The sequence below is a fragment of the Streptomyces sp. NK08204 genome, from assembly GCF_020400585.1.
Taxonomy (GTDB): Bacteria; Actinomycetota; Actinomycetes; order Streptomycetales; family Streptomycetaceae; genus Streptomyces.
In genome coordinates, this window is the sequence record NZ_JAINVF010000006.1 from 227,117 (window position 1) to 284,471 (window position 57,355).

Consider the following 57,355-nt stretch of genomic DNA (forward strand, 5'->3'; position numbering starts at 1 on the left):
GCGCCCCACGTGCTCGACGGCGGGAAGACCGTTGATCTTCTCCAGGGCCGGGTTCACGGACACGAAACGCAGCCGGGTGTCCAGGACGGCGAGTCCGATCGGTGACTGCTTCACCATCCGCTCGGACAGTGCCACGTCCTGCTCCAGCCGCCGTACGGTCGACTGGTCGGCGGCGAGCCCCAGCGCGTACACGTCGCCGCGGTCGTCCAGCAGCCGCATGTTGCGGAACTCGACCACACGGGTGCTGCCGTCCTTGTGTCTGATGGGGAAGCCGCCCGCCCAGCTCTGCCCGGTGCGCATCACATCGGCGAAGAGCTTGCCGACCAGCTCCAGGTGCCGTTCGTGCACCATCAGCCGGGCGGCGTACTGTCCGAGCGCCTCCTGCGCGGTGTAGCCGAACAGTTCCTCCGCCTGCGGGCTCCACAGCACGATCCGGCCGTTGGCATCGAGGACCACCGAGGCGACGCGCAGCACGTCGAGCAGGCCGCCCGGCCGCATCGGGCCGCTCGCGGGCCCGCCGCCCTCGGCCGCCGGAGCCCCGGCTGCACTCATGCCATGCACCGCCTTCGCCCGTCCGCACGGCACGCCGTCCCCCGTGCCGACTCCCCTGGTTCTACCGCGCTCACACCCGACTCTCCGTCGCCTTTCTCCACCATCTCGCAACACGTGGCAGGCGGGCAGCCGAAGACACCGCGCCGGGGCGCGCGGTGCGGCGGTCTCCTGCCCAGACCGTACAGCCCGGGACCCCGGGCCGTGACAGTTCGGACTCACATGGATCCTGCATTGGTCTGTACATGACCATCGGGCCGGGCCAGACTGTCCGCCGACCGAGTGCCCCGCCCCCCATCCAGGAGTCGGCCATGCCCGCACCCGTGCCCGCAACCGCCAGACATCGTTGTCGCACCGTCCTGACGGGGCTCCTCACCCTCGCCACCGCCGTCGTCGTGTCGCTCGCCGCGACGGCGCCGGCCTCCGCCGCCGACACCTGGACGGAGACCGGCTCCGACCGCGCCGACCCGCTGACCGAGAGCCAGGGTCTGACCTCGGTGGAGGTCCCGGCGGGCAGCCCCAACCGCTACACCGGCATCGGCACCATCCCCCTCAGCGTCTCCCTGCGCGGCTGGAATCACGTCGGTGACCCCGACGCCTCGTCCAACGGCTACTACATCGAGCCCTACCAGAGGGACTCCGGCAACTCGAAGATGTTCCGGGTGCAGGCACCGGACGGCGCCTGGTCCGAGTACGTCCACACGCTCGGTGCCGGCGAGGCCCTGAACAACTCCTGGGTCGCGATCTCCCCGGACGGCCAGTGGATGCTGTCGGGCGAGTGGGGAACCATGAGCCGCCTGCTGGTCTTCCCGACCCCCGGGCTCAACCCGGCCACCTCACCCTCGGTGGACCTCCCGCAGGCCTCCACCGTCCACCTGGACCGTCCGGTGCGCGACGTCCAGGGCTGCGACTTCTCCGGCCCGACGACCCTGCTGTGCTCCTCCGACGACCCGGACGGAAGCCTCTTCGGTCTCACCAAGCCGCTGCTCCAGATCGATCTGTCGGCCGCCCCGGACGGCTCCGCGGACGTCGTCGGACATGTCACGGCCCTGCGCCAGATGCCGCTGCGCAGCTCCTGTTCGGGCACCTTCGAGGTGGAGGGCATCGACTACGACCGTCGTACCGGCGTCCTGCGCGCGGTTGTCGTGTCGCCCGGGTTCTGCGTGCTCACCGACAGCATGACCTACAGGTTCTCCCGCGGCTGACCCGACCGGGTACGCAGCGGTAGTGCTCACCGACCGGTGGTGCTTTGCTGGGATGGACGCGGTGGGGCGTCGGGTCCGTGCCGCCGCGGCGGGCTCACGAAAGGAGCGGGCAATGACGAACACGGAGCGGTCGCACCCGGAAACCGTCTCGGTGGAGATCAGCGGATGCTCCAAGGAGGACGCCCGCACCGTCTTCGACGTGCTCGGCAGGTGTTTCGCGTCCGACCGCGGGCCGGACGAGGTGCCGCAGCAGCTCCACGAGACCCGCCCGATGGTGTGGCTCGGCACGTACGACGTGGCGGAGTCCCACGGGCAGGGCTTCCCGCCCGTCCACCTCGACCATTCCGTCCTGGCGGACGTCCAGGGCGGCTACTGGGCCGTGGACCGCTTCCGTCACACGCTGGACTCCATCTTCACCGTCCACGAGACGTGCACGGCCTCCGGCGATCAGGAGCGGGACCTCCACCTGCGCCTGGAAAGCCGCTGACAGGGCTCACTGCGACAGCGCCCCGGCCGGTTCCTGACCGGCCGGGGCGCTGGTGTGCCGTCACCTCGTGCCGTCATCCCCGTGTCCTCACCGGGAGCCGTCACCTCACGGCGGCCACTCCGGTCGGTGACCGAAGTGGCCCGAGTCACCTCCATGCGTTTATGCAACTAGTTGCATAGAGGCTCGCGGTTCCTCTACAACAAGAGGCGACGACACCGCGTACGGAGGGCCCGATGAGCCGATACCCGCACCTGATGACCCCGCTCGACCTGGGCTTCACCACACTGCCCAACCGTGTGCTCATGGGCTCCATGCACGTGGGCCTGGAGGAGGCCGAGCGCGGCTTCGAGCGCATGGCGGCGTTCTACGCCGCCCGCGCGCGCGGGGGAGTGGGCCTCATCGTCACCGGCGGCATCGCACCCAACGACGAGGGCCGGCCCTGGGAGGGCGGCGCCAAGCTCACCACCGAGACCGAGGCCGGGCAGCACAGGGTCGTCACCGAGGCCGTACACCGCGAGGGCGGCCGGATCGCGATGCAGATCCTGCACTTCGGCCGGTACGCCTACCACCAGGACCTCGTCGCGCCGAGCGCCCTGCAGGCCCCGATCAGCCCCCACGTGCCGCGCGAGATGACCGATGCCGACATCGAGCGGACCATCGACGACTACGCCCGTGCCGCGCGCCTCGCCCGGCAGGCCGGCTACGACGGTGTCGAGATCATGGGCTCCGAGGGCTACCTGATCAACGAGTTCATCGCCGCGCAGACCAACCACCGAGCGGACCGCTGGGGCGGCTCCTACGAGAACCGGATGCGCTTCCCGGTCGAGATCGTCAAGCGTGTGCGCGAGGCCGTCGGCGCCGACTTCATCATCATCTACCGGCTGTCCATGCTGGACCTGGTGCCGGGCGGCTCCTCCCTGGAGGAGGTCGTCACCCTCGCCAAGGCGGTCGAGGCCGCGGGAGCGACCATCATCAACACCGGCATCGGCTGGCACGAGGCCCGCATCCCCACCATCGCCACCTCCGTGCCGCGCGGCGCCTACGCCTGGGTCACCAAGAAGCTCATGGGCGAGGTGTCCGTGCCGCTGGTGACCACCAACCGCATCAACACTCCGGAACTGGCCGAGGAACTGCTGGCCGGCGGCTACGCCGACATGGTCTCCATGGCCCGCCCGATGCTCGCCGACCCCGATTTCGTCGCCAAGGCCGCTGCCGGGACGCCCGAGGCCATCAACACCTGCATCGGCTGCAACCAGGCCTGCCTGGACCACACGTTCAGCCTCCAGATCACCTCCTGCCTGGTCAACCCGCGTGCCTGCCACGAGACCGAGCTGGTGCTCTCTGCGACCCGGCGGCGCAAGAACGTCGCGGTCGTGGGCGCCGGTCCGGCCGGACTGGCCTGCGCCGTCAGCGCCGCCGAGCGCGGCCACCAGGTCACCCTCTTCGACGCCGCGAGCGAGATCGGCGGCCAGCTCAACGTCGCCCGCAAGGCCCCCGGCAAGCAGGAGTTCGACGAGACGCTGCGCTACTTCCGCCACCAGCTCGACGCGCACGGCGTGGACGTACGCCTCGGCACCTGGGTGGGCGCGGCCGACCTGGACGGTTTCGACGAGGTCGTCGTCGCCACCGGCGTCACCCCGCGCACCCCGGACATCCCCGGCGTCGACCACCCCCGCGTCCTCGGCTACCTCGACGTGCTGCAGGGCGGCGCCCCCGTCGGCGACCGCGTCGCCGTCCTCGGCGCCGGCGGCATCGGCTTCGACGTCGCCGAGTTCCTCACGGACGGCGGCGACAAGGCGCACGAGGACCCCGAGACGTACTTCCGGCACTGGGGCGTCGACACGGACTACTCGGCGCCGGGCGGCCTCGCCGCACCCCGACGGCCCGCCCCGCCGCGCACCGTCCACCTGCTCCAGCGCAAGACCAGCAAGGTCGGCGCCGGCCTCGGCAAGACCACCGGCTGGATCCACCGCGCCGAGCTGAAGCACCGCGGCGTCACGATGGTCCCGGGCGTGCGCTACGACCGGATCGACGACGCCGGTCTGCACATCACCGTCGGCGACGAGAGCACGGTCCTGGACGTCGACACCATCGTGCTGTGCACCGGCCAGGAGCCGCGCCGCGACCTGTACGACGAGCTGGTCGCCGCCGGGCGCAGCGCGCACCTGATCGGCGGCGCCGACGTCGCGGCCGAACTGGACGCCAAGCGGGCCATCAAGCAGGGGACGGAACTGGCCGCGGCGCTGTAGGGGCCGTACCCCGCCTCCCTAGGATGAGCCCATGTCACTCCCGCACGCGATCCTCACGGCCCTGCTGGAAAAGCCCTCGTCAGGGCTGGAGCTGACCCGCCGGTTCGACAAGTCGATCGGTTACTTCTGGTCCGCGACGCACCAGCAGATCTATCGCGAGCTGGGGAAACTCGAGGCCGAGGGCTACATCCGCACACTGCCGGCCGAGCAGCCGGCCCGCGGGCAGAAGAAGAGCTACGAGGTCCTGCCCGCGGGCCGCGCCGAACTGGCCCGCTGGACCGCCGCCGGGCAGGACCCCAAACCGCTCCGGGACGTGCTCCTGCTGCGGCTGCGTGCCGCCGCCGTGGTCGGCACGGCGGGCCTGGAGGACGACCTGCGCCGCCACCTGGAGCTGCACCGGCGGCAGTTGGACGAGTACCAAGAGATCGAGAAGCGCGACTTCCCGCCCGACCGGGACGCCCCGCAGGACCGGCTGCGCCATCTGGTGCTGCGGGCGGGCATCGATCTGGAGACCTTCTGGACGCAGTGGCTCACCCAGGCGGTGGAGGAGCTGGCACGACTCCCTGAAGCCTGAAGCCTGCCGAGGCCGCTGACAGCTTCAGAGGCGGTACGGCTTCGAGCGGCGGCGCAGGTACCAGCCCGTGGCGATGACACCTGTGCCGACCAGGGCCGCGCCCACGCCGAGGGTGAGCGTGCCGTAGTCGCGGGCGGCGCCGCCCAGGCCGCCCATCACACCCCGGGAGGGGGCCGGCGTCGACGTCGACGAGATGGTGGGACCCGTGGCGGAGGAGACGATGACCGACTGCGTACCCGCCGTGCTGCCGCTGGAGCAGACCACCACGACGGTGTACGTCCCCGGGTTCACCCCCGACCAGGCCGCCGACTGGCTGATGGTCGTGCCGGACAGGGCCACCTGCCGGCCCTGCGAGAAGTTCTGCTGACGGCTGGTCAGCAGAGCGGCCGTGCCCCAGCTGCCGTTGATCTGGGTGCACGCGCTGGTGACCACCGAGACCATGGAGCCGGTGGTGCTCACGGAGATGCCCGAGGCTGCCGCGGACGGCCCGGCGAGCCCGGCCGGGAGCGCGGCGGCAGCCGCCAGGGTCAGGCCGGAGCCGAGAAGGAGTCGTCTAGTGCGCATTGGCTGGCCTCCGGCGGCACGGGTGGCGGTACGTCCCATGCGCCGCCGAGGGTCGGGAAGCGTCCGTGCTGCCTCAACCGAAGCCAACGCGGACTCGGGAGGGCCCGCACGTGGACGGCATCCGGCCAGGTGACGGATTCCTTCGTCCGGCGCAGACCGGCACGCCGCCGGCGTACCGCCGGTGTGCGGGTGGGCGGCGGGTCAGCCGCCCGTGGTCACCGTCCGCTCCGGCGAGAACCCGCCCCAGGTGCCGTCGGGCAGCCGCGCCCGCAGCCGTACCCGGTGCTCGGCCCCGGGGTCCCGGCCGGCGTAGAAGCTGTACGTCGCCCGGCCGCGCGGCGGTGTGCCGCCCCACACCAGCGAGGTGGCCGTCCTGCCGTCGAGCTGGATCTGGTACTCCGTGATCACGCCGTCCGTGCGCGGCGGATCCCAGGCCAGGTCGATGTAGTAGGCCCCGCCGGTCCCGTGGGTCGAGGCGGTGAAGCCACCGGGCGCGGTGTCGGTGTCCCGGCCGTCATCGGTGCCCGGTGTACCGATCCGGACCGGGGCGCTCGCCGGGGAGAGGTTGTCGGCCGCGTCCCGGGCCCGCACGGTGAACACGTACCGGGTGCCGGGGCGCAACCCGGTGACCACCGTCGCCGTCTGGTCCCCGCCGACGCTGTGGATCTTCACCCCGCCCTGGTAGACGTCGTACGACACCACCGCCCGGTCGTCCCGGGAGGCTGCCCAGGACAGCTCGGCGGCCCGGTTGCCCACGACCCGTCCGGCCGGACGCCGCGGGCGGGTCGGGGCCGAGTGGTCCGCGGCGGTCACGGCGGGCGTCCGTGCCCGCACCGCCGGGCTGGACGGCCCGAGACGCCCGTCGGTGTCCCGGGCCCGCACGGTGAAGACATAGAGGGTGGACGGCCTGAGCCTGGTGACGTCCACCATGTGCTGAGAGCCCGGTACTTCCCCCACCTTTGTGGTGCCGCGATAGACCTCGTAGGAGCGGATGCCTCGTGTGTCCGGCACCGCGTTCCACATCACGTGCACGCTGCGGGCGCTGCCGGCCGCGGCGGTGACACCGCTCGGGGCACCGGGTGCGCGGCCGTCGTCGCCGTCGGCCCCCCGGCTGCAGCCGCAGGCCGCCGCCAGCAGGGCCGCACAGACCAGCACCGACGGAAGGGGAACGCGTCGCACCTGCCTGCCTCCCGGGGAACGGTGGCACGGAATAGGTCCGGACCAATATGCCCGGCCGGGTCGGCCGCAGCAAGAGGGGTGCGGTTGGTGACCACGCCGGGCCGTTACGTATGCTGAGGGTCGCTGTAGCTGAACTTCCTGACGGATCAGGGGTGTTCATGTCTCCGGCGCGGACACGCTGTCGTCGCCGAACCCGCGCCGACGCGGGCGGCCGGGGGCCTGGGCGACACCGGCCCGGTTCCCCGGCTCCGCTTCACGACGCGTCAGGCTCACGGCGAAACACTGCTCCATCCGGCCCCGTCCCGGGTGGACCTGCGCGCAGAGCCGCATCACATTGGGCACGATGTCCGCTCCGTCCCCCCGAGGAGAGGGTCCTCATCGTGCGTGTCCATGCGCCGGCGCTGGCCGCGGCCGGCGCCGCCCTGCTCGCCCCGGCGGCGCCGGCCCCGGCCACCGCCGTTGCGTCCCCGGCAAGAACCGTGGCCCGCAGCGCGGGCGCTGTCGCAGCTGCCGACCTGCTGGCCCGGCTCGACGCGTGCACCCAGGTCTCCCACGGCCGCTACCGCACCGACGCCGGCCGCCCCGCGACCGTCCCGGTCTGCGGCACCCGCGACGCCGTCTTCTGGAAGGCCGACCTCGACATCGACTGCGACGGCCGGCCCACCGCGCGCTGCAACCGGCGCACCGACCCGCACTTCTTCGCCTCCACCGCCTACCAGCAGTCCGACGGCCGCCGGCTGAACGCCGAGACGCTTCCCTACATCGTGGTACCGGCGCCGAGCGGCATCTGGAACCACCGCGCGGCGGGCGTGCGCGGCGGCTCCGTCGCCGCCGTCGTCTACCGGGGCCGGGTGCAGTACGCGGTCGTCGGTGACACCGGCCCGCGCGACACCATCGGCGAGGCCTCCTACGCTGCTGCCCAGGGGCTCGGCATGCGGGCCGACCCCCGCGCCGGCGGGGCGGACTCCGGCGTCACCTACATCGCCTTCAAGAACTCCCGCGTCGCTCCCATCGAGGACCGCCGGGCGGCGGTGGCGACGGGGGAGCGCCTGGCCCGGCTCTTCGTGGCGAACCACTGACCGGCCGCACCCCCGGTTGCCTCTCAGGCCGCTGTCCCGGACAGTGCGTCGGACGACGTGGCGAACGGTGTGCTGAACGGTGTGCCGGGCGGTTCACCGAACGGCGTGTCAGACCTTCCGGTAGGCGTACGCCTCCGAGGCCGCCGCCACCACCGCGTCCAGGTCGGCGCCCGCCGCCGCCGTGACCACCGCGGCCACCGCTCCCTCGACGAACGGGGCGTCCACCAGCCGTGTACCGGCGGGGACTTCGCCGCCCTCGGTGAGCAGCGCCTTCACGGTGAGGACCGCGCTGCCGAGGTCGGCGAGCACCGCGACCCCGGCACCCCGGTCGACCGAGGCCGCCGCCGCGGAGATCAGCTCGGCGCTGGTGCCGAGCCTGCCGCCCTCCGCACCGCCCGCCGCCGCGACCGGCACCGCCGTGGCCCCGCCCGCCAGGCCCTTGGCCAGTTCGGCGACGGACGCGGCGACGTCCGCGCTGTGCGACACCAGCACGATCCCGACCAGCTTCATGTCGCTCACGGTCAGCCCTCCGCCGCCTCGGCCAGCGCGGCGATCAGCAGTGCCGACGACGTCGCGCCCGGATCCTGGTGGCCGATGCTGCGCTCACCGAGATAGCTGGCCCGGCCCTTGCGGGCCCGGAGCGCGATGGTGCCCACCGCCCCCTCCTCCGCGGCGGCGCGCGCGGCGGCGAAGCCGTCGCCGAGCGCGTCCACCGCCGGCACCAGAGCGTCGATCATGGTCTTGTCGCCGGGTGCCGCGCCACCGAGCCTCATCACCCCGTCGACCCCGGCACGCAGCGCCTCGGCCAGTTGCTCCTCGCCGACCTCGGCGGCGTCGCCGAGCGCCTTGCCGGTCCGGCGCAGCAGGGTGCCGTACAGCGGCCCGGCCGCGCCGCCCACCGTCGAGATCAGCCTGTGCCCGGCCAGCGTCAGAACGGCACCCGGAGTCTGCGGCTCCTCCTTCTCCAGGGCGGTGCGCACGGCGGTGAACCCCCGCTGCAGATTGGTGCCGTGGTCGGCGTCCCCGATGGGCGAGTCGAGGGCGGTGAGCCGTTCCGCCTCGCGGTCGACGGACGCGGCGGTGGCCGTCATCCAGCGGCGGAAGAAATCGGCGTCGAGCACGTGATCTCCTTACGTGTCAGGGATGTTGATCGCTTCGCCCGCCGTGCGACGGCCGTTTCACATCCCCCAGCGCAGTGCCGGGGTCCTCACCGGGGCGTCCCACAGCCGCAGCAGTTCCTCGTCCACCTGGCACAGGGTGACCGAGACTCCGGCCATGTCGAGGGAGGTGACGTAGTTCCCGACGAGCGTGCGGGCCACGGCGACACCGCGCTCGCGCAGCACCCGCTGCACCTCGGCGTTGAACCCGTACAGCTCCAGCAGCGGGGTGGCGCCCATGCCGTTGACCAGGACGAGCACGGGGTTTCGCGGGGCCAGGTCGTCCAGGATCGCGTGGACCGCGAAGTCGGCGATCTCCCCCGAGGTCATCATCGCCCGCCGCTCCCGGCCCGGCTCGCCGTGGATGCCGATCCCCAACTCCAGTTCGCCCTCGGGCAGATCGAAGGTCGGGCTGCCCTTGGCCGGTGTCGTACAGGCGCTCAGCGCGACACCGAAACTCCGGGAGCCGGCGTTCACCTGCCGACCGATCGACTCGACCCGCTCCAGCGGCTGCCCCTCGGCCGCTGCGGCGCCCGCGATCTTCTCCACGAAGAGCGTCGCGCCGGTGCCGCGCCGGCCCGCCGTGTAGAGACTGTCGGTGACGGCCACGTCGTCGTCCACCAGCACCTTGGCGACCTGGATGCCCTCGTCCTCGGCAAGTTCGGCCGCCATGTCGAAGTTCAGGACGTCACCCGTGTAGTTCTTCACGACGAACAGCACCCCGGCCCCGCTGTCCACGGCCGCCGCCGCCCGTGCCATCTGGTCCGGCACCGGAGAGGTGAACACCTCTCCCGGGCAGGCCGCCGACAGCATGCCCGGCCCGACGAACCCACCGTGCAGGGGCTCGTGTCCCGACCCTCCGCCCGATACGAGCGCGACCTGCCCGGCCACGGGAGCGTCCCGGCGTACGATCACCCGGTTCTCCACGTCCACGGTCAGGTCCGGATACGCGGCTGCCATCCCCCGCAGCGCATCCGCCACCACGGTCTCCGGGACGTTGATCAGCATCCTCATGGGTGTCTCCTCGGGAGCTTGGCACTTGAGCCCGGTGACCTGCGTCTTCGCAGGTCACCGGGCTGAGGGCGATATGTGGTCTCGGCGGTTCGCTGGGGGTCGCAGGCGGGTGGTGGCGGGTCTGTCGCTGACTCGAAGCCGACGTCGGTGACAACGTGTCAGGTCATGGTGATCGCTGATCACTCGGTCGAACTGCCTTCTCTACCGGCAGTATCGACCCTGCGCCCGCGAAGGTCACCTGTCGTGGCGCACAGGACAGAGCGCATGGACGGTGCACGCGTGGCGTGCAGAGCACCTGCGCGGGCCGCGTTCTCCGTGGCCGTCCCCGCGGTGACCGGCGGCAGCTGCCGGTGAGCACGCCCGCTCCGGTGTCCCCGCCGCGTTCTCCGGATGCTGCGCGGCCCTGGCCGCCTCTGGCCGGACGGACCTGACCGACCGCGCAGTCTTCTGCCCCGGCGAAGGCGGCGGTCCTTCAGGAGGCCCTGCGATGGCGTACGGCGTCGAGCGCCCGGTCGACGGGGCCGAGCACCGGTGCGGCCAGCTTGTTCGCGGCCTCGTTGTTGACCCAGCGGTGCGGCCGGGTGGGCGCGTAGACCTGCGTGACTTTGACCTCGGTGCCCAGCATGCGCAGCCGGGAGGGGCTGATCGCCTTGCGCAGTGCCTTGAACTCCTCGCGTTCCTCACGTGCGGCGTGCTGGGTGACCGCGCGCCGGGCCTCGTTCAGGCGCCGCAGATACCCGGCGCCGTCCGGGCCGGTCCGCCACAGAGCGACCAGCAACTGCTTGGCCTCCTTCTCCTCGCCGCGCCGACGGGCGGCCAGTTCCCGGCCATGGCGGAGTGCGCGGCGCGCGACGGGGTGGACGTGCGCCTCTTCGGCGGCCTCGTGCACGGCGAGCAGGCGCATCAGCCGGTCGAAGTTCCGGCGGCGCCACGGGCCGGGCAGTGCGGCACGCAGGAAGCCCAGCTTGATCTGCCGGTGCTGGCGGGTGAGCAGGTCGACGACGTTCTCGCCGCCCAGAGCGCGTGCCATCCGCCGGGACCAGGCGGGAGTGGTCGTCGCGACGCCGACGGCCATCGCCTTTCCGGTGAGCAGCGGCTTGGCCCGCGCCGTCTTCAGTGCGGCCGACTTGGTCAGGGTGCCCATGATCCCTCCTCACTCCGGACTCAGCGGTCACGGGTACCCCGCCCGGACCACCCGTACGCACTCCCGGGCTGCTTTCCGGGCCTTGCCGATCGCCTGGTGTGCACCGGCACACATACGGCGACACAGCAGCCGGCCACCGGACCGGCAGGGTTTACGCGTGGCGCGGCGAGGCAACCCCGAGGCCCGACCCTCGCACCTCCTGCTAGGAGAACGCCCATGACACAAGTCGCCGACTACGTGCTGCAACGCCTCACCGAGTGGGGTGTCCAACGCGTGTACGGCTATCCCGGTGACGGCATCAACGGACTGCTCGGCGCCTTCGACCGGGCCCAGGGCACACCCGAATTCATCCAGACGCGGCACGAGGAGATGGCTGCGTTCATGGCCTGCGCCCATGCGAAGTTCACCGGCGAGGTCGGCTGCTGCACGGCGACCTCGGGGCCCGGCGCCGTTCATCTGCTGAACGGGCTGTACGACGCCAAGCTGGACCACCAGCCGGTGGTCGCCGTGGTCGGCCAGCAGAAACGGCTCTCCCTGGGTGCCCACTACCAGCAGGAGGTCGACCTGGAACGTCTTTTCGCGGACGTCTCCGAGTTCTGCCAGATGGTCGTCCACCCGGGACAGGCCCGGCACGTCATCGACCGGGCCTTCAAGACCGCGCTGACCATGCGCGGTGTCGCGACGATCATCATCCCGAACGACGTCCAGGAGGAGGACGCCCAGCCGTCACCGCCGAAGACGCACGGGTCGGTGTTCTCCAGCGTCGGCTGGAGCCGCCCCCGGGTGCTGCCCGACCCCGACGAGCTGCGCAAGGCCGCGGACGTCCTCAACGAGGGCACCAAGGTCGCCATGCTGGTGGGGCAAGGCGCGGCCAGGGCCCAGGAAGAAGTCGTCGAGGTCGCGGAGCTGCTCGGCGCCGGCGTCGCCAAGGCGCTGCTCGGCCGCGAGGTCCTCCCGGACGACCTGCCGTTCGTGACCGGGCCGATCGGTCTGCTCGGCAGCAAGGCGAGCGACAACATGATCCGGAAGTGCGACACCCTCTTCATGATCGGCAGCAGCTTCCCCTACTCGGAGTGGCTGCCGGACGAGGGCCAGGCCCGGGGCGTCGAGATCGACATCGACGGACGGATGATCGGCATCCGCTACCCCATGGACGCCCACCTCGTCGGCGACGCCAAGGAGAGCCTCCGCGCGCTGATCCCCCTCCTGCGACGCAAGACGGACCGCGGCTGGCGCGAGCAGGTCGAGAAGGACGTCCGTGAGTGGAACGACCTGTGCGAGCGGTGGGCGAGCCAGCACTTCGAGGGCACGATCAACCCGCAGGCCGTCGCCGCCGAGCTGTCGCCGCGTCTCCCCGACCACTGCATCCTCACGGCCGACTCCGGTTCGGGCACGAACTGGTGGGCACGCAACCTCAAGCTGCGCCAGGGTATGCGGGCGTCGCTGTCGGGGACGCTGGCCACGATGGGCCCCGGCACGCCGTACGCGATCGCCGCGCGCTTCGCCCACCCGGACCGGCCGGTGATCGCCTTCGTCGGTGACGGGGCGTTCCAGATGAACGGCATGAACGAGATGATCACCGTCAGGCGGTATCTCGACCGGCTCTCCGGGCCCGCCCCCTTCATCTTCTGCGTGTTCAACAACCAGGACCTCAACCAGGTCACCTGGGAACAGCGCGCCATGGCCGGCGACCCGAAGTACCCCGCGTCCCAGGAGATCCCCGACATCCCCTACGCCGCTTACGCCCAGCTGATCGGCCTGAAGGGCATCGTCTGCGACGATCCGCACAAGCTCGGCGAGGCCTGGGACGAGGCACTGGCGTCCGACAAGCCGGTGGTGCTGGAGTTCAAGGTCGACAACGAGATCGCGCCGATCCCGCCGCACATCACGAAGATGCAGGCCAAGAAGACCGCCATGGCCACGCTCCACGACCCGGAGAGGGTCGGCATCACCGCCAGGGGCGTACGGCAGAAGATCACCGAGTATGCCGAACACCTCCCCGGCCGGGGCCAGAAATGAGCGGTCCGCGACAGGACGGCCCGCACCACGGCGCACAGGTCGTGGTGGTCACGGGCGCGAGCGCAGGCGTCGGCCGGGCCACTGCCCGCGCGTTCGGGGCGCGCGGAGCCGCGGTGGCGCTGCTGGCCCGTGGCCAGAAAGGCCTGGAGCAGGCCGCGCACGACGTACGGATGGCCGGTGGGCAGGCCCTGCCCCTGGTGGTCGACGTCGCGGATCCCGAGCAGGTGGAGGCCGCCGCGCAGCAGGTGGAGGAGCAGCTCGGGCCGATCGACGTCTGGGTGAACGCCGCGTTCGCCACGCTGTTCGCCCCGGTCACAGAGATCCGCCCGGAGGAGCTGAAAAGGGCCACCGAGGTGACGTACCTCGGCTTCGTCCACGGCACCCAGGCTGCCCTGCGCCGCATGCTGCCCCGCGACCGGGGCACGGTCGTGCAGGTCGGCTCGGCCCTGGCCTACCGCAGTGTGCCGTTGCAGGCGGCCTACTGCGGTGCCAAGGCCGCGATCCGCGGTTTCACCGACGCCCTGCGCTGCGAGCTGAGGCACGACGGCAGCGGCGTGCGGGTGACCACGGCCCACCTGCCGGGGCTCAACACCCCACAGTTCAGCTGGGTGCTGGCCAGGCTGCCGCGTCATCCACGGCCGGTCGCACCCGTCTACCAGCCAGAGGTCGCCGCCGAGGGCATCCTGTACGCGGCCGACCACCCGGAGCGGCGCGAGTACTGGATCGGCGGGTCCACGGTCGCCACCCTGCTGGGACAGCGCTTCGCAGCGGGCCTGCTGGAGAGATACCTGGCCCGGACCGGCTACGACTCGCAGCAGATGGACCAGCCCCTCGACCCCTCGCGCCCCGCCAACCTCTGGAAACCGGTCGACGACACCGACGGCGCCGACCACGGACCGCACGGGATCTTCGACCAGGAGGCGCACTCCCGCAGTCTCCAGCTGTGGGCCTCCCGCCACCGGCGTGCGCTGGCGCTCGGCGCAGCCGCTGCGGGCGCCGCCGGCACGGCGCTCGCAGTGACCCTGAACCAGTTGTCTCAGCGCGGCAGTGCGCAGACGTCGTTGAGGCGGACCGCGCACTCCAGCAGAAGCGCGTGGACGAACGCCTGGGGCAGATTGCCGCGCAGCTGGCGCTGACGCACGTCGTACTCCTCCGCGAACAGCCCGGACGGCCCGCAGGCCGCCCGGGTCCGTTCGAACCAGCGCAGTGCGCCCGCCCGGTCTCCGAGGCGGTCGGTGGCCAGTGCCATGGTGAAGCCGCACAGGAGGAAGGCCCCTTCGGCTTCACCCAGCGGGATCCCCGCGTGGCCGAAGCGGTAGACGTACCCGTCCCGAGCCAGCTGCTCCTCGACGAAGCGACGGGTGATCGCGCTGCTCGGATCGTCGCTGGGAGGGCAGCCGCGCGCCAGGGGCGTCAGCAACGAGGCCTCCGGGCCGTCGTCGTCGGCGGCCCGCCGCCACCGGCCGTCGGCGCGCAGACAGCGGCGGCGGGTCTCCGTGAAGACGGCCTCCGCCAGCTCGGCGCACCGCTGCGCCTGCCGTCCCGGCAGCGCCTCGGCCACCTGTCGCAGACCGCAGACCACGCTCAGCCGGGACTGGGTCCACCACCGTTCGTCCAGCTCCCACAGGCCGGCGTCGGGCCTTCGCCAGTTGCGCTCCACCGCATCGGCCGCGACCGTGACCGCCTGTTCCGCCTCCGGTGTGAGCCGGTCGTGGTGCGCGGCGGCGGCGAAGAGCTGAAGCACCTCCCCGAACGTGTCGAGCTGGAACTGGGAGGCCGCCCGGTTGCCGATCCGGTCGTTGCCCCCCGGGTAACCGGACAGGGGAAGCCCCTGCTCCTGCGGCACACGCCCGCCGTCGACGGTGTAGGCGGGGTGGAGGCCGTCGCCGTCGGCGAGGATGCGTTCGGCGGTGAAGCGCACGGTGCCGTCGAGCAGGTCGTGCGGGCCGTGCGCGGCGACCGCAAGGCCCGCGTAGCTCTGGTCGCGCAGCCAGGCGAAGCGGTAGTCGTAGCTGCGTCCGGTGTTCGCCCGTTCCGGCAAGGAGGTGGTGACGGCCGCGACCATGCCCCCGGAGGAACTCGTCAGGCCGCGCAGGACGGCATAGGCGTGCCGGGCGTCGCGAGGCGCGGCCAGGGAGGAGCAGTCGGGCACGGCCCGTCGCCAGGCGTCCTCCGTCCGCGCCCACAGCGGGTCCGGGTCCAGCGCGGCGGTGCTCGCCCGTTCCGACAGCTCCAGGACGAGGTCTTGGCACTCGCCCTTGCGGAGCCGGAAGGCCCCGCGCAGCCCGGATTCAGGGTTCCAGGCCGCCCCGTGCGCTCCGCGGAGCCGGAGCCGCAGCCCGCCCGCCTCCGCGGTCCACACCGAACCCTCCAGGCGGGGGTCGCGCACCCGGCACGCCCCGAAGCCGGGCCGCGGCTCGAGCCTGAGCCGCAGCCGTGCCTCTCCCTGCTCCACACGCATCCGGCGCAGCAGCACCAGACGGTCCGGCGAGGCCGGCATCGCCAGCGCGTCCCGGCACTCGACCACGGCGTCCGCGGTCACCCAGCGGCTGACCCGGATCAGCGTGCCGTCCTCGTAGTAGCCGCCCCACACGTGCCACCGGTCCTCCGGCTCCACGCCGAAGAACCCGCCGCCGCCGATGAGGGAGGAGAACACCGCGTCACTGTGCCAGCGCGGGGCGCACAGCCACACGATCCGGCCCTCGGGGTCCACCACGGCACCGCGTTCGCCGTCGGCGAGGACCGCGTACTCCCGCAGCACCCACGGAGGGCAGAGGCCGTTCGCCACCCGTGCCGGCCTGTCCGCTCTGTCATCCATGGCACTCGGGTTTTCCCGGTCGTCCGGCCGGGAAACGACCGGCGGCGCAGCAGCGGCGCCGCCGGAACGGCTGCCGGTGTTCCCACGGGTGCTCCTCGGCCGCCGCAGCCCACGCGTCCTCCAGGTGCTCGGACCACCTGGGTGTCCACACGCCGGAGCTGCCGATCGGACGGGGACGCTCGCCAGCCGGTCCGCTCCGCCGGTTCCCGGCCCTTCCCGCGGTCCGACGCCCGTCCTCCTGGCCCCGCCCGGTCCGTCGTCAGCCGGACGGACCAGGCCCCGCGCCCGGTAGGACGGCCGGCCGGGTGAAATGTGCATAGGACAAACCCCCCGGGAAACCCAGCCGATGCCCCGGCAGCCGACCAGGAGCAGAGGCTCACATGACTTCCCTCAGCACCCTTCGCCCACCGGTGACCCGCACCGCCGACGGCGCGCTGTCCTCCGAGCAGATCGACGAGCTCGTCGGAGGGATCAGCAGGCTGCCGTCGGGCCGGGCCCGGGACGCCGCCCGCGAGGACGCCATCCTCATGCTGCTTCCCCTGGCACGCCGGATCGCCGCCAAGTACCGCAACATCGGCAAGGAGGAACAGGACGACCTGCTCCAGGTGGCCTGTCTGGGGCTGGTCAAGGCCATCGACGGCTACGACCCCCACCGGGGCCACGCGTTCCTGTCGTACGCGGTGCCCTCGATCACCGGGGAGCTGAAGCGGCACCTGCGGGACCGGATCGGCCTGGTCAGGCTGCCGCGGTCCGTCCAGGAGGCACGACGAGAGATCAAGCACGTACGGCAGGAGCTCGAACAGCGGTGTCACGGACGCCCGCTCACGCAGACGCAGATCGCCCGTGCCTGTGGTCTGCCGGAGGATCTCGTCGCCGAGGCCCTGCGCTCCCATGGCGCGCTGCATCCCCGCTCGCTCGACGCACCACCGGACCGGACGGACAGTTCCGTGGCCGCCCTCAACGAAGTGATGGGGGAGTACCACGCCGGTCTCGAGGCCGCTGCCGAACGAGTGGATCTCATCCGGGCCCTGATGCAGTTCCCGGACCGGGAACGGCGCATCCTCGTCCTGCGCTTCTTCCACGACCGCACCCAGCAGCAGATCGCGGCGGCCGTGGGTGTCTCGCAGATGCATGTGTCACGGCTGCTCGCCCGATGCCTGGCCCGACTGCGGCAGACGCTCGCGGATCCGGACCCCTCCGTCACCGTGGAGGAACCACGACCATCGAAGGACGCTGCGGCCCCTGCGGAGCCCGCGTGCGTCACCCCCGGCACCCGGCCCTCCGCCCCGCGCCCACGGACTCGACCGGTGCACCCGCCCGGGCACACGCGCGCTCGACCAAGCGGGCGCAAGAGGGTCGCCGTCTGTTTGCGTGACCTCGCCACGGGTCACCCAATGCCGACGGCAGAGGTGCGCGTCCGAGGGAGAGCACGTCATGACGCTGGTGGCCGACTACGTACTGCAACGCTTGCGGGAATGGGGGATCGAGCGGGTCTACGGCTATCCCGGCGACGGGATCAACGGGCTGCTCGGCGCCTTCGACCGGGCGAAGGGACAGCCGGAACTCATCCAGACGCGGCACGAGGAGATGGCTGCGTTCATGGCCTGTGCCCATGCGAAGTTCACCGGCGAGGTCGGCTGCTGCACGGCGACCTCGGGGCCCGGCGCCGTTCATCTGCTGAACGGGCTGTACGACGCCAAGCTGGACCACCAGCCGGTGGTCGCCGTGGTCGGCCAGCAGAAGCGGCTCTCCCTCGGCGCGCACTACCAGCAGGAGATCCCCCTCGCCCAGCTGTTCGCGGACGTCTCCGAGTTCTGCCAGATGGTCGTGCATCCGGGGCAGGCCCGGCACGTCATCGACCGGGCCTTCAAGACCGCGCTGACCATGCGCGGTGTCGCGACGATCATCATCCCGGAGGACGTCCAGGAGGAGAAGGCCCAGCCGTCGCCGCCGAAGACGCACGGGTCGGTGTTCTCCAGCGTCGGCTGGAGCCGCCCCCGCCTGCTGCCCGACCCCGACGAGCTGCGCAAGGCCGCGGACGTCCTCAACGAGGGCACCAAGGTCGCCATGGTCATCGGTCAGGGTGCCGCACATGCCGAGAGCGAGGTCGTGGAGACGGCGGAGCTGCTGGGGGCCGGGGTCGCGAAGGCGCTGCTCGGGCGGGAGGTCCTCCCGGACGACCTGCCGTTCGTGACCGGTCCGATCGGTCTGCTCGGCAGCAAGGCCAGCGACAACATGATCCGGAACTGCGACACGCTGCTCATGGTGGGCACGAGTTTCCCGTACGCGGAGTGGCTGCCGGACGAGGGCCAGGCCCGGGGTGTCGAGATCGACATCGACGGGCGGATGATCGGCATCCGCTACCCCATGGACGCCCATCTCGTCGGCGACGCCAAGGAGACCCTCAAGGCCCTCCTGCCGCTGCTCGAACGCAAGCAGGAGCGCACATGGCGGGAGCAGATCGAGAGGGACGTCCGCGAGTGGGACGCGATCTGCCAGAAGCGGGCCGGACAGCACTTCGGCGGCACCGTCAACCCGCAGGCGGTGGCGTCCGAGCTGTCGCCCCGGCTGCCGGACGGCTGCATCCTGACCGCCGATTCCGGCTCGGGGACGAACTGGTGGGCGCGGCATCTGAAGCTGCGCAAAGGCATGCGGGCGTCGCTGTCGGGGACGCTGGCCACGATGGGCCCGGGCACGCCGTACGCGATCGCCGCGCGCTTCGCCCACCCGGACCGGCCGGTGATCGCCTTCGTCGGTGACGGGGCGTTCCAGATGAACGGCATGGCCGAGATGATCACCGTCAAGCGGTACCTGGACCGGCTGTCCGGCCCGGCACCGTTCGTCTTCTGCGTGTTCAACAACCAGGACCTCAACCAGGTCACCTGGGAACAGCGCGCCATGGCGGGCGACCCGAAGTTCCCCGGCTCGCAGTACATCCCCGACGTGCCCTACGCCAAGTACGCCGAGATGCTGGGCCTGAAGGGCATTCGCTGCGACAAGCCGAAGAAAGTCGGGAAGGCCTGGGACGAGGCCCTCGCCTCGAACGTTCCGGTGGTCCTGGAGTTCAAGGTGGACCAGGAGATCGCGCCGATCCCGCCGCACATCACGCTGGCGCAGGGCAAGAAGGCCGCCAAGGCCGCCGTACGCGATCCGGAGCGGGCGGGCATCGCCGCCAAGGGGGTGCGCCAGAAGCTCACCGAGGCGGCCGAGCACCTGCCCGGACGGCATTCATGAGCGGTGCGGGACCGACGCTGGACGGGTGCCGGATCGAATCGGTCGACGTGCACGCCTTCGAACTGCCGACCGACGGCCCGGACGGCACCGAGGAGGACGGCACCCTGGAGTGGGACTCCACGACCATGGTCCTGGTCCGGGTGCATGCCGGCGGTCGTACCGGTCTCGGTTACACCTACGGGGACGTGTCGGTCGCCTCGTTCGTCGACTCCGAGCTGGCGGCGGTGCTGCAGGGCAAGGACATGACCTCGCCACCGGCCCTCTGGCACCTGATGGGACGGCAGATCCGCAACGCCGGCCGTCCGGGTGTCGGCGCCATGGCCGTCTCCGCGGTGGACGTGGCGCTGTGGGACCTCAAGGCGCGTCTGCTCCAGCTGCCGCTGGTCCACCTGCTCCCGGCGTACCACGACCGCGTGCCGGTGTACGGCAGCGGCGGGTTCACGAACTACTCGCTCGACCGCCTCACCGAGCAGCTCACCGGCTGGGTGGAGCAGGGGATCCCGCGCGTCAAGCTCAAGACCTCCCGGGACCCCGGGAGCGACCCGCAGCGCCTGACGGCCGTCCGTACGGCCGTCGGTGACGGGCCGGAGATCTTCACCGACGCCAACGGGGCACTGGGCCGCAAGCAGGCCTTGTACTGGGCGCGCCGGTTCCACGAGGAGTGGGACGTGCGGTGGTTCGAGGAGCCCGTCAGCTCCGCCGATCCGGCGGGCTTGCGCATGCTGCGCGAGCGGGGTCCCGAGCGGCTGGAGATCGCGGCGGGAGAGTACGCGTACACCGCACGGGACTTCGTCAACCTGGTCGAGGGCCCCGCCGTGGACTGTCTCCAGGCCGATGTCACCCGGTGCGGGGGCATCACCGGCGTGCTGGAGGCGGCCGGTCTGGCCGCGGCCCACCACCTGGATCTGTCCGCCCACTGCGCGCCGGCGGTCTCGGCCCATGCGTTCTGCGCCGTGCGCCGGCTGCGGCACCTGGAGTACTTCCACGACCATGTGCGGTTCGAACGCCTGCTGTTCGACGGCACGTTGCCGCCCGACGGCGGTGCCCTGAGCCCCGACACCGGCCGGCCGGGCCTCGGCCTGGAGGTCAAGTGGCCCGACGCCGAGCGCTACCGCGTGTACGGGACGCGGACCACCTGAGCCGGCTGTGAAGGAGAGTTGAGACCGATGGCGAAGCCACCCCGCCGGACGACCCGCGAGATCCCGGCCAAGACCCACCCGCAGATCCCCGGAGCGCCACGGGCCCGCCAGACGCTGGACATCGGCAGGCTGGAGCGGGCCCTGCGCAGGGCCGTCGAAGGAGAAGTGCGCTTCGACACCGCCTCGTTGGGCCTCTACGCCCAGGACGCGTCCAACTTCCGGCAGGTACCCATCGGCGTGGTGGTCCCACGCACGCTCGACGACGTCGTGGCCGTGCACAGGATCTGTCACCGCTTCGGCGCCCCCATCCTCAACCGGGGCGGGGGGACGAGCCTGTCCGGCGAGACGGTCAACGAGGCCGTGGTGATCGACCACTCCAAGTACCTCACCCGCATCGGGAAGATCGACCCCGACCGCCGCCTGGTCACCTGCGAACCCGGCGTGATCAACGAGGAACTCAACCGTCACACGGGCAAGTACGACCTGGTGTTCGGGCCCGACCCCTCCACCCACTCCCGGTGCCTGATCGGCGGCAACATCGGGAACAACTCCTGCGGTATCCACTCGGTGCAGTCACAGCTGTACGGGCCCGGCCCGCGCACCAGCGACAACGTGCACGCCCTGGAGATCGTCACCTACGACGGCGCCCGCTTCTGGGTGGGGGTGAACGAGGAGGAGCACCTCGACGCCATCATCGCCGCAGGCGGCCGCAAGGGCGAGATCTACGCGGCGCTGCGGGACCTGCGCGACAAGTACGCCGACGTCATCCGGGCCGGATTCCGCCCGGCCGAACAGGTGCCGCGCCGGGTCTCCGGATACAACCTGGACGAACTCCTGCCCGAACGCGGCTTCAACGTCGCCCGCGCCCTGGTCGGCACCGAGAGCACCTGCGCCACCGCCCTGCAGGCCGTCCTGATGCTCACCCCCGCCCTCCTGCAACGCACCACCGTCGTGGTGGAGTACGACGACCTCGGCGACGCCGCCGAGCACTGCGAGGAGATCGTGCGGCGCTTCAAGCCGATCGGCCTGGAGGCACTGGACGACGAGCTCATCCGCGACCAGAAGCTGCAGAACATGAACACGGCGAACATCCAGGAGCTGCCGCGGCCCACGGGTGGCGCCTGGCTCGTGGTGCAGTTCGGCGCGGACAGCGCGGAGGAGTCCGTGACGCAGGCCCACGCCTTCGCCGACTGGCTCACCGGCGCCAAGGGCTACGCACGGGACCGCGTCAAGATCGTCAAGGGTCAGCAGGAGGGCGGCGACAGCGAACACCTCTGGGCGATCCGGGAGAGCGGTCTCGGCTCGACCGCGTTCCCGCCCGACGGCAAGGACCACTGGCCCGGCTGGGAGGACTCAGCGGTCCCGCCGGACCGGATCGGCGAGTACGTGCGGGAGCTGCGCAAGGTCATGGACCGGCACGGCATCACCGGCGCCATGTACGGCCACTTCGGCCAGGGGTGCATCCACAGCCGGCTCAGCTTCGACCTGCGCACCGCCGACGGCATCGCCACCTACCGGGCGTTCCTGGAGGACGCCGCCGACCTGTGCGTGTCCCTGGGCGGCTCGGTCTCCGGCGAACACGGCGACGGCCAGCAGCGCGCCGAACTGCTGGAGAAACAGTTCGGACCCGAACTCCTCCAGGCCATGCGGGATTTCAAGGCCATCTGGGACCCGCAGTGGAAGATGAACCCGGGCAAGGTCGTCGACGCCTACCGCCTGGACGAGAACCTCAAGCTCGGCACCGACTACAACCCGCCGCGGCACCCGCTGAAGTTCGCCTACACGGAGGACGGCGGCGACTTCGCCCACGCCACCCTGCGCTGCGTCGGCATCGGCAAGTGCCGGGTTCCGCAGGCCGAGACGACGATGTGCCCCAGCTACCAGGTCACCCGAGAGGAGAAGCACACCACCCGCGGCCGGGCCCGTCTGCTGTACGAGATGCTGAGGGGCGACGTCCTCACCGACGGCTGGCAGTCCAAGGAGGTGTACGACGCCCTCGACCTGTGCCTGGCCTGCAAGGGCTGCACCAACGACTGCCCCGTCAGTGTGGACATGCCCACCTACAAGGCCGAGTTCCTGTACCACCACTACAAGTCGCCGCGCCGATGGCGCCCCCGGTACGCCTACGCCTTCGGCTTCATCGACCAGGTGGCCAGGATCGCCTCCCGCGTCCCCGAACTCGCCAACCTCGCCACCCACACGCCCGGCCTCGCCCGGATCGCCAAGCTCGTGGCAGGCATCGACCCGCGCCGCCCGCTGCCGCGCTTCGCACCCATGACCCTCCAGGAGTGGTTCGTCCGTCGCGGTGGCACCACCAACCCGAACGGTCGCCCGGTCGTGCTGTTCCCGGACACCTTCAACAACCACTTCCACACGAACGTCGGTGTCGCGTGTGTCGAGGCGATCGAGGCCGCCGGCTGGCAGGTCGTCATGCCCGAGCAGCACATCTGCTGCGGCCGGCCGCTGTACGACTACGGTTTCCTCGACGCCGCGGAGCGCTACCTCCACCGCGTCCTGGACACCCTGCGCCCCCATCTGCGGGCCGGCACGCCCATCGTCGGCATGGAACCGAGCTGTCTGGCGGTCTTCAAGGACGAGCTGCCCAAACTGCTCCCGCACGACGACGACGCCGCACGGCTGACCAAGAACGCCTACCACTTCCCGGAGTTCTTCCGGGCCTTCGGCATCGACCCGCCAGAGCTCGACGGCACGGCTCTGCTCTGGGGCCACTGCCACCACCGCGCCACCGGCGGCATGAGCCCCGAGCAGCAACTGCTGGAGCAGATGGGGCTCGAGGTGAACAACCTCCAGGGCGGCTGCTGCGGCCTCGCCGGGTCCTGGGGCTTCGAGTCCGGCAAGTACGAGATCTCCATGGCCTGCGGCGAACAGGCTCTCCTGCCCGCCGTACGGGACGCCGCCGACGACTGCCTGGTGGTGGCCGACGGCTTCTCCTGCAAGACCCAGATCACGGACGCCGGCACCGGGCGGCGTGCCCTGCACGTGGCCGAGGTGATGAAGCTGGCCCGCGACAAGGGCAGGGACGCGGCGACCGGGCTGCCCGAACGCGGTGCCGCCGCCACGCCGAAACCTCCGCTGCCCGAACGGCTGCTCAGGGTGGCGGCCGTCACCGCCGTGGGCGCGGCGCTGACCGCGGCGGGGATCAGGATCGCCCGTCGGTGAGGGCCGTGCGTCCCTGAGTGCCGCTGAAGGCAGTGATCGCGGCGTCCGTCACCTCGGGGCCCGGCTCGGTCGAGCAGCGCAGGTCCGGCGCGCAGGCCGAGCGGGCGCTCAGGGTCGGCCTGCCGACCCCGCGGTGGGAGGCCGTCCGGCGGACGCCTCCCACCGGACCGCACCCGTATCCGGCTCCGCACGCGGTGATCCCTGGCACGGCCGGAGCGGCGGCACCTGTCGTGGGCCGGGCGCAAGTCGTTCTTGTCCGGCGGTGACGGTCTGACGGCGATCCGGCACCCCTCCCGCCGGCCCCGTCGAGCCGGCCTGGAGAGCTCGGCCCAGCCGCCGACAGCAGTGCGCCACGACGCGGGACACCTGGCCCTGCGAGAGACCGACGGCAGCGGCGATCTGCTGCTGGCTCTGCTCCTGGTAGAAACGCAGATGCAGAATGCGCCGCTCCAGTGCGGTGAGCCGTCGCACGGCCGAGGCCAGCGTCATCACGTCGACCACATGGTCGACACCCCGGTGCTCGAGGCCGGTCCCGCACACTGCCGTGTGCGCCTCTCGGCCGATGGCCGGCGCATCCAGTGAGACAGGGCGGCACTCCCGCAACGCACGGAGCGTGGCCGACACCAGGGCGGTCTCCATCCCGAGGTGCGCTGCGATCTTCTCCGCGCCCGGCGCTACGCCCCCGTACCGCTGCTCCAGTTCCTCCAGGGCCTGGAGGACCGGCCCGCACGCCTCCTGAAGCGGCCGTGGCAGCCGGATCACCGGTACCCGGTCGCGCAGATGCCGTCTGACCTCACCGACGACGGTGGGAAGCGCGTAGGAGAGGAACGCGTGTCCACGGGAGGGGACGAATCCGTCGACCGCCCGCACAAGGCCCAGCGAGGCGACCTGCACCAGGTCCTCGAACTGCTCGCCGTGTCCTTGGAAGCGGCGCGCCACACGCCGCGCCAGCGGGAGCAGGGCCAGGATCGCCGCGTCCCGCAGGGCCTGGCGCCGAGGACCCGGTGGACACGCCGCGAGGTCGCGCATCGTCGCGTCCATCCAGGCGGAGGAGTGATCGGCCGCGAGGACGCGGTCGGGATGCTCCGGCCCGGGATCGGTGTGCGTGTGCATGGGCTCTCTGCTGAGTCCTTGGCGCGGGCGAGGCACCCGCACCTGTGGGCGCTCGTCGGGAACTCGGTTTCCGGGCCGTGAGAGGGAGATGCCTCTGGGGTGAGCGCATGGAACCGGCCTTCGGGACCCGTTTTCTGGAGTCGTGTTCTTCGTCACCGGTCACGGGCACCGTGAAACGAGCTTCACCCGGTCGGCCCGCGCCCGGTCGGCCGCACCGGCCAAACGGGTCAGGTTCCGCTCGTGTCAGCAGAGTCAGTCCCCCAGCGGTCTGCACTGCGGTCGCACGCGCGTCCCGTCAGCCGTGGCCATTCATCTTCATCGGCACAGTGCAGCTCTCGGCGCAACAGGGCTCGGGACTCCGGCGCGGTAGAAAGGACGTATGGCGCAGATGGAGACCCCGGCGGGGGGCCTGGACGATGTCGACGCGGTCACTCGAGCGGTGCTGACCGCCTCCCGGTTGCTGGTGGCGGTCTCCGCCCGCTCGCTCGCCGAGGTCGAGGAGCGGGTCACCCTGGCTCAGTTCAGGATGCTGGTCGTGCTGGCCGGCCGGGGTGCCACCAAGCTCGTCGCCCTGGCCGAACTGCTGCACGTGGCGCCCTCGACGGCGATGCGCATGGTGGACCGGTTGATCACTGCCGGACTGGCGGACCGGCAGCCCAATCCTGGAAACCGCCGGGAGACCTTGCTTCAGCTCACCGAGGAAGGGCGGCGGACGGTGGAGGCGGTGACCGCCCGGCGCCGTGCCGAGATCGCCGCCATTGTGCAGCGGCTGCGACCGGCACAGCGATGGGCGCTCGTCGAGGCCCTCGACGCGTTCAACGAGGTGGGCGGGGAGCCGCCCGTTTCCGAGGGTGGCGGGGAGCCGCATCCGCTCGGCTGGGACATGGACCCCTCGGTGGGGCGGGAGGCGTGACCCAGGCTGGTCGGACGGCTCGCCGCGTCGGCTCTTCCTGCACCGCCAGCTATTTTGCATAATGCAAGCGTAGGGTGAGGGACGGCAGGGGGATACGCGCATGGGCCGACGGTGTGGCCGCCCGCCCCGTGTCGAGTCCCATGTGGTGGCCCATCTGCGCGCCACGGTATGGGGGCCGGCGGAATTCGCCGGATTCCCGCCCCGGGGACTCGTTGCGCAGGGGATCTTCGTAGCGGTCCTCGGTCTGACGGCCATCCTCGGGACCACGCTCGCGGGGGCGTCGACGGGAGTGCCCGCGCTGGCCGACGGTGAGGCCGGGCTCGCCTGTGCGGTCGCGCTCACCCTCTGTCTGCTGCTGGCTCGGGCGGGTCGCGCGTTGGTCGGCACGGTGGCAGTGCTGGGTGTCTGCCTCGCCCTGCGGGCACCCCAGGCCGCTGCGGGTGTCGTTCTCGCGGAGCGGGGCCGGGAGGAACCGGTTGTGGTCACCTCCGTCCGGGACAGCGGGGCGACCGGGGCTGCAGGCGGCCGTTACGTCTGTTCGGTCGTGGACTTTGACGGTGTACCGCTCAAGACCCCCATCTGGCGCGGCTGCGGCGAGAAGACCCGGCCGGGGGACGCGCTGGCCGTCGTCTACGACCCGCGGGGAAGGGTGCCGCCGCGGGGCGTCGGGCCGGGTGGCGGAGTGTTCGGGGCGGTGCGCGGTCTCGTTCCCTGGGCGGCCGTGTTCAGTGCCGTGTGTGTCGTCACCGTGGTCCGCTCCTACCGGCTGTCGGCCCCGGCGCCGGCGCGTGACGGGCACCAGGCCGCCGCCGGAGAAGGCCACTGACCAGCGGTCGGATCCTCCGACAGGGACGAACCCGTTGCACGCCTGCTCCGGCGGAGCTGCGGCGGCGCGGCCAGGAGGTGCGCGAGCACGGCGCGCTACTGCCTCGGGCCGACCCGCAGTGGACGGCCTGCTCGGAGGCGGCGGCCCGGGGCGTGGCCGACGGCGTGGCCGACCAGGCGGTCGTGTCCTGCGGGACCGGGACGGGCGCCGCCATCGCCGCCGACAAGATCCCGGGGGTACGGGCGGCGGTGTGCGCCCCTGCGGGGCGGACGGCGCACGCCGCTGGAACGAAGCAGATTCTCGCCGCGGTGTGTGCGGGTGAGCCGAGCGAGACCGCGAGAACATGGCCCGCGCCGGCCGCCTGGACGCCGCCGGGAAACGTTCCCAGGGCGCCGCCGGAGGCCGGCGCGGGCCGGTGCCGTGTTCGGGCGGACTCTGCCGGTTTTCTCGGGAGGGGTGTGTCCGGCAGGGCGCAGGTTCAGTGGGCGCCCAGTCCGCCGCCGCCGAACGAGCCGCTCGATCCCTTGCTCCAGCGCGGACGTTCCTTGCTGGCGCTCGGCTTGGTGTCGACGTTGCCCAGCTCGTAGGGCGTCAGCGGGCGACCGCCCTTGGGGACCTCGGGAACCTCCAGGGATTCCCTGTTCTCCCGGACCTCTCGCACCGCGCCCTCGGGCGGCAGGTGCGGTTGCTCCTCGGGGCGAGGCCGGGGTGGCTCGCGGTACTTGATCCTGGCGTTCATCCAGTACCCGCCGGCCAGGAGCGCCAGCACGGCTGCGGCCACCACGAAGAGCCCGAGACTCATCAGGCCGCTGGGCGCGGCCAGCGGCATCGTTGCGGTACTCATGGAACTCATAGAACAGGAATACCCCGCCTATAACGGGATGAACCGGACACCATGGGTGGTCGGTCGGCCACGTACGGCGACCCGCGTGCCCGTACAAAGACCGGCACGGTACGGGTGTTTGGCACTGCACACCCCGGCTACCCATAGGGTGTGTCCCGGCCGGCATCGCAAGAGCAGCTCTACCGGTTCCTCGAGGACCGATTCGCCTGTGCCCAGGCGTGCACGGAGTGCGCCCGGGCTTGTGCCGTGCGCGCGGGTCTGCTCGATCCGGACGGCACCGAGCGCCAGGAGCGCGTACGCCGCCTCGGCGTCATGTGTGCCGAGGTGTGCGACGCCACCTGCCATGTCCTCGGCGAGCAGAACTGGCAGGACGAGGAGCAGATCCGGGTCAGGCTGGAGTGGTGCCGCTCGGTCTGCCTCGAATGCGCCGGCGCCTTCGACGGCCAGGCCGGCGCCGAATCGGCCGCGGCGGCGTGCCGGACATGCGCCGACGCCTGCTCGTCCTTCCTGGAGAGCCTCGACTGAGCCGGCCCGGACATGCATGGCCGTTCCGGGTCCGCCTGAGCAGGCCCCGCCCGGTATGCCGCCCCGCCCGCGCACAAGCGCTTCACCGCGACACCGTCCGCCGCCTCGGCGCGGACGGCCGGCTCGGCGTGGGCTGGGCGAAGCAGTACGGGGGCGCGGACGGACCATGATGGAGCAGTTCGTCTTCTCCGACGAGGCCGCCCAGGCAAGAAGGCCTCCTGCCGAAGGCCCTCTCCGGCGGGATGACTTCGCGATCGACTTCGCCATCGGCTCCAGCGAGCACGGCGACGAGTACGCCGTCAACGGCCAGAAGATCTGGCACCCGGCTCGACACCTTGAAGCTCCTCAACTGGCGGATGGCGCGCGCCGGTCAGGAGGGCACCCTCACCCCCGCAGGACACCTCGGCCGTCAAGGCCTACGGCTCCGGGGCCCGGCGGGACACCTACGCCTGGCTCGTGGAGATCGTCGCCGCCGGGAGCCCGCTCGAGGAGGGCTCGGCGGGCGCCGTCCTGTACGGCGAACTCGAGCGCGGCGACCGCTCGGCGGTGCTGTACCTTCGGCGGAGGCGGCAACGAGATCCGGCGAGAGATCATCGCCTGGATCGGACTGGGAATGCCGCGGGTGCGGCGTTAGCCTGCGGGCATGAGCGACCCTGGGCTCTTCACCCCGAGATCCGTGACCTGGCACTTACATGCCGACCCCATGATGTGGGTCGCAGGCATACGCGCGCTCTACCTCCAGGCCCTGCATCCGCGCGCGGTGCGGGGAGTCATGCAGAACTCCGACTTCTGGCGCGACGCCTGGGGAAGGCTCATGCGCACGGCCGGCTTCGTGGGCACGACGACGTACGGGACGACGGAGGCCGCCGAGCGGATCGGTGCCCGGGTCCGGAAGATCCACACCAAGCTGTCGGCGACGGATCCCGACACCGGTGAGCGGTACGGTGTCGACGAACCAGCCCTGCTGCTGTGGGTGCACTGCGCGGAGATCGACTCCTACCTGCACGTCGTGCGCCGCTCCGGCTTCCCGCTAGGCGACGCCCAGGCCGACCGGTACATCGCCGAACACCGCGTCAGCGCACGGCTGGTGGGCCTCGACCCGGAGGCCGTCCCGGGCGACCAGGCCGAGATGGAGGCCTATTTCGAGAAGGTGCGCCCGGAACTGACCGCCGGTCAGGAGGCCCAGACGGTGGACGACTTCCTGCAACGCCCGCCGACCCACCCCCTGCTCGTACCGGCCCGCGAGGCGCTCTGGCGGCACGTGGCGAACCTGGCGTACTCCTCTCTGCCGCCGTACGCCCATGAGCTGTACGGCAGACCGGCCCCCGCACCCGCCGTCGTCACCCGTCGGCTGCGGACGACCGGCGCACTGCTGCGTGCCGTCCCGGCACGGCTGCGCTGGCAGCTGCCGCCCAAGCACATCCTGACCGCGATGGCCAGGCTCGGCCCGGCTGCGCGACCGGCACCGCACAAGGCCGGCCGGTAGGCCCCGACAGGGGACCGGTCCGGCCTCTGGCCGAGGCGGATCACCGCGTGTTACGAAGAACCATGTCTGCCACCGAGGGAACCCGCACGTACGACGCCGTCATCGTCGGGGGCGGCCACAACGGCCTGGTCGCCGCCGCCTACCTGGCCCGGGCCGGCCGGTCCGTGCTGGTGCTGGAACGTCTGGACCACACCGGTGGGGCCGCCGTATCCACCCGCGCGTTCGCGGGCGTCGACGCCCGCCTGTCGCGCTACTCCTACCTGGTCAGCCTGCTGCCGTCGAAGATCGTGCGCGACCTCGGCCTGGACTTCCGGGTCCGGGCCCGCACCATCTCCTCGTACACCCCCGTGCAACGCGGCGGATGCGCCACCGGACTGCTCGTCGGCGGTGACCAGGAGCGCACCCGTGAGGCCTTCGCCCGGCTCACCGGCGGCGAGCGCGAGTACGAGGCCTGGCAGCGCTTCTACGAGATGACCGGCCGCCTCGCCCGGCGCGTGTTCCCGACCCTCACCGAACCTCTGCCCAGCCGTGAGGAACTGCGCTGCCGCGTCGACGACGAGAGCACCTGGCGGGCCGTGTTCGAGGAGCCGATCGGCGTCGCCGTCGAGGACAGCTTCACCGACGACCTGGTCCGAGGCGTGGTCCTCACCGACGCCCTCATCGGCACCTTCGCCGACGCCCACGACGCCTCCCTGGCCCAGAACCGCTGCTTCCTCTACCACGTCATCGGCGGCGGCACCGGCGCCTGGGACGTGCCGGTCGGCGGCATGGGCGCCCTCACCGACGCGCTGGCCGCCGCCGCGCGCGCCGCCGGCGCGGTCATCGAGACCGGGCACGAGGCCGTACGCATCGACACCGACGGACACACCGCCGAGGTCGTGCACCGCACGGCCGACGGCGAGGGCGTCGCCGCGGCCCGGTACGTGCTGGTCAACGCCTCTCCGCAGGAACTCGCCCGGCTGATGGGCGATCCGGCACCCGAGCCCGCCGAGGGCGCCCAGCTCAAGGTCAACATGCTGCTCAAGCGGCTGCCGAAGCTGCGCGACCCTTCCGTAGATCCCCGCGAGGCCTTCTCCGGCACCTTCCACATCGCCGAGGGCTACCGGCAGCTGGCCACGGCCCACGCCCAGGCCGCCGCCGGTGAACTCCCCACCGCCCCGCCCTCGGAGATCTACTGCCACTCCCTGACCGACCCCAGCATCCTCGGCCCCGACCTCGCCGCACGCGGCTACCACACGCTCACCCTCTTCGGCCTGCACACCCCCGCGCGGCTCTTCGCCCGGGACAACGACGGAGTGCGTGAGGAACTGCTGAAGTCCACCCTCGCCCAGTTCGACGCCCACCTCGCCGAACCCCTCGCCGACTGCCTCGCCCTCGATGCCGAGGGACGCCCCTGCATCGAGGCGAAGACCCCGCTCGACCTCGAGCGCGACCTGCGCCTGCCCGGCGGCAACATCTTCCACCGCGCCCTTTCCTGGCCGTACGCCCAGGAGGGCAGCGGGCGCTGGGGGGTGGAGACCCGGCACGCCCGTGTCCTGTTGTGCGGGGCGGGCGCGGTGCGCGGGGGAGGGGTGAGCGGGGTACCGGGGCACAACGCGGCGATGGCGGTGCTGGAGGCCACGTCGTGACCCCATGACGGAGGAAGCGATCCGGCAGAAAGCAAATGAGGTCGAGGCCGTTGTGGACCGGGCACCGGGTACGAGCCCGGCCCCGGTCCCGCCGCCGCGCTCCTCGACCACTGCGCCGGGCGGCTCGCCGGCCGCAGGCGGCCCAGGAGCGTCGACTTCGTCACCGAGATGCCCCGTGAGCCCGACGGCACGCCGTACAAGAGGCGGCTGCGACCTCTGCTGTGAAGGACGCACCCGGCAGGCGTGAGCCGCTGCCCGCATTCCGGCAAGGTCCTTGACCTGCCCGTCCGGCCGGCCCGAGGATCGGCTGTCATGACGCAGGGACGAGGCAGCACCGTCGACGGGGTGCTGCGGCGCAGCGCCCGCCGCACCCCGGCACGCATCGCGGTGGAGTACGGCGCACGGACATGGACGTACGAGGAACTCGACGGCGCCGTCTCCCGCGCCGCCGCAGTGCTGCTCGCCCAGGGCCTGGCGCCGGGCGACCGGGTCGGCGCCTACGGCCACAACTCCGACGCCTATCTCATCGGTTTCCTCGCCTGCGCACGTGCAGGCCTGGTCCACGTACCGGTCAACCAGAACCTCACCGGCGACGACCTGGCGTACCTGGTCCGTCAGTCGGGCAGCTCACTGGTGCTCGCCGATCCGGACCTGTCAGGACGACTCCCCGGGGACGTACCGGTCCTGCCCCTGCGGGACACCGGCGACTCGCTTCTGTCCCGGCTGGTGGACACACCGCCGTACGACGGCCCCGAACCGCGCACCGAGGACCTGGTGCAGCTGCTGTACACCTCCGGCACCACCGCCCTGCCCAAGGGCGCGATGATGACCCACCGGGCCCTGGTGCACGAGTACCTGAGCGCGATCACCGCCCTCGACCTGAGCGCGGGCGACCTGCCGGTGCACGCACTGCCGCTGTACCACTCGGCGCAGATGCACGTGTTCCTGCTGCCCTACCTCGCGGTCGGCGCGACGAACATCATTCTGGACGCGCCCGACGGGGACCGGCTGTTGGACCTCGTGGAAGCGGGCCGCGTGGACAGCCTGTTCGCGCCGCCCACGGTGTGGATCGGCCTGGCGAACCGGCCCGACTTCGCCACCCGGGACCTCGACGGCCTGCGCAAGGCGTACTACGGCGCGTCCATCATGCCGGTGCCCGTGCTGCGGCGGCTGCGTGAACGGCTGCCGGGACTGGCGTTCTACAACTGCTTCGGGCAGAGCGAGATCGGCCCCCTGGCCACGGTGCTCGGACCCGACGAGCACGAGGGCCGGCTGGACTCGTGCGGCCGGACCGTGCTGTTCGTGGACGCGCGCGTGGTGGACGACAAGGGGGACGACGTGCCCGACGGCACCGCCGGTGAAATCGTCTACCGCTCACCGCAGTTGTGCGAGGGGTACTGGGACAGGCCCGAGGAGACCGCCGAGGCCTTCCGGGACGGCTGGTTCCGCTCCGGTGACCTCGCGGTGCGCGACCCGGAGGGGTACTTCACCATTGTCGACCGGGTGAAGGACGTCATCAACTCCGGTGGAGTGCTGGTGGCTTCACGTCAGGTCGAAGATGTCCTGTACACCCACGAGGCCGTCGCCGAGGTCGCCGTGATCGGGCTGCCCGACGCGCGCTGGATCGAGGCCGTCACGGCGGTCGTCGTCCCGCGCGGCGAGGTCACGCAGGAACAACTCGTCGCCCACGTACGGGAGAAACTCCCGGCCTTCAAGGCGCCCAAGAGGGTGCTCTTCGTGGACGAGCTGCCGCGCAACGCGAGCGGGAAGATCCTCAAACGGGAACTGCGGGCCCGGCTCGGCGGCTGAGCCCCTGCCGGGGCTTTCGCGGCGGCGGCGACTGAGCTCGAGTCAAGTTGAGCTTCTGCCTTCGGGATCACCGGCAGCAGCCACTCGGGGAGACACTTACGGCGATGACGGTCGGTGCGCTGAACACCGGGCCTTGAAGGAGCTGACACAACGCCTGGACTCGCCTGTAGGTGATCACGCAGCAGGCGAGCTTCAGGAACGCCTCGTGGATGTCGTCGCGGATCTCCCAGCGGATCCGTAGCCGCCGGAAGCCGTGGATCCACGCGTTCGTCCGCTCGACTACCCAGCGGACCGAGCCCAGGCCGGAGCCGTGCGGAACTCCAGGAGCCGACGGTACTTGTCGAAGTCGTAGCCCCGGTCGGCGAACAACTGCCGTGGCCGGTGACGGGGGCGACCGGTCACTCCGCGGATCCGGGGGATCGCGTCGAGCGGGGGCAGCAGCTGGGTGATGTCGTGGCGGTTGCCACCGGTCAGGGTGATGGCGAGCGGGGTGCCGCCTGCGTCGGTGATGACGTGGTGCTTCGAGCCGGGCCGGGCACGGTCGACCGGGTTCGGCCCGGTTTTGGGCCGCCCCGACGGGCCTGGTGGTGGGAGCCGTCGATCACCGCCCGGGACCAGTCCAGCTCCGGCACGGTGCAGCTCGGTCAGCAGCACCTGGTGCAGCCGGTCCCACACCCCGGCCTCGTGCCAGTCCCGCAGCCGGCGCCAGCACGTCATCCCGGACCCGAAGCCGAGCTCCTGCGGCAGCCACTCCCACTGAATCCCGGTGTGCAGCACGAACAGGATGCCCTGCAGGCAACCACGGTCGTCCAGTGGCAGCCGGCCGGGATGGCGCGGACGCCGCTGCCTGACCGGCAGCAACGGCTCGCAGCTGACGGCCCGGAAAATAGGGTGCGATCGGCTGAGCTGGGGTGATAGGTAGACGATGTGACAGAGGGTCTTGAGTTTTCCGCTCTGCTGCAACTGATCGACGAGCGGTCGGCCGCGTTCCGGAGTGCGGTTGCCGCCGCGCCCAGCCTTGACGCGCCGGTGCCGTCCTGCCCCGAGTGGACGTTGTTCGATCTGGTGCAGCACCTGGGTACGGGCCAGCGCTGGTGGGCCGCGATCGTCGCCGCGGGCCCGGCTGAGGCTCCGCCGGCCAAGGGTGCCGCGGAGGTGCCGCGCGAGCTCGAGGCGCTGCTGGCCTGGTACGCCGAGTCGAACGAGCTGCTGCTGAGCGCGCTGCGCGAGGCTGGCCCGGAGCGCGAGTGCTGGGCGTGGTGGGACGCCGGCGTGTCGCCGGCGAATGCCTGGGGCGTTGCCCGGCGCCGGGTGCACGAGGTGCTGGTGCACACCTACGACGCCCAGCTCGCCGCAGGCGCCGTGCAGCCGATGCCGGCGGACGTCGCGATCGACGGCGTGGCCGAGTTTCTCGACACCTGCAACTCCACCCCGGCGGCCTGGCCGCACGAGGCCGCCACCATCCACTACCACGCCACCGAGGGCCGCTCCTGGCTCCTCACGCTGGACGGCACCGGCGCCTGGCCCGCACCCCTGACGGACCACGCCGCGCCCGCCTCCGCTTCGGCCACGGGCACGGCCGAGCAGCTGCTCCTCTTCGTCTGGGGCCGCCTCACGCTGAGCGACCTGAAGATCGAGGGCGACCAGCAGGTGTTCGAGCAGCTGATCGCCTGGGAGCCCGAGGAGTAGCCAGTCAATACCGCCGGCGGACGGCCTTGATGACGTCCGCGTCGATGAACATCGCGAACAGCTCCGCCTCCGCGCGGCGGACGGCCAGTACGGCCTCGTACAGCTCGGGCCCGAGCGGAAGCGCACCCGGCGCCGGACGAAGAAGCACCGGGCCGCAGCACGGAAGGTCGCCCAGCTGCACGCGAAGATACGGCGTCAGCGGCTCGACCACCACCACAAGCAGGCCGTTGCCCTGGTGCGTGAGCACGATGTGATCGTGCACGAGCGGCTGAACACGGCGGGCATGACCAAGGCTCCTGCCCCCAAGCCTGACCCCGGGCAAGATGGCGCGTTCCTTCCGAACGGTGCCGCCGCGAAGGCCGGGCTGAACCGCAGGATCCTCGACGCGGGTTGGGGACAGTTCCTGAGCATCCTGGCGCAGAAGGCTGAGAGTGCCGCTCGCCGCGTGGTCCCAGTGGACGCCCGCAACACCTCCCGCACGTGCCCGCCGGAGATTCGGCGGGTGCGGGCACGTCGCGAAGGAGAACCGTGTCACAAGCGAAGTTCGAGTGCGTCAAGTGCGGCCTGGTGGAGAACGCCGACCGCGTGGGCGCGCTGAACGTCCCGCACAGGGCCGGGCTGGTCCTCTGCGACAGCGCTTAGCCACCGATCCAGGAAGCCCGCGACTTCAGTCGTGGGTGGAGTCACGGAACGCAGGACCGACTGTGCCCCTCCTCCTGCAGCCACAGCAACGCCGTCCGGTGCCGTGCGAGTTGGTGCCGTGCGAGTCGGGCAGGACCGCTGCTTCCCGGGGAGCAGCGGTCCTGCCCGGTCTCATGCCTGTTCGGACCGGTGCACGAGGTGGGAACTAGTAGACGCTGACGCCGTAGGCGCTCAGTGCTTCGGTCACCGGCTGGAAGAAGGTCGTACCGCCGGAGCTGCAGTTGCCGCTGCCGCCGGAGGTCAGACCGATGGCCGCGGTGCCGTCGAACAGCGAACCGCCGGAGTCGCCGGGCTCGGCGCAGACATTGGTCTGGATGAGGCCGTAGACGATCTCGCCGTTGCCGTAGTTCACGGTGGCGTTGAGGGCCTGGACGGTGCCGCCGTGGACGCCGGTGGTCGAGCCGCTGCGCTTGACGGACTCGCCGACGTACGCGTTGGCGGCGGTGGTGATGTCCTGGCTGCTGCCGTTGTAGAGGTTGACGGTGCCGGGGTGGGTGACGTTGGCGTTGTCGTAGCGGACGATGCCGTAGTCGTTGGTCGGGAAGCTGGATCCGACGGTGGGGCCGATGTAGGTGCTGAAGCTGGAACTGGTGTACCAGTTCGGGAAGCCGTCGGTGCAGTGTCCCGCGGTCAGGAAGTAGTAGGTGCCGCTGCTGTTGCGGACGTTGAAGCCGACGGAGCACCGCCAGCCGGCGTCGGCGTAGATGGCCGTGCCGCCGTTGAGCAGCTTCTTGAAGGTGCCGCTGACGCGCTTGACGGTGACGGCGTCACCGTAGGCGGCGGTGGCGGACTTCAGCTTGGCCAGTTCGGCGCGTGAGACGCTGCTGTCGGCGCTCACCACGAGGGTGTCGCTCTTGGGGTCGACGGCCCAGGCGGTGCCGGGGATGTCGGCGGCCTTGGTGGCGTCGCTCGCCTTGGCGAGCTGGGCGGAGCTGTAGGTGACGAGCTCCGGCACGGCGCCGGCCTTGCGGACGGCCTGGGCGGCCTTCTGCGTGGTGACGTTGACGACGGCCGTCTTGGCCTTGGCGTCGTAGTACCAGCCGGCGGTCGAGGCGGTGCCCAGGGTGTGGGTCAGCTTGGCCGCGGTCTCGGGCGAGACCTTGGCGGGGGAGGCGGCCTGGGCGGCGGGCGTCGTGAGCGCCGCCGCGAGGAGCCCGGACGCCACGGCGATCAACCCGGAGCGTCTGGCGATGCGAGGGATCTTGACCTTCACTCGTTCCTCCTGGGTGGTGGGGGGGCCGGCCAGGTGGCACGTGATCGTCCCAGGGCATTTTCGACGTGCCCCTGACAAGCACACGGAGTGGAGTATTCAGGGTCGCAGGGGCAACGGACAAGCTGTCGGCAGCAGAATTTACGCGCGTAACACGTTGGTCCGGACCTGAAAGGTCACACCGACTCCCCGGGAGCCCACGCCAACTGATGTCCCATCAGGCGTCGGCCCCCGGGTCTCGGCCCTGTCCGCCTACCGCTGCCGGAGATCCACGATCCGGCGGATCTTGCCCACCGACCGCTCCAGGGACTCCGGTTCGACGATCTCCACGTCCACGGACACGCCGATGCCGTCCTTCACGGCGGCGACGATGGACCGCACGGCCGCCTCCCGGGTCTCGGGCGTGGCCCCGGGGCGCGCCTCGGCGCGGACGGTGAGCGCGTCCAGGCGGCCCTCCCGGGTGAGACGCAGCTGGAAGTGCGGCGCCACGCCGGGGGTGCGCAGCACGATCTCCTCGATCTGGGTCGGGAAGAGGTTCACCCCGCGCAGGATGACCATGTCGTCGCTGCGGCCGGTGACCTTCTCCATCCGCCGGAACACCCGGGCCGTGCCGGGCAGCAGACGGGTCAGATCCCGGGTGCGGTAGCGGACGACCGGCATCGCCTCCTTCGTCAGCGAGGTGAAGACCAGTTCGCCGCGCTCACCGTCCGGCAGCACCTCGCCGGTGATCGGATCCACCACCTCCGGGTAGAAGTGGTCCTCCCACACATGGAGCCCGTCCTTGGTCTCCACGCACTCCTGGGCCACACCCGGGCCGATCACCTCGGACAGCCCGTAGATGTCCACGGCGTCGATCGCGAACCGCTCCTCGATCTCGCGCCGCATCTGCTCGGTCCACGGCTCCGCGCCGAAGACGCCCACCCGCAGGGAGGTGCTCCGCGGGTCCACGCCCTGCCGTTCGAACTCGTCCAGCAGGGTCAGCATGTAGGAGGGGGTGACCATGATGACGTCCGGTTCCAGGTCCCGGATCAGCTGCACCTGGCGGGAGGTCATGCCACCGGACGCGGGGACGACCGTACAGCCCAGGCGTTCGGCGCCGTAGTGGGCACCCAGACCGCCCGTGAAGAGGCCATAGCCGTACGCCACGTGCACGGTGTCACCGGGCCGGCCGCCCGCCGCCCGGATCGAACGCGCCACCATGTCGGCCCACACCGAAAGGTCGTTGTCCGTGTAGCCGACCACTGTGGGCAGCCCCGTGGTGCCGCTTGAGGCATGGATGCGGCGGATCCGGTCCCGGGGCACAGCGAACATCCCGTACGGGTAGTTCGCCCGCAGGTCGGCCTTGGTGGTGAAGGGGAAGCGGGCCAGGTCCGCGAGCGAACGGCAGTCGTCGGGGTGGACGCCGGCCTTGTCGAAGGAGTCGCGGTAGAAGGGCACATGGTCATAGGCGTGCCGCAGCGAGGCGCGCAGCCGCTCCAGCTGGAGCGCCCGCAGCTCCTCCGGTCCGAGCCTTTCGCCCGCGTCCAGCAGGTCCGTCGCATCCGCCATCGGGGCGTCTCCTTCGTCAACCGCGCATTTCGGTTCGTCAACCGAACATTCCGGGCGACCGATCATTCGGTCGTTCTGTTCGAGGTCAGTAAATTCAGGCAACCGGTTCCAGACAAGGGGTCTGCCGTGATTTTCCGTCCGACCCCCGCTCCCGTCGGTCTTGGTCCTGGTCCTGATCAGGGCCCGGGTAATGCCTTGCGGCACGGGCGGCGGGACGGTGATGATCTCCGCATGCCGATCTTCGACGCTGCCGACGGGACCCGGCTCGCCTACCACCTCCGGGGCACCGGCGAGCCCCTCGCCGTCCTGCCCGGCGGTCCCATGCGCGCCTCCGCCTACCTCGGGGACCTGGGTGGGCTGACCGCCCACCGTCGGCTCGCCCTGCTCGACCTGCGCGGCACGGGTGACTCCGAGGCGCCGGCGGACCCGGCGACCTACCGATGCGACCGGATGGTCGAGGACGTTGAGCTATGGCGCGCCCACATGGGGCTGGAGCACATGGATCTGCTCGCCCACTCGGCGGGCGCCGCCCTGGCGATGCTCTACACGGCCCGCCATCCGCACCGGGTGCGACGGCTCGTGCTGGTCACCCCCAACCCATCGGCTCTCGGGATGCGGGCGACTCCCGAGGACCGGCTTGCCGCGGCCCTCCTACGGGCGGACGAACCCTGGTTCAAGGACGCCTTCGCGCCGTTCCGGGCCTGGCTCACCGGTGACGCCGATTTCGACGACGTGTTCCTGCCGTTCTTCCACGGCCGCTGGGACGAGGCGGCCCGCGCCCACGCGGACGCCGAGCCGGCACAGACCAACGAGGAGGCGGGCGAGCGCTACTTCGCCGAGGGTGCCTTCACCCCGGACGCGACCCGGGCGGCCCTCGCCGGTCTGGCCGCCCCGGTCCTCGTCCACGCGGGCGGACTCGACGGCGGCCCCCGCCCCGACCTGGCCCACCACACCGCCGCCGCCTTCCCGCACGCCGAGGTCGCCGTCCAGCCGGGGGCGGGCCACTACCCCTGGCTGGACGACCCGCAGTGGTTCGTGCGCCGCATCGTCGCCTTCCTCGAGGCAGAGGCCGGCGCCGACGCCGCTCTGCCATCGGCTGAGCGGGGACTGCGGGCCGGCCCGCACGGATAGCCTCCCGGCATCGACGTAGGTCCCGTACCTACTGGTCCCCGACCCGGTCCGCCGCCACCGTCGTTTCCCGCGTCCATCGGTAGTCCGCCTTGCCGCTCGGCGAGCGCTGGATGGCGTACGCCCAGGCTGGTCATGTCGTACGGCCCCTGCGCACCGATGGCGACTGCCCGCCCGTCGGCGACGGCGCCGCCGCGGTGGTCCCCGCAGCCGGGGACCGGCCCGCGAGCTGTGCGAGCGGCCCGCCTGGATCCGCGGCATCGCCCCCCGCATGCAGGCCCACGGCCTGGGCGTGCGCGACCTCACCGACTGACCCTCCGCCCGGCTCGCCGCAGAGAAAGCTCGGGTCGAACACCCCGTCGACACTGGGGAGTTGCACGCGCCATTGCGTGCACGGGAGGTCATCCCGCGCAAGTTCCTCCGCTTCGACGACGGCGTCCGCGTCAACCCCGTCGCCGGCGCCCTCGCGGCCGGCAGCAACACCCACCGACCGGACTCTCAGGTTGCGATACCGGTGATCACGGGCGTCGGTGATCAGGCCCGCCCTGGCGAGGTAGCCGTCGGCTCGGGTTGGGACAGTGCGGCCTCTCCTGCGGCGTCCGTCGCGTGACGCCGACGTGTGAGCGGCGCGCCTATCGAGGTGCAGACACCGAGCAGCCCAGCCGTGACGGCGAAGGCTGCCGGTGAACCGAATCGGTCGACGAGGACACCGCCGGCGGCCGTCCCCATGGCTGCCCCCAGGTTGTAGGCGGTGTTGATCCACGCGCCGGCCTCGGTGCGTGAGCCGTGGGGGACGAGCCTGTCGACGAGCTGATAGGCCGTGATCAGGAGGACGTCGGTGCACGCCCCGGTCAGCAGCAGGGCGATACCTGCCGCCGGTGCGGAGCACACCAGTGCGGGGAGCGCGTAGCAGACGGTGGAACAGGCGGCCAGCACCACCGGTCGGCGCGCGAGGGCGCCGCGCCAGCGGCGGCGGCCGTACACCAGGCCGCCGAGGACGCCACCGACTGAGAACAGGGTGGTCAGCACCCCGGCCACCAGCGTTCCCCAGGCGGCGAGGACCGCCACCTCGAAGAGGCACAGCGCACCTGCGACAGCCAGCACGAGCAACAGCAACGGCGTGAACCCTGGGGCTCGCAGGGGACTTCGAGGACGAGCGGCGGATGCCACACGCACGCTCGCAGGGGTCCGACGCAAGCCTGTCGCCAGCAGGCCGAAGCCAATGATGGCCAGTGCCGCGCACACCGCGAGCGTGGCCGCCGCGGAGGAGGCGGCGACCAGGAGTCCCCCGAGGACGGGACCGAGCGCGAAGACGGTGGACTCCGCTGCCGTGTCCAGACTCAACGCACACTGACGCTGCGCCTCGTCCGCCGTCAGCCTGCCCCACAGGGTCCGCATCAGCGGGCCGACCGGGGGCGGGCACGTCCCCGCCAGTACGGCGAGAGAGACGGTGAGCACGGCGGGCATGCGGGCGGCACAAGCGGCGGCCAGCGCGGACAGGCGCCCGCTCGCCCGCCGCCACGACCGCTGGGGCATTCCACGCGGCGGAGGCCTGCCGTTCTTCTCCGTGCGGCTCGTGGGATCCCGGCCACCCGACGCCTGAGAGCGGGGCAGAAGTCCTTCTCACACGGCCTGTCGGCCGTCCCGGGTGGTCGCTAGGCTGACCCGCGGACGACGGAACCGGGAGGAGCACGGACGTGGCCGAGAGCACCACCACCCAGCAACAGCCGCTCGCGGGCTGGGACAAGCCCGAGCTGGACCTCAGCAAGGCCGAGTGGCAGTCCAGCAGCGGGGGACTGGGCGATGTCCAGATCGCCTTCGTCGAGGGCTTCATCGCGATGCGCAACAGTGGCCGCCCGCAGAGCCCTTCCCTGATCTTCACCCCCGCCGAATGGGGCGCGTTCGTGTCCGGGGCGCGCGAAGGGGAGTTCGACCTGACCTGAGCCATAGGTTCCCGTTCGGTGGCCGCGGCCCCGCACCGGCGGCGCCACCCCCCGGGTGTCCGCGCCGATGCCGAGGCCCTGCCCGGCGGCGCGGCCTGCCCCTCGCCGCCGTCCTCGATGGCACCGCCCGGTCGTGTCGGCCCCGCACCGGCGCCGTCCGCTCGCCTCCGCCCGCATGGCGGACTCGGTCACCCGAACGGTCCTCTGCACGCGCGAGGCCGCTGGCCGCGTTGCCGGCCGGAGCCGTCGGTGTGAGGGCCGGGCCCGGCCGCGGTGCGACCGCGCGGTGCCCCGCGCCGTAGCCGGGTGAAGCATCGGCAAGGGGCCGGTGGTGGGGCTCCCGCACGTCGTCGATCACGTGCGGGCACGTACCATGGCCGCATGTCGTTCCTCCGCCGCCGCAGCGCCACCCCCGCCGGACCCGACTTCGACGTGCTGGCCATGGACCCGGGCGACTGGCCGGGCAACCTCGGCGCGGGCCTGCTGCCCGCCCCCGACGGCACCTGCCAGGGTGTCTTCCTGCGCTATGACCTGTTCGGTGGCCGCGGCCCCGCCATGATCATCGGCAATCTCCCCGAGGGCTCCCCGGCCCGGGACGTCGCCGAGAACGAGATCCCCTTCGAGGTGGGGCAGCTGCTGCTGGCGCTGGACAACGACGAGGAGGTCACCGTCGTCGGCACTGAGGACACCCCGGTCCTCCTGGGCGACAACCTCCTGATCGTGCGACGCCTGAAGCTGTCCGAGGGCCGGATCTCCTGCGTGCAGTTCGACCGCAGCGACGGCGTGCTCGTGACCATCGCCGCCTGGGACCGCCCCATCACCGACGACCTGTACGCCCTGCTGAAGCCGCTCCCGGCGGAGCTTTTCCAGCAGGGCTGAGACACCGGCCGCGGGCGACCGGCCGACCGGCTTGCGCTACTCGCGCTGGTCGGCCGCACCTTCCAGGCGTACGTCCGACGCGCGCACGAAGGCGACCCGGTGACCGTACTGGATCTCGTAGTAGAGGTCCTTGCCGACGACGACCCGGTGCGAGTCCGTGGTGAAGGTGACCGCGTAGTAGTACTCGCCGGGCACCTCGTCACCGACCACGTACTTCTGCCCGGCCGGGATGGTGTAGGGCAGCGGGACGACGGACTGGGCGGGCACCCCCGCCGGGTACGCCTCCTTCTCCGGATAGGCGCGGCCGTACACCGGGACACTGGTGAGACCGTCCTTCGGGGTCACCACGAGACCGGAGGCGCCCACCGCCGTCGGCTCCTCGGCCGGGTTCCTGAACCAGGCCTTCTGCCCGAGGTACCAGATGGCCGTCCAGTCGCCCCAGCGGTCCGCGACCGCGTACTGCTGGCCGGTGGACACCCGCGAGGACAGATCGTTCACCCCGGTGGTCGGGTCCCTGCGCAGCCCGATGTCCTTGATCAGCCGCGCGTTCTCGTCATGGTCGGAGTAGAGCCGCACCTCACTGGAACCATGGGCCGTGCAGGGCGCGCCCGCCGTGGTGCAGCCGGTGTACGTGGGCTGATTGGCGGCGTAGTCCGGCAGGATCGTCACCAGGCCGGCGTCCTTGCCGCCGGTCCGCGTGAACGGGTGGCCCAGCAGCTGGAAGTAGTGCCGCCAGTCCCAGTACGGGCCGGGGTCGGTGTGCATGCCCGGGATGGAGCCGGCGGTCGGCCCCGGCACGGTGTCGTGGCCCAGGATGTGCTGGCGGTCCAGCGGAATGCCGTAGGTCCGGGCCAGGTACCTCACCAGCCGGGCCGACGACCGGTACATCGCCTCCGTGTACCAGGCGTCCGGGTTGGCGAGGAACCCCTCGTGCTCGATGCCGATGGACTTGGCGTTGACGTACCAGTTGCCCGCATGCCAGGCCACGTCCTTCGCCTTGACGTGCTGGGCGATCAGACCGTCGGTGGAGCGGATGGTGTAGTTCCACGACACATAGGTGGGGTCCTGGATCAGATTCAGCACCCCGTCCCAGGCACCCTCCGTGTCATGGATGACGATGTACCTGATGCCCTGTGACACCGGCCGGTCACCGAGGTCGTGGTTGCCGTAGTCGTTGTCCCCGAACTCGGCGTACGGCGCCGGGACAGATTCGCAGGACACCGACGCGGGACACTCGGTGCCGTCACTGGGGAGCGTGGGCAGGGCCGCCCGTGCCAGCTGGGCGGTGTCGGGGTCCAGCTCGGGCTGCGCGGCCAGAGCGACCAACTGGCCCGCGTCCGTGGTGCGCTCTTCCCCCGTACGGAGCACGTCGTAGACGTCGTTGGCGTACGCCGCCGCCGTCGCCGAGTCGTCAGCGCCGGAGAAGCGCGCCACCGCGCCGTACCACTCCGCCGGGTCGGTGCTCAGCGGCTCGCCAAGCTCCTTCTGCGCGGCGGCCAGCAGGGCGGCGCCCCCGGTGACGTTCGCCGCCGGGTCGGTGCGCAGTTGTTCGGCGGGGATGCCGGTCAGCTCCGCCGCCTTCGGCAGCGTCTTCAGACGGTTCGGGAGCACCGACTCGGCCGGCGCCTTGATCTCCGGCTGCACGGCGGCGCGTGCGGTGTCACCCCGTGCGTCCTCACCGCCCTCGGCGAAGTGCTCGGCCGTGGTGAGCGCGGTCCGGGCGTCGGTGAGATGCATCGGGCCGTAACCGCCGGTCACACTGGGTGCGCCGGCGTGCGAGTCCCAGCGGGACTGGAGGTAGGAGACGGCGAGCAGGACGCTCTGCGGCACGTGGTACTCGGCCGCCGCGGTGGCGAAAGCCTGCTGGAGCCGGCCGGTGGTGGAAGCGGTGGCGCTGTCGGTGGCGCTCTGGGCCGGGGCCGCGCCGAACAGCGGCAACAGCAGGGCCGCGGAGGCGAAGGCGCCGGCGGTCCGCTTCAGGTGTCTGTGGCCGGGTGCGGCCGTGGGGTCGGTGGCGGATCCTCGCAATGCGGCCTCCTGTGACGGGCGAGCGTGGCGGGGCGTGCGGCGCCGAGCTGGGTCAGTGGTACCGGCTTGCCGACGATCCGTCAATGATGCCTTCAGGACGATGATTTCCCACGTCACGGAGGGTTTCCGGCGAGTTTCGCGGTGGCGGTGGCCGGGCCTGCGGGGCGTCAGTGGCGTACACCTGTGGGGGTGACTCCCGTGCCTCGCAGGAAGGACGGCGGTGCGCGTGCCCGTACGAAGGTCCGCGGCGCGCCGCCGCTCTGGCGCACCGCGGAGCCGTCGTCCCCGTCAGCGAGTGCCGACCGCCGCCCGCACCGCCTTGCGCGCCAGCTGGCAGTCGTCGTGCAGCCGCCTCAGCAGCAGCCGCTGTTCCTCGCCGGACGGCGCAGCACCCGGGTGGGCCGTGCCCGGTGCCACCGGGGTCGTGTCGTGCATCGAGCGCTGCACGGCCGTCTCATAGGTACGGATCTCCCGGGTGAGCAGGAGCATCAGGTTCACCAGGAAGGCGTCCCGCGCGGCCGGGCCGGCCGACTGGGCGATCTGGCTGATCTGCTTCCGGGCCAGCGGCGCGTCCCCGAGTACGAGCCACAGCGTCGCCAGGTCGTATCCCGGCAGGTACCAGCCGGAGTGCTCCCAGTCGAGCAGGGCGGGACCGGCGGGGGACAGGAGCATGTTCGACAGCAGAGCGTCGCCGTGGCAGAACTGCAGCATGCCCTGGCGGCCCGCCGTGTGCGCGATGCCGTGCAGCAGCTTCTGGAGGTCGCCCAGGTCCCGGTCGGTCAGCAGGCCCAGCTCGTGGTACCGGGAGATACGGACGGCGTAGTCCAGCGGCATGTCGAAGGTGCCCACCGGAGGCCGCCAGGCGTTCAGCCGGCAGATCGCGCCGAGCGCGGCCCGGATGTCCGTGCGGGGCGGAGCCTCCAGCGGATGCCGCTGCAGCGCGGCCACCCGGCCCGGCATGCGCTCGATCACCAGCGTGCAGTTCTCGGGATCCGCCGCGATCAGCCGAGGCACCCGGACCGGCGGCCGGTGCCGGACGAACGAGCGGTACGCAGCTATTTCGTGGCGGATCCGCTCGGCCCAGGCGGCCGACTGGTCCAGGAGACACTTGGCGACGACCGTGGCGCGTCCCGTCGTCCCGACGAGCAGGACGGAGCGCCCGCTGCGGCGCAGGACCTGCACCGGAGCGAACTCCGGGCAGATGCGGTGCACCGAGGCGATCGCGGCGCGCAGCTGCGTGCCCTGGGGGCCGGACAGATCGAGTCTCCCGCTGAGCGGTTGGGGGCCTGGCTGCCCCGGAACGCGCCGCGGGCGGCCCACGCCCAGCACGGGAGTCGCGGGCCGCGCCGCCGGGTCGAGATACGGACCGCTGCCCGCCGGGCGGGAACGCAGCGGCCGGGGCGGGGCGGACACGGAGGACGACGCTGCGTACATGGGAGATACAGATCCCTTCGTGTGCCTGCGGTGCCTGCCTGTACGTCCATGCGTTCGGCCCATGCCTCGCGCACATGGTCCGAACGCAGACGCCCACCCGGCCCGGCCGCCCGGGTGCACCCTGGGGAGTGCGCCCGTCGTGCCAGACGGACTCAAGGATGGCGACCGGGTCGGGGTGGCGCGTTCCTACCTGACACCCGATGCCCAGTGGCACACCATCTGGCGCACCCTGGCGAACCGTGGCGAATAGTCGCCCGGCAACCTCCACCCGGCTACTGTCAACTCAGCCGAGAACCTGGGGGCTTGACGTGAGCGGACAACCCAACACCCGCCTTGCGGACCTGTTCGGCCTGGCCGGCTGGTCGAAGGGCGAACTCGCGAGGCTGGTCAACCGGCAGGCGGCGGCCATGGGCCACCCCCAGCTGGCGACCGACACCTCGCGGGTCCGTCGGTGGATCGACATGGGAGAGATCCCGCGCGATCCCGTGCCGAGGGTGCTGGCGGCTCTGTTCACCGAGCGTCTCGGCCGTGTCGTGACCATCGAGGACCTCGGTCTGGTGCGGCACGGGCGCGCAGGGAAACGGCAGGGCGGCGGGATGGAGGAACATCCCGACGGCGTGCCGTGGGCGCCCGAACGGACTGCCGCGGTCCTCACCGAATTCACGGGAATGGACCTCATGCTCAACCGACGCGGCTTGGTGGGCGCGGGTGCCGCGCTCGCCGCAGGATCCACACTCAGCAGCGCCATGTACGACTGGTTGCACACCGATCCGGCCCTGAAGGCCGACGCCCCCGCCCTCGACGACCCCCTGCACGCCGACCCCGTCGGGTTCGACCGCTACGAGGCCGCCCCCATCGGGTCGCAGGAGATCGAGGAACTGGAGCGCTCGGTAGAGGTGTTCCGCGCCTGGGACGCGGCCCGTGGCGGCGGGCTTCAGCGCAAGGCGGTCGTGGGCCAGCTCAACGAGGTGGGCGGCATGCTCGCCTACCACCACCCACCCCATCTCCAGCGGCGCCTGTGGGGCGTCGCGGCCAACCTCGCCGTTCTCGCGGGCTGGATGTCGCACGACATCGGCCTGGAGCCCACGGCCCAGAAGTACTTCGTCATCGCTGCCCATGCCGCCCGCGAGGGCGGTGACCGGCCCCGTGCCGGAGAGGCCCTGTCCCGGGCGGCCCGTCAGATGGTCCATCTCGGCCGGCCGGACGACGCGCTGGACCTGATGAAGCTCGCCCAGGAGGGTTCGGGAGATCGTCTGCTGCCGCGTACGAAGGCGATGTTCTGCACCATCGAGGCCTGGGCGCAGGCGTCGATGGGCAAGGGCCAGGCGATGCGCCGCACGCTCGGGCAGGCGGAGGACCTCTTCGTCTCCGACCGGCAGGACGCACAACACCCGGACTGGATGCAGACCTTCAAGGACGAGGATCTGTACGGCATGCAGGCCCTTGCCTACCGGACCCTGGCGGAGTTCGACCCGGCCGCCGCCGTGCACGCCCAGTACTTCGCGGAGAAGGCGCTGACGCTGCGCGTCGACGGACGGGAGCGGTCGAAGATCTTCGACCATCTGTCCATGGCGTCGGCCTGTTTCATCGCCGACGACCCCGAACAGGCGGCGAGCTACGCCCGCTTGGCACTGGTGTCGATGGGCTCGAACTCCTCCCGCCGTACCTGGGACCGGCTGCGGCAGATGTACCGGCTCACCGCCGAGTACGCCGGATACCCGAAGATCCACGAACTACGGGAGGAGATCAGGCTGGCTCTGCCCAAGCCGAGGGCGAAGGGCGACGCCGGCGCACAGGCGTAGGGACTCTGTGCGCTGCCGTAGAAGGCGGTGCCATCAAACACCCACCCGGCCGACCGGCGACCACCCGGCCGTCAGGCGATCACCCGGGCGACGAGCACGCAGGCGTCGTCCGCGCGCTCGGCTCCGACGAACTCCTCGACGACCGTCCCCACACAGTCCTGCGCGGTGCGCGCCGCAGCGAGGCGTGGCGCGAGTGCGCGCAGGCGGTCCGTGGTGGCAGTCGATCTGTCTCCGGACACCAGTCCGTCGTTGTACAGCAGGAGGAGGTCGCCCGGCCGAAGGATCTCAACGGCCTGCCCGTAAGCGGCGCCCGGGGTGGCGCCGAGCAGCACGCCGTCCGGCGTGCCCAGCATGCGCCCCGTCCCGTCGCGGTACAGCAGCGGGGCGGGGTGGCCTGCCTGCGCCCAGAGGAGGGTGCGGGTCGTGGGCCGGTAGCGGCAGCAGACGGCGCTGCCGAGGGCGGGCTGGGCGCCGGCGTCGAGCAACTGGCCGAGCATGGTCAGGAGTTGTCCGGGTTCGGCGCCGGCCATCGCCATCCCGCGCACGGCCCCGAGCAGCATCGCCATGCCGGAGGCGACAGCCATGCCGTGCCCGGTGAGGTCACCGACGCTGAGCAGGGTGTCGCCGTCGGACAGCTCCAGCACGTCGTACCAGTCGCCGCCGAGGTGCGCGCCGGCCGCGGCAGGCGCGCAGCGGGCGGCCAGGTCGAGGTGCTGCGGTCCCTGGCGCGGAAGCCGCAGGGGCCCGCGCCAGGCCGGCAGCACGGCTTCCTGCAGCTCGACCGCGACCCGGTGCTCGGTCTGCTCCTGCCGGCGCCGACGCTGCAACGAGTCATGGGTCTCGTGCACCGTCCGCTGGCTGCGGCGCAGTTCACTGACGTCCCGCAGCACCGCCCACATCGAGGTGGTGCTGCCGTCGGCTCCGAGCACGGGCTCGCCCATCATGTGCACCCTGCGCACGGACGCGTCGGGCTGTACGACGCGGAACTCACCGTCGATGGGTTTCGCGTCGATCAGGCAGGCCGTCACCATCGCGGTCAGCTTCGGCCGGTCCTCCTCCAGGACCAGGGAGGGCAGTTCGTCCAGCGAGAGGGCGGGCTCGGCCGGGTCGAGACCGAGGACGCGGTACATCTCCTCGGACCAAGTCGACTCGTCGGTGAGCAGGTTCCACTCCGCGCTGCCGATGCGGCTGAGCAGGGAGCCGGCCGGTACGGGGGCTACGGCGGCCGGTTCGGCGGGCTCGGCCGGGACCGGCGGCACGGGGGGCAGGCCGTCCCGTAACTGAGCCAAGTGGGCGTCGAGATCGTCGAGTTGGTGCAGGGCGAGGTCGTACAGGGCGCGCTGCCAGCGTTCCTGCGGGTCCGAAGCGTCGCCCTGCACGTCCCTCCGTACCGCGTGCACATCGCCCTTGAGCCGCCGCGCCTGCGAGATCAACGCCTCGACCGGGCCGCGCCCGGGTGGCTGGGCGGACGGTCGGTCCGCGGAGACTGGGGACGGCATGACGCACTCCGATGGGGGACGGTACGGCCAGGGAGGACGTGGGGGGATCGTTACGACTGTGGCACAGCCCGCGACGTCGTGTAAGGGATTTGGCAACACACGAACCGGTGGTGCTTCAGGCATATGCCAGAGTCTTCCCGGACTGATCCGGCATGCGAACGGGTGCGTGTCGGTCGCATCAAGTCGCGTGAGACACAAAGGAGTTCGCTCATCGGTGCGAGTCCTGGGCAGTGCTCGGTCTCCTGTACGACGCTCATGCGTTCCACCCTGGCGGCCGAATCGTGCCGCGCCCGCCGAACTCTGTCCGGATCTGGCGTCATGCGAAAGGCCTCCGCGGACTCCTTAAAGGCATGGACGCCATTATCGAGCAACTCGTCTACGCCCGGCTCGTCGCCGCGGACGACCAGGAGATCCCGGTGTCGGCCACGCTGCGCTACACCACCGGCGATCCGCTGGCCGTCTTCGTGGACTTCCCCGCCGAGGCCGCCCTGGCGGGCGAGGACGTCACCTGGACCTTCGCGCGCGCCCTTCTGGACCAGGGGCTGCGCGCCCCGGCCGGGCACGGGGACGTGCAGATCTGGCCGCACGGCCGCACCCGCACGGTCCTGGAGTTCCACTCGCCCCACGGCGTCGCCGTGCTCCAGTTCCCCAGCGCCGCCCTGCGCCGCTTCCTGCTGCGCACCTACACGGCGGTGGCGGCGGGGCAGGAGGATGTCGCGGAGGTCGTGGAGCGGGGGCTGGGCACCCTGTTCGGCTGGGTGTGAGGGGGCGCGGGCCCCCTCCGGTGACTTTGAACATTGTTCACCTTTACCTCATCGTGCAGGTATGGACCTCGGCGATCAGCGCGTGCACCCTGGCGCGCGGTGTGCCGCAGGGGCACTCCTGTGACGAGGACGGGACGAATGACACCGATCAGCCGAAGGGGCTTCGTGGGGCTCGGCGCCTCCGTGGCGGCGGGCGCGGCGCTGGGCGTCGGCACCACCCGCACCGCAGCAGCGGCCGAGAATGCAGCGACCGGCACGATCCAGGACGTCAGGCACGTGGTGATCCTCATGCAGGAGAACCGCAGTTTCGACCACTACTTCGGCCGCCTCAAGGGCGTCCGTGGCTTCGACGACCGCAGCGGCATCACCCTGAGCGGCGGATACTCGGTCTTCGACCAGCCCAACGGACTCGGCCGCCAGTACCCGTGGAAGCTCAGCGCGACCCCGTCCGCGGGCGGCGAAGACGGCGAGACCCTGGCCCAGTGCAACGGCGACCTGCCGCACTCGTGGTCCTCGCAGCACTCGGCGTGGAACAAGGGCCGCCTCGACAACTGGGTCGCGGGCGTCGGAAACGTCCGCACGCTCGGCTACCTGGACCGCTCCGACATCCCCTTCCACTACGCGCTCGCCGACAACTACACCATCTGCGACGCCTACTTCTGCTCCACGCTCAGCGCCACCGGCCCGAACCGCACCTACCTGTGGAGCGGCAAGGTCGACTCCACCAGCTACGACGGCGGTGACGAGTCCGGGCTGACCTGGCAGAACTACGCCGAGGCGCTGCAGGCGGCCGGGGTGACCTGGAAGGTCTACCAGAACGCGGCGGACAACTACGGCGACAACGGCTGCGCCTACTTCAAGAACTTCACGAACGCCCAGCCTGGCAACCCGCTGTACGACCGGGGCATGTCCTCCGTACCGAAGGTCACCGGTTCCACCCCGGACGACATCGCCGCGGCCATCAAGGCCGACGTGCTCGCCGGCGCCCTGCCGCAGGTCTCCTGGGTGGTCCCCGACCAGGCCTCCTCCGAGCACCCCTACGCCCCGCCCGGCGACGGCGCCCACTTCGTCAATCTGGTCTACCAGGCCCTCGCCGCCGACCCGGACGTGTTCGACTCGACCGTCCTGTTCCTCAACTACGACGAGAACGACGGTTTCTTCGACCACGTGCCGCCCCCGGCGCCGCCCGCCGGCACCGCCGGCGAGTTCCTCAACGGCGTGCCCTACGGCTTCGGCTTCCGTGTGCCGATGCTCGTCATCTCACCCTGGACGCGCGGCGGCTGGGTCTCCTCCGAGGTCTTCGAGCACACCTCGGTGCTGCGCTTCCTGGAGACCTGGACGACAGCGATCGGCAAACCCGCCAAGTGCCCCGACATCAGCGACTGGCGGCGCAGGGTCAGCGGCGACCTGACCGGTGTCTTCGACTTCGCCAACCCGGTCAACGGCCCCGTCCAGCTGCCGGCGACGAGCGTCATCGGCTACGCCACCTGCGGCCCGCTGCCCAACCCGGTGCCGACGAACAACGCGCTGCCCGCCCAGGAGCCCGGCACGCGTCCGGCCCGCGCGCTGCCGTACCAGCCGAACGGGTACCTGGACCACCTGGAGTTCGGGGCCGCCGGCAAGATCCTGGCCTGGTTCGCCATGGCCAACCGGGGCGCCCCGGCGACCAGGGCGGCCCACTTCTCCATCCACCCCAACGCCTACCGGGACACCACACCCTGGCAGTACACGGTCGACGCGGGCGACACCGCCTCCGACTGCTTCAACATCGGCACCGGGTACGGCGGCGGCAAGTACGACCTGACGATGACCGGCCCCAACCGCTTCCTGCGCCGCTTCCGGGGCGACGCCACCAAGGCCGGCAGGTCGGCCGAGGTGAGCACCCGTTACGCCGTGGAGCCCGGGACGGGCAAGCTCGCGATCTACTTCCGGATGGCCAACTCGGGTGCGTCGCCGGTGACGTTCACGATCACCTCGAACCACTACCGGGGCGACGGCCCCTGGAGGTACACCGTCGCTGCGGGCGCCTCGACGGAGGACTTCTTCAACGCCGTCGCCTACCAGAACGGCTGGTACGACTTCACGCTGACCGTCGATTCCGACGCGACCTGGTCGCGCCGGTTCACCGGACACCTGGAGACGGGCGCGCCCGGCGTCAGCGGCTGACGCCGGCGTACAGGTCCGGGCGCGGGGCGAGTTCGACGGCAGTACGGCTGCCGGTCTCCAACGCCCGGACCCCCGCCTCGGCGACGACGGACGCCGCGTACCCGTCCCACGCGCTCGGACCGGTGACCTCGCCGCGCCGGGTGGCGTCGACCCAGGCCTGCACCTCGCGGTCGTAGGCGTCGGCGAAGCGCACCAGGTAGTCCTGCGCCACCTCCTCGCGGGCGCTGCCCCGGGTGGTGACCACCATGGTGTGCTCGTCGCCGATCCGCGCGCTGCCCGCCTCGCACACCGCCTCGCAGCGCACCTGGTAGCCGAATCCGCAGTTGACGAAGACCTCGACGTCGACCAGGGCGCCCCGCTCGGTCTCGAACAGCACGAACTGAGGGTCGAGCAGACCCGCGGGTGCCCCCGTCGAGGGCGCCGGACGCAGTACGGTCACCGCCGTCAGCTCCTGACCGAGCAGCCAGCGGGCCGCGTCGATCTCGTGCGAGACCGAGCTGTTGATCAGCATCTCGCTGGTGAAGTCGGCGGGGGAGGAGACGTTGCGGTGGGTGCAGTGCAGCATCAGCGGCCGGCCCAGGGCTCCCCCGTCCAGCAGGGCCTTGAGCCGGCGGTACTCGGCGTCGTAGCGGCGCATGAAGCCGATCTGGGCCAGCCGGCGGCCGAGCCGCGCCTCGGCCTCCAGCACCCGCAGCGCGCCGGCGGAGTCCGGCACCATGGGCTTCTCGCAGAGCACCGGCAGCCCGCGCTCGAAGGCACCGAGCAGCACCTCCTCGTGCGCGGGGCCCGGGGAGGCGATCAGCACGGCGTCCACACCGGGTGCGTCGAGCGCGGCCAGCGGGTCGGTGTGCACCGTGACCTCGTCCAGGCCGCCCACGGCCGCCTGGGCCCGGTCGGCCGCCGGATCGGCCACGGCGACCACCCTGGCGCCGCTCACCACCTCATCAAGGCGGCGTATATGGTCGGCGCCCATGTGTCCGGCACCCAATACCGCCACACCCAGCAGGTCTCCCATGTGTTGCGCTCCCTCTCGCCGATGATCACGCCGAAGGGTACGCGGCCAAGGGGTGGAGGGAGCGCTGTCAGGGAGCCCCGCCGGGGGGCCAGGTGCCGCTCGGGGCCTCGCTCAGTAGCGGAGTACTCCGGCGATGCCGTTGGCGTCGCCCAGCGTGCCGTCGGGCACGAAGCGGACCTCGGCGCCGGTTTCCAGACACTGCTCGACGATCTCGTCCACGATGTCGTCGCGGGCGTCCAGGTCACCCGGCTCGGCCGGGACGAGGTGGTCACCCTGGTCGCGGACCGTCGTACGGTAGTTCTCCTCGACCGCGAGCAACCGGACGCGGCCTTCGCGGGCGCTGAGCCACAGCTCGTCCACTCCGGCCGCGAAGGTCTTGTGGCCGCGTGCCGAGGTCAGCTCCCTCATCACGGATGCGGTGTCCTTGTGGGCCTCCGCCTCCAGGACCGGTTGCAGGGCCTGCCACACGGCGTCCGGACCGGCGTGGGCGAGACCACCGTGCGGGACCTGCACGGCGGACTTCGCTGCGCTGCCGACCTCGTCCAGCAGGGACAGAGCCGCCTGCGCCCCGGTGACGTACAGAGGGCGGGGCTGGTCGCGCAGGACCGTGCTGACGGCGGTGTCCACCTCGCGCAGGAACTGGCGCATTCCCTCGTCGGCATAGATGCTCGGCTGGTCGCCGATCTGCATCTGCCGCTCGGCGTCGAAGTTCTCCCGGACGTGCACCAGCGGGAATCCGCCGGAGTGGTCCTCCACGACCCGGTCGGGGCCGCCGCTCCACAGCGTCACGCGGTCCGCGGCGAGCGACAGCACCCAGAAGGGCCGCTCGGCCGCCTGTGCGGAGACCAGGTTGCGGGTCAGGAAAGTGTCTGCCAGCACCACGCGTTCGGGGACACTGCGGGGCAGTGACCACACCCGGTGCTCACCCGGCGCCGCAAAGATCACGAGGCCGTCCTCGGCGTGCGTCAGGTCCACCTCCGCCAGGGCGCGGTCGAGCTGCGCCTCGACGTCGGCGCGCCGTTCGCGCGTCACCGCGGGATCGGACTCCAGCCGTTTGCGGGCCTCGGCGACCGCATTGCGCAGGCGGACCGAATCCTGGCCGCTGCTCCCGGGCGCGCGGCGGTGTGTCGGGGTCAGCACCGACACCGCAGGGTAGGGGCGCGGGCGCCGCAGTTCGGCGAGGGTTGCGGGACTCAGTGCATGCTCCATGACAGCACGATAGGGCGGATTCACCCATCCGGCATTCGGGGTGAAAGCGGACTCCTGGCCGACGTGCGGGGACGGAGTCCCGAGGGGCACCCCCTTGCCGGGTCCCGGCGGACGCCGGTGACGCCGGGGTGCGTGACCGGCTACCGTACCCGCCAGTAATCGGACCGTCCCGCACCCCACCGCCCCCAGGAGGCCCGCATGCCGCAGCTCGAAGTCGACGGCGCCCGGCTGACGTACGACGACGAGGGCCCGCGCGACGGCGCGGCCGTGCCCCTGGTGTTCGTGCACGGCTGGACCGCGAACCGGCACCGCTGGGACCACCAGCTGGCGCACTTCGCCCCGAGACGGCGCGTGATCCGGCTGGACCTGCGCGGGCACGGCGAGAGCACCGGGGCCGGGGTGCGCACGATCGCGGCGCTCGCCGACGACGTCCTCGCCCTGCTCGACCACCTCGAGGTCGAACGCTTCGTCCTGGTCGGGCACTCCATGGGCGGGATGATCTCCCAGACCATCGCCCTCGCCCACCCCGAGCGGGTGGAACGCATGGTGCTGGTCAACTCGATCAGCCGCATGACCTACAGCCGCGGCCGGGGCCTGCTCATGGCGGCCTCCACGCTGGCGCCGTTCAGGCTCTTCGTCGCAGCCAACATCCAGCGCGCCTTCGCCCCGGGACACCCGCGCGAGGAGATCCGCGCCCACATCCGCTCGTCCGCGGACACCCCGCGTGAGGTCGTCATGACGCTCTACGGCGCGATGCGGGAGTTCGACGTCCTCGACCGCGTCGGCGAGATCCGCACGCCCACCCTGATGGTGCACGGTTACCACGACATCCAGCTTCCCGTGAAGCAGATGCTGCGCATGGCCAAGGCCTATCCGGACGCGGTCGTGCGCATCATCGACGCGGGGCACGAGCTGCCGGTGGAGAAGCCGGCCGAGCTGACCGAGGCCGTGGACCGGTTCGTGACCGAGAGGCCGTAGCGCGCACCGGGCGGCCCGAAGTCTTCGGTCCGTGCAGCGACATGGCCGCCCGTGAGATCGCCGCCCGCGAGATGCCCGCCCGCGAGATGCCCGCCCCTGACCGGTTTCCGCGTTGACCGCCCCCGGTACCTGGCAGACGCTGTCGTGTACGTCGTACAGATGCCTGATACAGCTTGTTCGCCTGGTGGAGGTAGCGCATGTGCGGCATCACCGGATGGGTCTCCTTCGACCGCGATCTGACCGCCGAGGCCGCCGTCCTCGACGCGATGACCGAGACGATGGCCTGCCGCGGCCCCGACGACCGCGGCACCTGGACCGAAGGCCCCGCCGCGCTGGGCCACCGCCGGCTCGCCGTCATCGACCTGCCGGGCGGACGCCAGCCGATGACCGTGCGCACCCCCGAGGGGACGGTCGCGCTCGTGTACTCCGGGGAGACGTACAACTTCACCGAACTGCGTCACGAACTCACCGCCCTCGGCCACGAGTTCACAACCGACTCGGACACCGAGGTCGTCCTGCGCGGCTACCTGGCCTGGGGCGACGCCGTCGCAGAGCGGCTGGGCGGCATGTACGCCTTCGCCGTGTGGGACGGCCGCCGCGACCAACTCCTCCTGATCCGCGACCGCATGGGCATCAAGCCGCTCTACTTCCGGCCCACCCCCGACGGCGTCCTGTTCGGCTCCGAACCCAAGGCGATCCTCGCCCACCCGCTCGTCCGTCCCCGGGTCTCCCTGGACGGCCTGCGCGAACTGTTCACCCTGGTCAAAACGCCCGGACACGCCGTGTGGGACGGTATGCGCGAGGTCGAACCCGGCACCGTCGTCACCGTAGGCCGCACAGGCGTGCACACCCGCACCTACTGGCGGCTCGAGACCCGGCCGCACCCCGACGACCGCGACACCACGATCACCACCGTGCGCGCGCTCCTGGAGGACATCGTGCGCCGCCAGCTGGTCTCCGACGTCCCGCGCTGCACCCTGCTCTCCGGTGGCCTCGACTCCTCCGCGATGACCGCGCTCGCCGCGCGCCGCCTCGCCGAACACGGCGAGAGCGTCCGCACCTTCGCCGTCGACTTCGTCGGCCAGAGCGACCACTTCCTCGCCGACGAACTGCGCGGCACCCCCGACACCCCGTTCGTGCACGAAGTCGCCCGGCTCGCCCGGACCGAGCATCAGGACATCGTCCTCGACTCCCGTGCCCTCGCCGACCCCGCCGTACGCGAGCGGGTGCTCCGCGCCCGGGACCTGCCGATCGGCTTCGGCGACCTGGACCCCTCGCTGCTGCTGCTCTTCCACGCCATCCGCGACCAGTCCACGGTCGCCCTCTCCGGCGAGTCCGCCGACGAGGTGTTCGGCGGCTACCTCCATTTCTTCGACGAGGAGGTCCGCCACGCCGACACCTTCCCCTGGCTGGTGCACCTCGGCCGCTACTTCGGTGACAGTGCCGGCGTGCTGCGCGCCGACCTCGCCAAGTCGCTCGACCTGGAGTCCTACGTCGCCGACGGCTACCGCACCGCCGTCGCGGGCATCCGACGCCTGGACGGCGAGAGCGACTTCGAGTACCGCATGCGGCGGATCTGCCATCTCCACCTGACCCGTTTCGTCCGCCTCCTGCTCGACCGCAAGGACCGGATGAGCATGGCCGTCGGGCTGGAAGTCCGGGTGCCGTTCTGCGACCACCGGCTGGTGGAGTACGTCTACAACACGCCGTGGACCCTGAAGTCCTTCGACGGCCGGGAGAAGAGCCTGCTGCGCGAGGCGGTCGCAGACGTCCTGCCGCGCTCGGTGTACGAACGGGTCAAGAGCCCGTACCCGTCGACACAGGATCCCCGCTACGCCCAGGCCCTGCAGGACCAGGCCAAGAACCTCCTCGCCCGGCCCTCCCACCGCGTCTTCGACCTGGTCGACCGGGACAAGGTCCGGCGGGCGGCCGAGCGCGACACCCCGGTCACGGCCGCTGCGGACCGGCGCGGCCTGGAAGTCACCCTCGACCTCGCCCAGTGGCTGGACCTGTACTCCCCGGAACTGATCACCGGCTGAGGCCGACGGCCAGGGCCCGGTCGGCGGCCCGCGCCGACGGCTGCCACCACGTCGTCACCGGCTCCCACACCCGGACCGGGCCCCGGATGCCGAGCTGCCCGGCGGTGAAGGAGCGGCCCCACTGGAACGCCCCGGCGGCCACCGTGATCACGCCCACCCGGCGGCCCTGTGGGTCCGCCGGGTCGCCGATGGTGCGCACGGCGGCGTACGCGCTCTCGCCCGCTCCGAGCCGGTAGGTGCCTGTGCCGCCCGCAGGCAGGGGCAGCGCGGCCCCGTCCAGGTCACCGAAGGTCACCATGGGCGCGCGGTCGACGGCGCAGGCGCGGACACCCCCGTTGGTGACGCTGACGCGCACCAAGGCTGGATCGGCGGCGGCCTGCGCCCGTACGACCAGTGCCTGTTCCGCACAGCGCACGGGCCGGGCCTGCGGGCCGGCTGCCCGACTGTGCCCCGGGGCCGCCGGGCTCCGGCCCGGGACCGCCTCGCTCCGTGGCGCGGCGGACAGCAGGGCCAGGGCGGCGGCGCAGGCGGCGGCGGGTACGGCGAGACGGGCGCGGGTGTGCATGGCGGTTTCCCCTGTGGCGGTC

The 57,355-nt window shown here is 71.7% G+C and carries 46 protein-coding genes and 5 pseudogenes (2 of these 51 cut by a window edge); 30 read left to right on the forward strand and 21 right to left on the reverse strand.

Annotation, left to right across the window (positions count from 1 at the left end; all coding sequences use genetic code 11):
- A protein-coding gene (locus tag K7G59_RS12705; RefSeq protein ID WP_225833550.1) for a SpoIIE family protein phosphatase crosses the window boundary here: on the reverse strand, positions 1-552 show its 5' end (the start). 1,527 nt of this gene lie to the left of the window's left edge; 552 of the gene's 2,079 nt are visible here — the first part of the coding sequence; it begins with the start codon at positions 550-552; its stop codon lies beyond the left edge, outside the window.
- A 320-nt stretch (positions 553-872) separates the two neighbouring features.
- On the opposite strand from K7G59_RS12705, the gene K7G59_RS12710 reads away from it, so the two are divergent.
- The 4 genes from K7G59_RS12710 (at position 873) to K7G59_RS12725 (ending at position 5,064) form a co-directional block, all read left to right on the forward strand.
- Positions 873-1,754, forward strand: coding sequence for a hypothetical protein (locus K7G59_RS12710; RefSeq protein ID WP_225833801.1), 882 nt, complete (start codon positions 873-875; stop codon positions 1,752-1,754).
- A 112-nt stretch (positions 1,755-1,866) separates the two neighbouring features.
- On the forward strand, positions 1,867-2,241 hold the full coding sequence (locus K7G59_RS12715; protein ID WP_225833552.1) for a hypothetical protein: 375 nt from the start codon (positions 1,867-1,869) through the stop codon (positions 2,239-2,241).
- A 233-nt stretch (positions 2,242-2,474) separates the two neighbouring features.
- Positions 2,475-4,490, forward strand: a complete 2,016-nt coding sequence (locus tag K7G59_RS12720; protein WP_225833554.1) for an NADPH-dependent 2,4-dienoyl-CoA reductase — start codon at positions 2,475-2,477, stop codon at positions 4,488-4,490.
- A gap of 31 nt (positions 4,491-4,521) precedes the next feature.
- Entirely contained in the window at positions 4,522-5,064 is a 543-nt protein-coding gene (locus K7G59_RS12725; RefSeq protein ID WP_225833556.1) for a PadR family transcriptional regulator, read from the forward strand.
- A gap of 24 nt (positions 5,065-5,088) precedes the next feature.
- Here the strand turns inward: K7G59_RS12725 and K7G59_RS12730 are convergent, their stop codons facing one another.
- Together K7G59_RS12730 and K7G59_RS12735 are read right to left on the reverse strand one after the other, a co-directional pair.
- Positions 5,089-5,628 (reverse strand): hypothetical protein, encoded by a 540-nt coding sequence (locus K7G59_RS12730; RefSeq protein ID WP_225833558.1) that lies wholly within the window; start codon positions 5,626-5,628, stop codon positions 5,089-5,091.
- Positions 5,629-5,829: 201 nt separating this feature from the next.
- Positions 5,830-6,807, reverse strand: a complete 978-nt coding sequence (locus tag K7G59_RS12735) for a fibronectin type III domain-containing protein (RefSeq protein WP_225833560.1) — start codon at positions 6,805-6,807, stop codon at positions 5,830-5,832.
- Positions 6,808-7,187: 380 nt separating this feature from the next.
- Here K7G59_RS12735 and K7G59_RS12740 point away from each other — a divergent pair, with 380 nt between their 5' ends.
- Positions 7,188-7,886, forward strand: a complete 699-nt coding sequence (locus K7G59_RS12740; protein WP_225833562.1) for a glycoside hydrolase family 75 protein — start codon at positions 7,188-7,190, stop codon at positions 7,884-7,886.
- A gap of 108 nt (positions 7,887-7,994) precedes the next feature.
- On the opposite strand, the gene K7G59_RS12745 is transcribed toward K7G59_RS12740, so the two are convergent.
- The 4 genes from K7G59_RS12745 to K7G59_RS12760 form a co-directional block, all read right to left on the reverse strand.
- Positions 7,995-8,405 (reverse strand): PTS-dependent dihydroxyacetone kinase phosphotransferase subunit DhaM, encoded by a 411-nt coding sequence (locus K7G59_RS12745; protein ID WP_225833564.1) that lies wholly within the window; start codon positions 8,403-8,405, stop codon positions 7,995-7,997.
- Positions 8,406-8,407: 2 nt separating this feature from the next.
- Positions 8,408-9,007 (reverse strand): dihydroxyacetone kinase subunit DhaL, encoded by a 600-nt coding sequence (dhaL, locus tag K7G59_RS12750; RefSeq protein ID WP_225833566.1) that lies wholly within the window; start codon positions 9,005-9,007, stop codon positions 8,408-8,410.
- Positions 9,008-9,064: 57 nt separating this feature from the next.
- On the reverse strand, positions 9,065-10,057 hold the full coding sequence (gene dhaK / locus K7G59_RS12755; RefSeq protein WP_225833568.1) for a dihydroxyacetone kinase subunit DhaK: 993 nt from the start codon (positions 10,055-10,057) through the stop codon (positions 9,065-9,067).
- A gap of 472 nt (positions 10,058-10,529) precedes the next feature.
- Positions 10,530-11,201 carry a hemerythrin domain-containing protein gene (locus K7G59_RS12760; protein ID WP_225833570.1) on the reverse strand — a complete coding sequence of 224 codons (672 nt, stop codon included), beginning with the start codon at positions 11,199-11,201 and terminating at the stop codon, positions 10,530-10,532.
- A 216-nt stretch (positions 11,202-11,417) separates the two neighbouring features.
- Here K7G59_RS12760 and K7G59_RS12765 point away from each other — a divergent pair, with 216 nt between their 5' ends.
- Positions 11,418-13,220 carry a thiamine pyrophosphate-requiring protein gene (locus tag K7G59_RS12765; RefSeq protein ID WP_225833571.1) on the forward strand — a complete coding sequence of 601 codons (1,803 nt, stop codon included), beginning with the start codon at positions 11,418-11,420 and terminating at the stop codon, positions 13,218-13,220.
- Entirely contained in the window at positions 13,217-14,356 is a 1,140-nt protein-coding gene (locus K7G59_RS12770; protein ID WP_225833573.1) for an SDR family oxidoreductase, read from the forward strand. Before K7G59_RS12765 ends, K7G59_RS12770 begins: the two co-directional genes overlap by 4 nt.
- Here K7G59_RS12770 and K7G59_RS12775 read toward each other — a convergent pair.
- On the reverse strand, positions 14,257-16,038 hold the full coding sequence (locus K7G59_RS12775) for a glycoside hydrolase family 15 protein (protein WP_225833575.1): 1,782 nt from the start codon (positions 16,036-16,038) through the stop codon (positions 14,257-14,259). The genes K7G59_RS12770 and K7G59_RS12775 overlap by 100 nt on opposite strands.
- 380 nt (positions 16,039-16,418) lie before the next feature.
- On the opposite strand from K7G59_RS12775, the pseudogene K7G59_RS35310 reads away from it, so the two are divergent.
- The 4 genes and pseudogenes from K7G59_RS35310 to K7G59_RS12795 all read left to right on the forward strand — a co-directional run.
- A pseudogene (locus K7G59_RS35310) lies at positions 16,419-17,207 on the forward strand (sigma-70 family RNA polymerase sigma factor); the annotation flags it as partial.
- A gap of 265 nt (positions 17,208-17,472) precedes the next feature.
- Complete coding sequence (locus K7G59_RS12785) at positions 17,473-19,272, forward strand: thiamine pyrophosphate-requiring protein (RefSeq protein WP_225833577.1); 1,800 nt, start codon at positions 17,473-17,475, stop codon at positions 19,270-19,272.
- Positions 19,269-20,411: an enolase C-terminal domain-like protein gene (locus K7G59_RS12790; protein WP_225833579.1), complete on the forward strand. Its 1,143-nt coding sequence runs from the start codon at positions 19,269-19,271 to the stop codon at positions 20,409-20,411. Before K7G59_RS12785 ends, K7G59_RS12790 begins: the two co-directional genes overlap by 4 nt.
- 27 nt (positions 20,412-20,438) lie before the next feature.
- A complete protein-coding gene (locus tag K7G59_RS12795) occupies positions 20,439-23,591 on the forward strand; it encodes an FAD-binding and (Fe-S)-binding domain-containing protein (RefSeq protein ID WP_225833580.1) in 3,153 nt (1,050 codons plus the stop codon).
- Between the two features lie 108 nt (positions 23,592-23,699).
- Here K7G59_RS12795 and K7G59_RS12800 read toward each other — a convergent pair whose 3' ends face one another.
- On the reverse strand, positions 23,700-24,704 hold the full coding sequence (locus K7G59_RS12800; RefSeq protein ID WP_225833582.1) for a sigma-70 family RNA polymerase sigma factor: 1,005 nt from the start codon (positions 24,702-24,704) through the stop codon (positions 23,700-23,702).
- 379 nt (positions 24,705-25,083) lie between these two features.
- Between K7G59_RS12800 and K7G59_RS12805 the strand changes: the two genes are divergently transcribed.
- The 3 genes and pseudogenes from K7G59_RS12805 to K7G59_RS12815 all read left to right on the forward strand — a co-directional run.
- Positions 25,084-25,617 (forward strand): MarR family winged helix-turn-helix transcriptional regulator, encoded by a 534-nt coding sequence (locus tag K7G59_RS12805; RefSeq protein ID WP_225833584.1) that lies wholly within the window; start codon positions 25,084-25,086, stop codon positions 25,615-25,617.
- A gap of 100 nt (positions 25,618-25,717) precedes the next feature.
- On the forward strand, positions 25,718-26,443 hold the full coding sequence (locus K7G59_RS12810) for a hypothetical protein (RefSeq protein ID WP_225833586.1): 726 nt from the start codon (positions 25,718-25,720) through the stop codon (positions 26,441-26,443).
- Positions 26,444-26,485: 42 nt separating this feature from the next.
- Positions 26,486-26,741, forward strand: a pseudogene (locus tag K7G59_RS12815) (RpiB/LacA/LacB family sugar-phosphate isomerase); the annotation flags it as partial.
- Positions 26,742-26,921: 180 nt separating this feature from the next.
- Here K7G59_RS12815 and K7G59_RS12820 read toward each other — a convergent pair.
- The gene (locus K7G59_RS12820) at positions 26,922-27,287 is read right to left on the reverse strand and encodes a DUF6479 family protein (RefSeq protein WP_225833589.1); all 366 of its coding nucleotides are present in this window, start codon (positions 27,285-27,287) and stop codon (positions 26,922-26,924) included.
- A 150-nt stretch (positions 27,288-27,437) separates the two neighbouring features.
- Between K7G59_RS12820 and K7G59_RS12825 the strand changes: the two genes are divergently transcribed.
- The 5 genes and pseudogenes from K7G59_RS12825 to K7G59_RS12845 all read left to right on the forward strand — a co-directional run bounded on the left by K7G59_RS12825 (position 27,438) and on the right by K7G59_RS12845 (position 32,735).
- Positions 27,438-27,812, forward strand: a complete 375-nt coding sequence (locus tag K7G59_RS12825; RefSeq protein WP_225833591.1) for a ferredoxin — start codon at positions 27,438-27,440, stop codon at positions 27,810-27,812.
- Positions 27,813-27,860: 48 nt separating this feature from the next.
- Positions 27,861-28,446, forward strand: a pseudogene (locus K7G59_RS12830) (acyl-CoA dehydrogenase family protein); the annotation flags it as partial.
- 9 nt (positions 28,447-28,455) lie between these two features.
- Entirely contained in the window at positions 28,456-29,298 is an 843-nt protein-coding gene (locus tag K7G59_RS12835; protein WP_225833593.1) for an oxygenase MpaB family protein, read from the forward strand.
- Between the two features lie 62 nt (positions 29,299-29,360).
- Complete coding sequence (locus K7G59_RS12840; protein WP_225833595.1) at positions 29,361-30,926, forward strand: NAD(P)/FAD-dependent oxidoreductase; 1,566 nt, start codon at positions 29,361-29,363, stop codon at positions 30,924-30,926.
- 312 nt (positions 30,927-31,238) lie between these two features.
- The gene (locus tag K7G59_RS12845) at positions 31,239-32,735 is read left to right on the forward strand and encodes an acyl-CoA synthetase (RefSeq protein WP_225833597.1); all 1,497 of its coding nucleotides are present in this window, start codon (positions 31,239-31,241) and stop codon (positions 32,733-32,735) included.
- A 67-nt stretch (positions 32,736-32,802) separates the two neighbouring features.
- On the opposite strand, the gene K7G59_RS35315 is transcribed toward K7G59_RS12845, so the two are convergent.
- Both K7G59_RS35315 and K7G59_RS12850 read right to left on the reverse strand, forming a co-directional pair.
- Positions 32,803-33,036, reverse strand: a complete 234-nt coding sequence (locus K7G59_RS35315; protein WP_374114222.1) for a transposase — start codon at positions 33,034-33,036, stop codon at positions 32,803-32,805.
- Positions 33,015-33,596, reverse strand: a complete 582-nt coding sequence (locus K7G59_RS12850) for an IS5 family transposase (protein ID WP_374114216.1) — start codon at positions 33,594-33,596, stop codon at positions 33,015-33,017. The genes K7G59_RS35315 and K7G59_RS12850 overlap by 22 nt, the downstream gene beginning before the upstream one ends.
- Positions 33,597-33,662: 66 nt before the next feature.
- On the opposite strand from K7G59_RS12850, the gene K7G59_RS12855 reads away from it, so the two are divergent.
- Both K7G59_RS12855 and K7G59_RS12860 read left to right on the forward strand, forming a co-directional pair.
- Positions 33,663-34,424: a maleylpyruvate isomerase family mycothiol-dependent enzyme gene (locus tag K7G59_RS12855; protein ID WP_225833599.1), complete on the forward strand. Its 762-nt coding sequence runs from the start codon at positions 33,663-33,665 to the stop codon at positions 34,422-34,424.
- Between the two features lie 118 nt (positions 34,425-34,542).
- Positions 34,543-35,066, forward strand: a pseudogene (locus K7G59_RS12860) (RNA-guided endonuclease InsQ/TnpB family protein); the annotation flags it as partial.
- 205 nt (positions 35,067-35,271) lie between these two features.
- Here the strand turns inward: K7G59_RS12860 and K7G59_RS12865 are convergent.
- Positions 35,272-36,339, reverse strand: coding sequence for a S1 family peptidase (locus tag K7G59_RS12865; RefSeq protein ID WP_225833601.1), 1,068 nt, complete (start codon positions 36,337-36,339; stop codon positions 35,272-35,274).
- 249 nt (positions 36,340-36,588) lie between these two features.
- Positions 36,589-37,884 (reverse strand): phenylacetate--CoA ligase PaaK, encoded by a 1,296-nt coding sequence (gene paaK, locus K7G59_RS12870; RefSeq protein ID WP_225833603.1) that lies wholly within the window; start codon positions 37,882-37,884, stop codon positions 36,589-36,591.
- A 231-nt stretch (positions 37,885-38,115) separates the two neighbouring features.
- On the opposite strand from paaK, the gene K7G59_RS12875 reads away from it, so the two are divergent.
- Complete coding sequence (locus K7G59_RS12875; protein ID WP_225833605.1) at positions 38,116-39,015, forward strand: alpha/beta fold hydrolase; 900 nt, start codon at positions 38,116-38,118, stop codon at positions 39,013-39,015.
- A 122-nt stretch (positions 39,016-39,137) separates the two neighbouring features.
- A pseudogene (locus K7G59_RS12880) lies at positions 39,138-39,484 on the forward strand (lipid-transfer protein); the annotation flags it as partial.
- Between the two features lie 62 nt (positions 39,485-39,546).
- On the opposite strand, the gene K7G59_RS12885 reads toward K7G59_RS12880, so the two are convergent.
- Complete coding sequence (locus K7G59_RS12885) at positions 39,547-40,548, reverse strand: MFS transporter (protein WP_225833607.1); 1,002 nt, start codon at positions 40,546-40,548, stop codon at positions 39,547-39,549.
- A 161-nt stretch (positions 40,549-40,709) separates the two neighbouring features.
- Between K7G59_RS12885 and K7G59_RS12890 the strand changes: the two genes are divergently transcribed.
- Positions 40,710-40,955 carry a DUF397 domain-containing protein gene (locus tag K7G59_RS12890; protein WP_225833609.1) on the forward strand — a complete coding sequence of 82 codons (246 nt, stop codon included), beginning with the start codon at positions 40,710-40,712 and terminating at the stop codon, positions 40,953-40,955.
- Positions 40,956-41,336: 381 nt separating this feature from the next.
- The gene (locus K7G59_RS12895; protein ID WP_225833611.1) at positions 41,337-41,834 is read left to right on the forward strand and encodes a hypothetical protein; all 498 of its coding nucleotides are present in this window, start codon (positions 41,337-41,339) and stop codon (positions 41,832-41,834) included.
- Between the two features lie 36 nt (positions 41,835-41,870).
- Here K7G59_RS12895 and K7G59_RS12900 read toward each other — a convergent pair whose 3' ends face one another.
- Together K7G59_RS12900 and K7G59_RS12905 are read right to left on the reverse strand one after the other, a co-directional pair.
- Positions 41,871-43,862 carry an N-acetylmuramoyl-L-alanine amidase gene (locus K7G59_RS12900; RefSeq protein WP_225833613.1) on the reverse strand — a complete coding sequence of 664 codons (1,992 nt, stop codon included), beginning with the start codon at positions 43,860-43,862 and terminating at the stop codon, positions 41,871-41,873.
- Between the two features lie 288 nt (positions 43,863-44,150).
- A complete protein-coding gene (locus K7G59_RS12905) occupies positions 44,151-45,296 on the reverse strand; it encodes an aminoglycoside phosphotransferase family protein (RefSeq protein WP_225833615.1) in 1,146 nt (381 codons plus the stop codon).
- Between the two features lie 308 nt (positions 45,297-45,604).
- Here K7G59_RS12905 and K7G59_RS12910 point away from each other — a divergent pair, with 308 nt between their 5' ends.
- Positions 45,605-47,098 carry a hypothetical protein gene (locus tag K7G59_RS12910; protein ID WP_225833617.1) on the forward strand — a complete coding sequence of 498 codons (1,494 nt, stop codon included), beginning with the start codon at positions 45,605-45,607 and terminating at the stop codon, positions 47,096-47,098.
- Between the two features lie 71 nt (positions 47,099-47,169).
- Here the strand turns inward: K7G59_RS12910 and K7G59_RS12915 are convergent, their stop codons facing one another.
- Positions 47,170-48,597 carry a PP2C family protein-serine/threonine phosphatase gene (locus K7G59_RS12915; protein WP_225833619.1) on the reverse strand — a complete coding sequence of 476 codons (1,428 nt, stop codon included), beginning with the start codon at positions 48,595-48,597 and terminating at the stop codon, positions 47,170-47,172.
- A gap of 350 nt (positions 48,598-48,947) precedes the next feature.
- Between K7G59_RS12915 and K7G59_RS12920 the strand changes: the two genes are divergently transcribed.
- Both K7G59_RS12920 and K7G59_RS12925 read left to right on the forward strand, forming a co-directional pair.
- Positions 48,948-49,361, forward strand: a complete 414-nt coding sequence (locus K7G59_RS12920) for an SsgA family sporulation/cell division regulator (protein WP_225833621.1) — start codon at positions 48,948-48,950, stop codon at positions 49,359-49,361.
- 138 nt (positions 49,362-49,499) lie between these two features.
- Positions 49,500-51,527: a phosphocholine-specific phospholipase C gene (locus K7G59_RS12925; protein ID WP_225833623.1), complete on the forward strand. Its 2,028-nt coding sequence runs from the start codon at positions 49,500-49,502 to the stop codon at positions 51,525-51,527.
- Here the strand turns inward: K7G59_RS12925 and K7G59_RS12930 are convergent.
- Both K7G59_RS12930 and K7G59_RS12935 read right to left on the reverse strand, forming a co-directional pair.
- Positions 51,517-52,542, reverse strand: coding sequence for a Gfo/Idh/MocA family protein (locus K7G59_RS12930; RefSeq protein ID WP_225833624.1), 1,026 nt, complete (start codon positions 52,540-52,542; stop codon positions 51,517-51,519). The two genes, K7G59_RS12925 and K7G59_RS12930, sit on opposite strands and share 11 nt — an antisense overlap.
- Positions 52,543-52,653: 111 nt before the next feature.
- Positions 52,654-53,751, reverse strand: coding sequence for a chemotaxis protein (locus tag K7G59_RS12935; protein ID WP_225833626.1), 1,098 nt, complete (start codon positions 53,749-53,751; stop codon positions 52,654-52,656).
- Positions 53,752-53,949: 198 nt separating this feature from the next.
- On the opposite strand from K7G59_RS12935, the gene K7G59_RS12940 reads away from it, so the two are divergent.
- Together K7G59_RS12940 and asnB are read left to right on the forward strand one after the other, a co-directional pair.
- Positions 53,950-54,729: an alpha/beta fold hydrolase gene (locus tag K7G59_RS12940; protein WP_225833628.1), complete on the forward strand. Its 780-nt coding sequence runs from the start codon at positions 53,950-53,952 to the stop codon at positions 54,727-54,729.
- 197 nt (positions 54,730-54,926) lie between these two features.
- Entirely contained in the window at positions 54,927-56,768 is a 1,842-nt protein-coding gene (gene asnB, locus K7G59_RS12945) for an asparagine synthase (glutamine-hydrolyzing) (protein ID WP_225833630.1), read from the forward strand.
- Here asnB and K7G59_RS12950 read toward each other — a convergent pair.
- On the reverse strand, positions 56,758-57,355 hold the 3' portion of the coding sequence (locus K7G59_RS12950; protein WP_225833632.1) for a DUF4232 domain-containing protein. It continues 8 nt past the right edge of the window; only the last 598 of its 606 coding nucleotides appear in the window; the start codon falls outside the window, past its right edge — the gene reads right to left on this strand; the stop codon is at positions 56,758-56,760. The two genes, asnB and K7G59_RS12950, sit on opposite strands and share 11 nt — an antisense overlap.

Excerpts from the sequence above, each read along its gene's own strand:
- K7G59_RS12730 (WP_225833558.1), bottom strand. The coding sequence starts at position 5,628 with ATGCGCACTAGACGACTCCTTCTCGGCTCCGGCCTGACCCTGGCGGCT.
- K7G59_RS12800 (WP_225833582.1), bottom strand. The coding sequence starts at position 24,704 with ATGCACACGCACACCGATCCCGGGCCGGAGCATCCCGACCGCGTCCTC.
- K7G59_RS12765 (WP_225833571.1), top strand. The coding sequence starts at position 11,418 with ATGACACAAGTCGCCGACTACGTGCTGCAACGCCTCACCGAGTGGGGT.
- K7G59_RS12820 (WP_225833589.1), bottom strand. The coding sequence starts at position 27,287 with ATGAGTACCGCAACGATGCCGCTGGCCGCGCCCAGCGGCCTGATGAGT.
- K7G59_RS12905 (WP_225833615.1), bottom strand. The coding sequence starts at position 45,296 with ATGTACGCAGCGTCGTCCTCCGTGTCCGCCCCGCCCCGGCCGCTGCGT.
- dhaK (WP_225833568.1), bottom strand. The coding sequence starts at position 10,057 with ATGAGGATGCTGATCAACGTCCCGGAGACCGTGGTGGCGGATGCGCTG.
- K7G59_RS12915 (WP_225833619.1), bottom strand. The coding sequence starts at position 48,597 with ATGCCGTCCCCAGTCTCCGCGGACCGACCGTCCGCCCAGCCACCCGGG.
- K7G59_RS12840 (WP_225833595.1), top strand. The coding sequence starts at position 29,361 with ATGTCTGCCACCGAGGGAACCCGCACGTACGACGCCGTCATCGTCGGG.
- K7G59_RS12720 (WP_225833554.1), top strand. The coding sequence starts at position 2,475 with ATGAGCCGATACCCGCACCTGATGACCCCGCTCGACCTGGGCTTCACC.
- K7G59_RS12835 (WP_225833593.1), top strand. The coding sequence starts at position 28,456 with ATGAGCGACCCTGGGCTCTTCACCCCGAGATCCGTGACCTGGCACTTA.
- K7G59_RS12920 (WP_225833621.1), top strand. The coding sequence starts at position 48,948 with ATGGACGCCATTATCGAGCAACTCGTCTACGCCCGGCTCGTCGCCGCG.
- K7G59_RS12940 (WP_225833628.1), top strand. The coding sequence starts at position 53,950 with ATGCCGCAGCTCGAAGTCGACGGCGCCCGGCTGACGTACGACGACGAG.
- K7G59_RS12770 (WP_225833573.1), top strand. The coding sequence starts at position 13,217 with ATGAGCGGTCCGCGACAGGACGGCCCGCACCACGGCGCACAGGTCGTG.
- K7G59_RS12785 (WP_225833577.1), top strand. The coding sequence starts at position 17,473 with ATGACGCTGGTGGCCGACTACGTACTGCAACGCTTGCGGGAATGGGGG.
- K7G59_RS12925 (WP_225833623.1), top strand. The coding sequence starts at position 49,500 with ATGACACCGATCAGCCGAAGGGGCTTCGTGGGGCTCGGCGCCTCCGTG.
- K7G59_RS12805 (WP_225833584.1), top strand. The coding sequence starts at position 25,084 with ATGGCGCAGATGGAGACCCCGGCGGGGGGCCTGGACGATGTCGACGCG.
- K7G59_RS12715 (WP_225833552.1), top strand. The coding sequence starts at position 1,867 with ATGACGAACACGGAGCGGTCGCACCCGGAAACCGTCTCGGTGGAGATC.
- K7G59_RS12725 (WP_225833556.1), top strand. The coding sequence starts at position 4,522 with ATGTCACTCCCGCACGCGATCCTCACGGCCCTGCTGGAAAAGCCCTCG.
- K7G59_RS12775 (WP_225833575.1), bottom strand. The coding sequence starts at position 16,038 with ATGGATGACAGAGCGGACAGGCCGGCACGGGTGGCGAACGGCCTCTGC.
- K7G59_RS12895 (WP_225833611.1), top strand. The coding sequence starts at position 41,337 with ATGTCGTTCCTCCGCCGCCGCAGCGCCACCCCCGCCGGACCCGACTTC.
- K7G59_RS12845 (WP_225833597.1), top strand. The coding sequence starts at position 31,239 with ATGACGCAGGGACGAGGCAGCACCGTCGACGGGGTGCTGCGGCGCAGC.
- K7G59_RS12930 (WP_225833624.1), bottom strand. The coding sequence starts at position 52,542 with ATGGGAGACCTGCTGGGTGTGGCGGTATTGGGTGCCGGACACATGGGC.
- asnB (WP_225833630.1), top strand. The coding sequence starts at position 54,927 with ATGTGCGGCATCACCGGATGGGTCTCCTTCGACCGCGATCTGACCGCC.
- K7G59_RS12810 (WP_225833586.1), top strand. The coding sequence starts at position 25,718 with ATGGGCCGACGGTGTGGCCGCCCGCCCCGTGTCGAGTCCCATGTGGTG.
- K7G59_RS12935 (WP_225833626.1), bottom strand. The coding sequence starts at position 53,751 with ATGGAGCATGCACTGAGTCCCGCAACCCTCGCCGAACTGCGGCGCCCG.
- K7G59_RS12790 (WP_225833579.1), top strand. The coding sequence starts at position 19,269 with ATGAGCGGTGCGGGACCGACGCTGGACGGGTGCCGGATCGAATCGGTC.
- K7G59_RS12795 (WP_225833580.1), top strand. The coding sequence starts at position 20,439 with ATGGCGAAGCCACCCCGCCGGACGACCCGCGAGATCCCGGCCAAGACC.
- K7G59_RS12760 (WP_225833570.1), bottom strand. The coding sequence starts at position 11,201 with ATGGGCACCCTGACCAAGTCGGCCGCACTGAAGACGGCGCGGGCCAAG.
- paaK (WP_225833603.1), bottom strand. The coding sequence starts at position 37,884 with ATGGCGGATGCGACGGACCTGCTGGACGCGGGCGAAAGGCTCGGACCG.
- K7G59_RS12875 (WP_225833605.1), top strand. The coding sequence starts at position 38,116 with ATGCCGATCTTCGACGCTGCCGACGGGACCCGGCTCGCCTACCACCTC.
- K7G59_RS12885 (WP_225833607.1), bottom strand. The coding sequence starts at position 40,548 with ATGCCCCAGCGGTCGTGGCGGCGGGCGAGCGGGCGCCTGTCCGCGCTG.